Below are 57671 nucleotides of genomic sequence, written 5' to 3'. Positions count from 1 at the left end.
CAGCCGCGGATCACTGCTGAGCACGTTGCGGACGTACTGCATGGTGAGCGTGCTCGCGCCCTGCCGGGTCTGGCCGTCGCGCTTGTTGACGGTGAACGCGCGCACCACGCCCCGCAGGTCGACGCCGCTGTGCTGGTAGAACCGGACGTCCTCGGCGGCGATGATCGCCTGCTGCATCACCGGGGCCACCTCGTGCAACGGCACGTCCACCCGGTCCTCCTGGTAGAAGGAGGTGATCAGGGTGGTCCCGTCGTTGGCGTAGAGGTTGGAGCGCTGCGCCGTCGGCGGCGTGCGGAGCGTGTTCGGCAGCTCCGAGTACGGCGTGGACAGGTTGCTGAAGCCGATCCCGAAGACCAGGGCCGCCGGCAGGGCGGCTGCGGCCAGTACCAACCCGGCCAGCACTCCGGCGATCACCACGGTCAGCAGTTTGTCGAGATGGGCCCGGATCATCAGCTCTCCCCGCAGGAGCCGGTCACGCTAGGACCCGTTCAGAATGACCCGGAATGCCCCTTTAGCCCCTGGTTTTCCCCAAACCCGGAGGAAACTCGCACCGCGCTCAGGGCAGCAGCGCGCCGGCCAGCGGGTGCACCGTCTCCTCGATCTCGTCGGCGACCCGGCTGAAGCACTGGTCGCCGCGACCCCACGGGTCGTCCAGATCGTCGGTGGGCAGCGCCGACGCCCCCAACCGGGCGTCGTGAGCCGCAGCCACCAACGCCACACCCCGGGCGTACACCGCCTCCGGGGTCGACTCGGCAGACGGCAGTGCGGTGACGTCCACGGCGGCCAACAGCCGGCCGAACTCACCCAGCACGAACGTACGGGCCGCCGCGTCCGGACGCAGCGCCACCACGTACTCCTGCTGGTCGGCGGTCGCGGTCAGGACCAGGTCGGCGGCATCGATGTGGTCCGAGCGCAACTTGCGGGCCGCGAACCCCTCGACGTCACCACCACGGCCGGTCACCTGTCGTGCCGCCGGCGGGTTCATCTCCTCGCCCGCGTGCCAACCACCAGTCCCCGCGCTGTGGCTATGCACCATCTCCTCGGCCTGGGCCGGGTCCTCCGCACGCCGCGTCAGACGCTCCCGCACCGCCAGAGCGAGCAACCGCTCCGCCATCGGCGAGCGGCAGATGTTGCCCATGCAGACGTGCAGAACCGTGAACGGGGGCACTCAGACCCCCCGACCGTCGACGAGATCCGGCACGACGTCCCGCAGCTTCTCCAACGGGATCGCCCCCGCCCGCAGCAACTGCGGCACCTCACCGGTCAGGTCCACGATCGTGCTGGGCACCGGGTCCGGGCAGGGCCCCGCCTCCAGGTAGGCCCGCACCGAGTAGCTGAGCTGGTCACGCGCCTCCTCGGCGGTCACCGCGGCGGGCTGCCCGGTCTTGTTGGCCGACGACACCGCCATCGGACCGGTCTCGCGCAGCACCTCCAGCGCCACCGGGTGCAGCGGCATCCGCACCGCCACAGTGCCCGTCTTGTCGCCCAGGTCCCACTGCAGGCTCGGCGAGTGCTCGATCACGATCGTCAGAGCACCCGGCCAGAACGCCTCGACGAGATCACGAGCGGCAGTGGGCAGCGAGAAGACCAACCCGTCCAGGGTGTGCCGCGAGCCGATCAACACCGGCGGCGGCATCTGCCGACCCCGGCCCTTGGCATCGAGCAGCGCCTTGACCGCATACGGGGTGAACGCGTCCGCGCCGATCCCGTACACGGTGTCGGTCGGGAGGACGACCAGCTCGCCGTTCTTGACCGCCTCGATCGCCGCAGCGATGCCGCGGTCCCGGTCGGCGGGCGACCGGCAGTCGTAGAGCATCACGAGGAGTCAGTCTGCCACGCCGCCCCGATCGGGGCGTCCTGGCCGTCCGCCCGTCGGGACGCGGTGGCGAAGCGGGGGCGCCCGGCGAGGTCCCGGTGCTCCGTGACGTCACTGAAACCGCCGTCCTCGGCGAGCAGCCCGGGCACCGCCGAACCGTGCGTGTCGTCGTGTTCGACACCGAACGCGCCACCGGGGCGCAGCAGCGTCGCCGCCCGCGTGACGACCGGCCGGATCACCGCCAGACCGTCCGCGCCACCGAAAACCGCCTCCGCCGGGTCGTGTCCGGCCACCTCCGGCGGAACCACCACGGCGTCCGGCACGTACGGCGGGTTGCAGAGCAGCACGTCCACCCGGCCCACCAGGTCCGCCAACAGATCCGGAGCGGTCACGTCGGCCTCGACCACCTCGATCGGCCGGTCCCCCGCCCCCGCCCGCTCCGCCGCGTTGCGCCGCAACCAGGCCAACGCCCCCGGGGACCGCTCCACAGCGATCACCCGCGCCTGCGGCAGCTCCTGGGCCACCGCCAGCGCGATCGCTCCCGAGCCGCTGCACAGGTCGACCACCACCGGGTCGGGCCGCCCTCGCGCCTGCTCGACGCCCCATCCGGCGAGCAGCTCGGTCTCTGGCCGGGGCACGAAGACACCCGGACCGACCGACAGTTCGAGATGCCGGAAGCCCGCCCGGCCGGTCAGATGCTGCAACGGCTCCCGCCCGGCCCGACGGCGCGTCAACTCGTCCAGCCGCGCCACCTGGTCGACATCGAGATCGTCGGCGAGCGCCAGCCGACCCCGGGGCACCCCGAGCACGTACGCGGCCAGCAACTCCGCCTCCGCCCGCGCCGAGCCGATCCCGGCGGCGGCGAGCACCCGGGCCGCCCGGGCCACCGCGGCGGACGGCCGGATGGGACCTGTCCCTTCGGGGGGGTGTTGCGGCAAAGTACTCACGACATAATCATGAAGCGTCGCGGGCGACGTGACGAACGGGTGCGCCAAGGGCGCACGGCAGGAGGTTGGCGGGTGGGCTGGCTCGACCGGGTCGATGACCAGGTTGATGCGCTCACGCGCGCCCGGGCATTGCAGGAGGCCAGCCGTTCCGCGGAGGCGTACGTCCTCCTGGAGCGTGTGATCCGCACCACCTCCGACCCGGCGGCCCGAGCGGACGCCATGGTGCAGCGCCTCTCCGCGCTGATCAATCTCGGTCGGACCGCGGAGTTCACCCGCGCGATCGAGGAGGCGTCCTCGGCGGTCCGCGACCTCGCCGAGCCGTACCTGCACGGGCATCTCAACGCGCTGGCCGCTCTCGCCGCCCACCACCAGGGCGCCCTCGACCGCTGCGTCATGCACCTCGTCAGGGCCGCCCGCGCCCTCGGCGCCGTGGAGGACCCGGACCGGGACACCGCGTGGGGCTGGCACGACCTGGCGATGGCCTACAGCTACCTCAGCTTCCACGGGTACGCCCTGGGCGCCATCGAGCGGGCCCGGCAGCTCGGGGTGACCGCTGGAATCCCGGAGGAGACGTTCGCCGCGCCGGGCATCCGGTTGCGCAACGCGGTGGCACTGGACCACAACGGCGACAGCGACGGCTGCCTGCGGGTGCTCCGGGACGTGGCGTCCGACCTGGCCCGATTCGTCCGCACCGGGCGGGCCGGACAGCTCCGCCCCAGCAGCCTCGCCGCGTACGGCTACGCGGCGGCCCGGCAGGCGGCGCTCGGCGACCACGTGGAGACCAGCGGGGACGCCCAGCCGGCCCGGTTGATCAGCCACGGTGGGGACAGCGCCCGCGCGCGCGACATGCGCCAACTCGGCCAGGTGTGCCTCGCGGTGGCCGACGGGCGGCCGATCGAGGCCGTCACCCGGTTGGACACCGTCCAGGTGTCCAACGAGACGCTCGGGGCAGCCGAGCCGGCCCGGCTGCGCAGCATCGCGCTGACCCGTGCCGGCGACCACCTGGCGGCGCACCGGGCCGACCGCCTGGCGTTCCGGCTCGCCGCCCAGCGCAACGACCGGCTGCGGGACGTCTACATCGACGGCATCGCCGCTCGGATCGACCACGAGGAGATGCGCCGCGAGGCGGCCCGCTTCGAGGGCGAGGCACTGACCGACCCGCTGACCGGGCTGCCCAACCGACGTCGGCTGGAGCGGTACATCACCGCCGTGGTCACCCGGGGCGAGCGGGTGGTCATCGGCGTCTGCGACCTGGACGGCTTCAAGGCGGTCAACACCCGGCACGGGCACCACTCCGGCGATCTGGTGCTCCAACGCATCGCCGGCGTCATCAACAGGGTGATGCGCCGGGGCGACTTCGTCGCCCGCTACGGCGGTGACGAGTTCGTGGTCGTGCTGCCGGACACCAACATGGCCGAGGCCGCCGAGGTGGCCCGCCGGATCGAGGCCGCGGTCCGCCTGGAGGACTGGGAGTCGCTGGTGCCGGGGACGCCGGTCGGGGTGAGCATCGGCTTCGCGGAGGTCTCCGGCGGCAGCGGGTTACGCGACGCGCTCAGCGTCGCCTTCGAGCTGGCCGACCGGGAGATGCTCCGCGCCAAGTCCCGCCCCCGCGCGAGCTGATCACCCGCGCGGTCCGCGGGTCAGCTCGGTCGCGGTCAGCGGCGGGTCAGCTCGGCCGCGGTCAGCGGCGGGTCAGCTCGGTGTCGCCGGCGAGCCGGGCGGCGCGGTCGGCCTCGGTGAGGGCGTCCAGCACCCCGTCCAGTTCGCCGGCGAGCGCCAGGTCCAGGTTGTACGCCGTGTAGCCGATCCGGTGGTCGGTGATCCGGTTCTGCGGGAAGTTGTAGGTGCGGATCCGCTCCGAGCGGTCCACCGTCCGCACCTGCGCCTTGCGGGCGTCCGAGGCGGCGGCGTCGGCCTGCTCCTGGGCGTTGGCGAGCAGTCGGGCCCGCAGGATCCGCATCGCCTGCTCCCGGTTCTGCAACTGGGACTTCTCGTTCTGGCAGGAGACGACGATGCCGGTCGGCAGGTGGGTGATCCGCACCGCCGAGTCGGTGGTGTTGACCGACTGGCCGCCCGGTCCGGACGAACGGAACACGTCTATGCGCAGGTCGTTCTGGTCGATAGTGACGTCGACGTCCTCGGCCTCGGGCAGCACCAGCACCCCGGCGGCACTGGTGTGGATGCGGCCCTGCGACTCGGTCACCGGGACGCGCTGCACCCGGTGCACGCCGCCCTCCCACTTGAGTCGCGACCACACGCCGTTGCCGCCGTCCGGCACACCCTTGGTCTTGATCGCCAGGGAGACGTCCTTGACCCCGCCGAGGTCCGAGTCCTGTGCGTCGATCACCTCGGTGACCCAGCCGTGCCGCTCGGCGTACCGGGTGTACATCCGGAGCAGGTCACCGGCGAACAGCGCCGACTCCTCACCGCCCTCGCCCGCCTTGATCTCGACGATGACGTCCTTGGCGTCGTGCGGGTCGCGGGGAATGAGCAGCTCGGCGAGGCGTTCCTCCAGCACCGGCAGGGACGCGGCGATGGACTCCGCCTCACCCGCGAAGGAGGCGTCCTCGGCGGCCAGCTCGCGAGCCGCCACGAGGTCGGCGCGAGCCTGTTCCAGCTCAGCGGCAGCCTTGTGCAGCGGCACCAACTCGGCGTACCGGCGGCCGACCCTGCGGGCGGTGGCCTGGTCGGCGTGGATGGCCGGATCGGCCAGCCGCTTCTCCAGCTCCGCGTACTCGTCGAGGAGGCCGGCCAGACGCTCGCTGCTCATGCTGCGGATGCTCCTTCGAAGGCGCGCGGCGGGCCGGACTGGCCGGCGGCCGGGCGGAAACTGGGTGAAACACGGACGGCGCCCGTGTCCGGCGGAAAACCGGACACGGGCGCCGAACGAGGAGCTACTTGGCCTTCTTGGCCTGAACCTTGGCGTACTTCTGCTGGAACTTCGCGACCCGGCCGGCGGTGTCGAGAACGCGCTGCTTACCGGTGTAGAACGGGTGGCAGGCGCTGCAGGTCTCGACGTGGATCGCCCCGCCCTTGGCGGTGCTACGGGTCGTGAACGTGTTGCCACAGGAGCAGCTGACCTCGGTGGTCGTGTACTCCGGGTGGATGTTTGCCTTCATCTCGCCTCGGTCCTCTCGTTGGTGGTCGCCGGGTCGCCGTCATCGCTCGTCGCGCCGTACGCGACGGGCTCGGGCGTGAACCGGAACCGGTGGCCGATTGACCAGTGTGCCATGGGCCTGAGCCGACCCGGTAATCGGGCCGCACACCTCGTCCGGCATCGTCAACACGTGCCTCCCCATCCGCATTCCCGCCGCCCGACGGGGCATTCGCCCAGCCGGCGGACCGCCGCTGGGTACCCCTACCGGGGTACGCCCGCCGAGCCGGAGGTGCGCCGATGACCCGCCTGATCGCCACCCGAGGACTGCCCGCATCGGGCAAGACGACGTTCGCCCGTACCCTCCAGCCGTCAGTTCTCCGGGTCAACCGCGACGACCTGCGCCGGATGCTGCACGGGGAGCGGCTCTTCACCCAGTGGGCCGAGGCCCAGGTGACAGTCGTACAGCGGGCTCAGGTCGAGGCGCTGCTGCGGGCCCGGGCGGACGTCTGCGTGGACGACACCAACCTGCGCGCGCGGACGCTGCGGGGCTGGGCCGATCTGGCCGCCCGCTACGGCGCGGACTTCGAGGTGCACGACTTCACCGACGTGCCGCTGGCCGAGTGCCTGCGGCGGGACGCCGCTCGGCCGGCAGCCGACCAGGTCGGCGCGGAGGCGATTCGCCGGCTGCACGAGCGCTACCTGGAGGGGCGGACGCTGCCGTTGCCGGTGCCACAGGCCCGCACCGGACGCCCCGCAGTGGTCCATCCGCCGTCGACCGAACCAGCGGAGATCGTCCTGGTGGACATCGACGGCACCGTCGCGCTGGCCGTGTCCCGCAGCCCGTACGACATGACCCGGGTCGGCGAGGACGAGCCGAACACGGCGGTGATCGCTGCGGTCCGGGCGATGCACGCCGCCGGCTACGGGGTGGTTTTCTGTTCGGGGAGGGACGACTCCGCCCGTGCGGCCACCGAGGCGTGGCTGGCCCGGCACGTCCGAGTCCCCCACCTCGGCCTGCACATGCGGGCAGTCGGTGACACCCGTAAGGACTCGATCGTCAAGCGGGAGATCTACGACCGGGAGATCCGGGACCGCTACCGGGTGGCCGGCGTCTTCGACGATCGCGTCCAGGTGGTCCAGATGTGGCGGGCCCTCGGCCTCACCGTATTCCAGGTCGCCGACGGCGACTTCTGAGACGGCACGGACTCGCCGCGGCCGCCCCCGCCGAGGTCGAGGCCGCCGAGGCCGACGAGGCCGCCGAGGCCGACGAGGCCGACGAGGCCGACGAGGCCGACGAGGCCGACGAGGCCGACGAGGCCGACGAGGCCGACGAGGCCGACCCACCCCGCCACCCGCCTTTGCTCTGCTTATGCGGACGCACCACCCTCACGGTCCACACTGGTGCCTCCGCATAAGCAGAGCAAAGGATGCGCGGGAGGCCTGGTGGGGTCAGGCTCCTCGACGGCCGATCGACACGCGGACGGCACATGACGAAAGGGCACGGCCATGACGGCCGTGCCCTTTCGTCGTCGGTCACGCGGGGATGACTACTCCCCCGGCGTCGACTTCGCGATCTGCATCAGGAACTCGATGTTGGTGCGGGACTGCTTGAGCCGGTCCAGCAGCAGGTCCATGGCGGCCTGCGAGTCCAGCGAGTGCAGCACCTTCCGAAGCTTGTGGATGATGGCCAGCTCTTCGGGTGCGAGCAGGACTTCTTCCTTACGCGTACCGGACGGGTTGATGTCGATGGCCGGGAAGGTCCGCTTGTCGGCGATCTTCCGGTCCAGCTTCAGCTCCGCGTTACCGGTGCCCTTGAACTCCTCGAAGATGACCGTGTCCGCCATGGACCCGGTCTCCACCAGTGCCGTGGCGATGATGGTCAACGACCCGCCGTTCTCGATGTTGCGGGCCGCACCGAGGAAGCGCTTCGGCGGGTAGAGCGCGGTGGAGTCGATACCACCCGACATGATCCGGCCACTGGCCGGAGCCGCCAGGTTGTACGACCGACCGAGCCGGGTCACCGAGTCGAGCAGCACGACCACGTCGTGCCCGAGCTCGACCAGGCGCTTGGCCCGCTCGATGGCCAACTCGGCCACCGTGGTGTGGTCCTGCGGCGGACGGTCGAACGTGGCCGCGATGACCTCGCCCTTGATCGACCGCTGCATGTCGGTGACCTCTTCGGGCCGCTCGTCAACCAGCACGACCATCAGGTGGCACTCCGGGTTGTTGCGGGTGATCGCGTTGGCGATCGCCTGCAGCACCATCGTCTTACCCGCCTTCGGCGGCGACTGGATGAGTGCCCGCTGGCCCTTGCCGATCGGCATGACCAGGTCGATGACCCGGGTGGTCAGGATGTGCGGCTCGGTCTCCAGGCGCAGGCGCTCCTGCGGGTAGAGCGGAGTGAGCTTGTAGAACTCCGGCCGGCGCCGGGCCTCATCCGGCTCCATCCCGTTGATCGTGTCCAGCCGCATCAGCGGGTTGTACTTGTCCCGCCGCTGGTCGCCGCTGTTGCCGCCCTCGCGGGCGGCCCGCACCGCACCGGTGATCGCGTCACCGCGACGCAGACCGTACTTCTTGATCTGGGACATCGAGACGTACACGTCGTTCGGGCCGGCCAGGTAACCGGTCGTCCGCACGAAGGCGTAGTTGTCGAGCACGTCGATGATGCCAGCCACCGGGACGAGCACGTCGTCCTCGTTGACCTGCGGCTCACGCCCACCGGTGTCAGCACCGGTCTCGGCGCGGTCGCCGCGTCCCCGGCGACGGTCCCGGAAGCGGCTGCGCCGGCCGCGCCGGCCACCGCCCTCGCCGTCGTCGTCGTCGCTGTCCCGCTCGGCACGCTGGCCGCGGTCGTTGCGGTCGCCCCGGTCCGAACGGTCGTTACGGTCCGAACGGTCGTTGCGGTCGCCCCGCTCGGCACGCTCACCACGGTCGTTGCGGTCGGCCCGCTCACCACGGTCGGCACGCTCGCCCCGCTCGTTACGCTCGGCCCGCTCACCACGGTCCGCGCGCTCACCACGGTCGGCACGCTCACCACGGTCGGCGCGCTCACCACGGTCGGCGCGCTCGCCCCGCTCGGCACGATCCGCACGCTCGGCACGATCCGCACGCTCGGCACGATCCGCACGCTCGGGACGCTCGCGGCGGGTCTCGCCGCGGTCGGTCCGCTCGGTGGCTTCCGCCTCGTCGGTACGCGACTCCGCCGCACGCGACTCGGCCGGACGCGACTCAGCCGCACGCGACTCAGCCGCACGCGACTCGGCCGCTGCGGACCGGGTCCGCCGGGTGCGACCACGGCCCTCGGTTTCGGCTGCCGGCTCGGCCGACGCCTGCTCGGCGCCACGCCCTTCGGCTGCCGGCCGGTCGGCGGACTCCCGCACCTCGGCACGGACACCCTCACGGGTGGGAGCGGCCGCGGCCGCGACCTCGGCCCGCGGTCGAGGGGTCCCGGCGGCGTTGCCGCCCTGCCGCTCGGAGATCGCGGCGATCAGCTCGCCCTTGCGCATGCGAGCCGTGCCGGAGATGCCGAGCGACGCGGCCAGGCTCTGCAGCTCTGGCAGCAGCATCGCCGACAGACCGGTGCCGCTACGCCGACGACGGGCGGGAGCGGCTGCGGTGGCATCGCCAGCGACGTTGGAAACATCCGACGTCACGTCGGTGGTGTCGCTCAATGGATTCCTTCCCTCGATAAGGCCGGGACTGCCCGGAGTCGGAACTCAGGTGGCCGGGCGGCCTCGGTGCACCCGCCTCGCAAGGACGCGTCGCGGGAGTCTGTGACACAGCAGCCGGTGGTATCCCGACTCACCAACGTCGGTGAGCAGGTCTCGCCGTCTGCGGCGACCTGTGGAAACTGCGGCGCGGCGTGGGCCTTGGCAGGGGTTGACGGGCTGACCGCCGAGAGCTTCGGGGGTGCGCCGCCCCGCAGGAGATCGCGTGCTTCGCGGCTGTGCTAGGTCTAGAGCGTAATCAACTCTTCCGACCTGCGGCAACAGGGTCCCGCTCGGCGTGTCCCAGTCTACCCCGAGCAACCCGAGCGCCGCTGACGTCTATCGGTAACTGCCAGATCTCCCAGTCTGTTCCCGGCTGAACGCTCGGCGGAGGCTCGCTGAGCGCCAGCACAGTCGGGCCGGCCCCACTGACCACAGCCGCCACGCCTGCCGCTCGCAACGCGCTGACCAGGGAAGACGTGGCAGGCATTCCAGCTGCGCGGTAATCCTGGTGGAGCCGGTCGACGGTGGCCGGCAGCAGCAGGGTCGGGTCGGTGGTGAGCGCGTGCACCAGCAACGCGGCCCGCCCGGCGGTCAACGCGGCGTCGCCGTGCGGGACGGAGACCGGCAGCGCGGCCCGCGCGGTGGCGGTCAATCCGCGTTCCGCCGGCACGAAGACGACCGGCCGCACCCCGTCGGCGACCGGCAGGGACACCGCCCGGGCGCCTGTCGACTCGGACCAGGCCACTGTGAAGCCCCCGAGCAGGCAGGGTGCGACGTTGTCGGGGTGGCCCTCGATCTCGGCTGCCAGCCGGAGGACGCCGGCCTCGTCCAGCCGGTGGTCCCCGTCGGTGACGAGCGCGCGGGCCAGCAACACCCCGGCGACGATCGCGGCGGACGAGGAGCCGAGCCCGCGCGCCTGGGGGATCCGGTTGACGCACTCCACGCTCAACCCCTCGGGCTGGACGCCGAGCGCGTCGAAGCCCGCGCGCATGGCCCGCACCACCAGGTGCCGGTCGTCGTCGGGCAGCTCACCGGCGCCCTGTCCGGTCACCGTCACCCGCACCCCACCCGACGTGACCTCGGCGGCCAGGTCGTCGTAGAGCCCGAGGGCGAGACCCAACGCGTCGAAGCCCGGGCCCAGGTTGGCGCTGGTCGCGGGGACACGGACACGGACCGGCCCGGCGGTGAAGTTCGTCGGCACGCGCTCATGCTAGGGCCCGGCACCGACGATCCGGTCGCGCGTCCGCAGCCTGGGAACCCGCCGCCGCTGCCGCACACCTCGTTCGGCGCCCGGCAGAGCAGCCCCGTAGCCGGGGCGTGCCGGGTTCAGCCGGCGGCGCCCGGAACCGGTTCGGTGGCCGGGTCGGTGAGCGAGAGTCGACGCGTGGCGATCCGCCAGCCGACGGCGTAGACGACGGTGATCAGCCCGCAGCCGGCGAGCACGACCCGCTCGTCGACCACGTCGACCACCATGGCCACCGCCAGTTGGCTCACCGAGATCGCCAGCGTCGCGAGCATCATGTCGGTGGCGAAGACGCGCCCACGCAGGTGGTCCGGGACCTCACCCTGGAGGGCGAAGTTGGAGATCACCCAGTTGCTGCCGCCCGCGAAGTGCGCCACGAAGACCAGCAGCAGCACCAACGGGAACCATCGGACCACGGACGCGCCCAGGTAGGACAGGCCGTAGAACGACATGGACAGCGCGAGCCCGGGCAGCAGCCAGGCTCGCTTGGTCAGCACCCGACGCATCAGGATCGGGCCCACCAAGGCCCCTGCTCCGCGTACGGCGAAGAGCAGACCGGCGCCGAGCGGGCCCACGCCGTACACGCCGGCCAGCAACGGGAACACGGTCAGGACGCCGTTGCCCAGGCCGACGGCCGACTTCACGGTGACCAGCGCGAGGACCCGAGGCCGGTGCCCGATGTAGCCGAGCGCCTCGCGGACCGCCGCCCAGGTCCGCTGGACCGGCCGGTTGGCGTCCCGGGGCGCCTGGAGGGGCCGGCGGATCCGGGTGGCGAGGCCCGCGGCCATTGCCAGGCCCACCGCCGCCACCCAGAAGCAGGCGTACGGGCCGGCGACAGTGCTGAGCACCCCGCCGAGTGAAGCGCCGACGACTGTCATGGTGCCCCAGGCGGACCCGGCCACGGCGTTACCGGCGGCCAACTCGTGCGGCTCCAGCACGTTGGGCAGCGCGGCCTGGGCGGCCGGCGAGTAGAACGCCTTGGCGACCGCCACCACACCGATCGCGACGAGCGCCAACCAGGCGGTGCCGGCGCCCCGGACGCCGAGCAGCAGCAGTACGCCCGCGAGCGCGGCCACATTCGCCGCGATCATGATCTTCCGCCGGTCGAAGCGGTCGGCGATCGTGCCGGTGTAGGGCAGCAGGAGCGCCACGATGCCGGTGTCCACCGCCAACACCAGTGCGCCCCAGACTCCGCTGCCGGTCAGGTGCGGCAGCAGGACCAGCAGCGGCACCATGACGAACCAGTCGGCGCCGAAGACCACCAACTCGGCGAGGAAGAGATTGCGGAAGCTCCGATTGCCGGTCAGAACCGAGAGGGTGGACGCCACGGAGCGGCACCCTACCCGGTCGGGGTGGGCGGCACGCCTGCTCCCAGCAGGGCAGAGACGGTGACGAAGGTGTAGCCACGCGCCCGCAGCCCGTTGATCATGTCGGCGAGGCCACGCAGCGCGACCAGCCGCCGCGATGCGCCGACATCGTGACCGAGCACGATCGTTCCCGGTCGGACATCGTCCACGATGCGTCGGGCGTGGCCGGCGGGATCGTGGGGGAACTCACGCTCCACCATCTGCAGCGTCCAGAGCACCAGCCGGTAGTCCAGCCGGGCGGCCGCGTGCAGCACCGCCCCGCCCAGGTGGCCGTACGGAGGGCGGAGCAGGCGGGGTGGCGTGCCTGTCACGTCGGCGATGGCGTCGTGGCTGCGGCGCAGATCGTCGTACGCCTCGGTGGTGTCCAGTGCGGCCAGGTCCCGGTGATCCCAGCTGTGGTTCCCCACCTCGTGCCCGGCGAGCCGGTCCCGGATGACGTCGGCATGCCGCCGGACCTGCGCCCCGACCAGGAAGAAGGTGGCCGGAACCCGGTGTTGGTCGAGGGTGTCGAGCACCATCGGCGTCCATTGTGGTGCGGGGCCGTCGTCGAAGGTGAGGGCCACCAGTCGCTCCTGGGTCGGCCCCGACCAGACCACCTCCAACCTGCCGGCGCCGACGTCCTGGTGCCGGTTGCCGGCGGTGGCGCTGGCGGGGCCGGCGGCAAGTGGTGCCCCCCGGTGGGTGCTCCACCACAGTTCGGAGGCCCCCGCGCCGACCGCCACACCGCCGGCGACCAGCACGCCGCGGCGCAGCAGGTCACGCCGCCCCCACCCGCGCGCACCCTCGGCCGTCTGCCCGTCCTGCGTCACCCGCACCCTCCACGTATTACTTGGAGTATGCAAGACGTGACAGGCCGTACAGGCACGGTCGGATCGGAGTGTCGTGGCCGGCGAAGCCGGAAACGCCCCCGGCAGATCCATGCCGGGGGCGTTCCGTGTTGCGGTCGGATTTACTCGGTCGGCTCCGACGGAGGCAGCGGCGAGGTACGACTACGGGGCAGCCGCAGCACCTCGAACTGGTCCGTGCCCTCCACCAAGGCACCCGACGGGGCGGGACGCGGGGCCGGCGGCGTACCCTCGGTCGCCGCCGGGGCGGGCGCGCCGCTGGGCACCGCGACCTGGTTCGGGGCGGCCGCCTCGTCGGCCTCCGCTCCGTCCACCACCGGCTCGCCGGACCGCCGCCGATCACGCCGGTTCCGCAGCGACTCCTTGGTGTGCTCCACCATCGTGTACAGCGTCGGCACCAGGAGCAACGTGAGCACCGTCGAGCTGAGCAGACCACCGATCACCACGACCGCCAGCGGCTGCGAGATGAAGCCGCCCTCGCCGGTCAACCCGAGCGCCATCGGCAGCAACGCGAAGATGGTTGCCACCGCGGTCATCAAGATGGGACGCAGCCGGCGTCGGCCGCCCTCGACCACCGCCTCCTGGACCCCCATGCCCTGCGCGCGGTACTGGTTGATCAAGTCGAGCAGGACGATCGCGTTCGTCACCACGATGCCGACCAGCATCAGCACACCGATGAGCGCCGGTACGCCGAGCGGCGTCCCGGTGATCAGCAGTAGGCCGATCGCGCCGGTCGACGCGAACGGGATGGAGATCAGCAGGATCAGTGACTGGGTGAGGCTACGGAACGTGGCCACCATGATCAGGAAGACGATCGCGATGGCGGCCAGCACCGCCAGGCCCAGGTCACCGAACGCGTCGGCCTGATCCGCGCTGACGCCACCGATGGTGAAGCTGGCACCCGGGACGTCGATGCCGTCCAGGCGCTTCTGCAACTCCTTGCTCGTCGCGCCCAGGTTCGACCCGGTCGCCGTGCCGGTCACCGACACGCTGCGCTCACCGTCGATCCGGGTGACCTGCTGCGGCCCCTCGCCCTGCGTGACGTCAGCGATGTCGTCCAGCTTGACCGGGCCCACCGGCAGTGCCCGCAGTTCCTCCACCGTCACCGGCGGCTTCGTGCCCAGCCGCAGCACCACGTTCTGCTGCTGGCCGTCGAGCGCGACCTGCCCGAGCGGCGCACCCCGGAACGCCTGCGACACCAACTGCCCGACAGCGGCCTCGGTGAGCCCGACCCGCCCGGCGGCGACCCGGTCGACGGTCACGTCGACCCTCGGCACCCGCTCGGCCAGGCTGGTGGAGACGTCCTCGACGTCCGGCACACCGGCCATCGCCGCCCGCGCCTCCTCGGCCGCCCGGGTCAGCACCTCCGGGTCGCTGGCCTGGACGATGACCTCGAGCTGACTGGTCGACGCCTCCTGCCCACCACCGAAGCTGATCTCGCCCACGCTCGTGCCGAGCTTGTCGAACTCCTTACGCAGCACCTCGCGCATCTGCTTGGCGTCGGTGTCACCGTTGAGCGCCAGCGACCAGTTCGCGACGTTGTTGCCACCGCCGCCCGCCCAGGGGTTGTCCCCGGCGCCAGCGGTCACCTGGTACGTCTCGACGCCCTTCGTGCGGGACAGCACCGACTCGACCTGCTTGGCCGCCTCGTCGGTGGCCGCCAGCCCACTGCCGGCCGGGAGCTCCTGGCTGATGTTCAGGGTGTCCTGGCCGGAGTCGTCCAGGAAGTTGGTCTCCAGCTTCTGCGCCAGACCGAAGGTGCCGAAGAGCACCAGCAGACCAAGCCCGACGGTGATCCAGCGGGTCGACCGCTTGCGGGTGGCGAAGCCGATCACCGGCAGGTACGCCCGCTGCAACGGGCTGCGCAGCTCCTTCTCCTCCGCGCCGCGCCGCACCGCCTCGTCGTCCGCGGTGCCGCCGCGCGGCTTGAGGAACCAGTACGCGAGCACCGGGATCACGGTCAGCGACACCAGCAGCGACGCGAGCAGGGCCACCGTCACGGTGATCGCGAACGGCGCGAAGAGCTGACCGACGAACCCGCCGACCAGCGCGATCGGCGCGAACACCGCCACCGTGGTGAGGGTGGACGCGGTCACCGCGCCGGCCACCTCGCGGACGCCGGTGATGATGGCGTGCCGCTTCTCCTCGCCGTACTCCAGATGGCGTTTGATGTTCTCCAACACCACGATCGAGTCGTCCACCACCCGGCCCACCGCGATGGTCAACGCGCCGAGGGTGAGCAGGTTGAGCGAGTAGTCACCGATCCACAGGACGATCAGCGCCACCAGCACGGAGAGCGGGATGGAGACGGCGGTGACCACCGTCGAGCGCACCGACAGCAGGAACACCAGGATGACGATGACCGCCATCACCAGGCCCAGCAGACCCTCGGTGGTCAGCGACTCGATCGACTTCTCGACGAACGGCGCCTGGTCGAAGACGACTGTCAAATCCGCGCCGGAGGCGTCCTTCAGGTCGGCGAGCCGGTCGCGGATCTCGTGCGAGATCTGCACGGCGTTGCCGTCCGGCGAGGCGGTGACCGCGATACCGAGGCTGTCCTTGCCGTTGGTACGGGTGATCGCGGTGGCCGGCGCGAGCTGCTGCTCGACAGTCGCCACGTCGCTGAGCCGCACGGGTGCCGCGCCCGGGGCGACGACGATGCCGCGCAGGTCCTCGATGGTGCCGATCGGCGAGCCGACCTGAACCGGGAGGGCCAACGCCCCGCTGGTCACCGCGCCGGCCGGAACCGCCACGCCGTTGGTCTTCAACGCCGCGCCGATCGCCGTCGGCTGGATCTTCGCGGCGGCCAGCTTCGCCGGGTCCGGGGTGACCACCACGACGTCGTCGCGGGTGCCGGTCACCTCGACGGTGCGTACCCCCTCGATGCCCTCCAGCTCGGGCACGACCGTCGCGCGCAGCTTCTCGGCGAGCGCCCGCCCGTCGGCAGTGCCGGCGGCGGCCAGCACCACCGCCGGGAGGTCGTCGGTGCTACCCGCGATGACCTGCGGGTCGACGCTCTCCGGCAGCTGGGCGTCGATCCGGCTCAACGCGGTCTGCATCTTGTTGACCACATCGTCCAGGTCGGTGCCGAACTCGTACGTCACCTGGACGGTGGCCGACCCCTCGCGGGACGTGGAGGTGATCTTGTCGAGCCCCGGGATGCCCTGGAGGGCGTTCTCGATCGGCTCGGTCACCTGCGACTCGACGATCTCGGGACCGGCACCGGGGTAGGCGGCCACGATGAACGCGGCCGGGAACTCGAGCGACGGCAGCAGTTGCTGCTTCAGCGACGGTACGGCGAACGCTCCGAACACCGTGGTCACCACCGCGATGAGGGCGATCAGCCCTCGGTTGGCGAGGCTGAATCTGGCGAGCAGCGACATCGGCCTGGTTCACTCCTGAACGAGAATGCGGGCGGGGATACGTGAAAGTGTGCCGGACTCGATCACCGGAACCCCCGCCGCCCCCGGGGGCGGCCCACCGTCGCCGGTGCCGTGCTCAGGCCAGGTCGAGAGCCCGGGCCGCCGCCATCGGGTCGTTCGCGATGGTCAACGGGGCCGGCGCCGTGGAGATCGCCCACTCCGGGTCCTTCAGGCCGTGGCCGGTCACGGTGCAGACGACAGTCGAACCGGGTGGCACCGCGCCCGCCGCGGCCTGCTGGAGCAGGCCGGCGACGCTCGCCGCGCTGCCCAGCTCGACGAAGACCCCGACCTCCCGGGCGAGCAGCCGGTACGCGGAGAGGATCTCCCGGTCGGTCACGGAAGCGATCAGCCCACCGGAGGTGTCCCGAGCGTCCAGCGCCTTGGTCCAGCTCGCCGGGTTGCCGATCCGGATCGCCGTGGCGATGGTCGACGGCTCCGGCACCACCTTGCCGGTGACGATCGGGGCCGCCCCGGCGGCCTGGAAGCCGTACATCTTCGGCGTGCGGGTGGTGGTGCCGGCGTCCCGCTCCTCGGAATAGCCCATCCAGTAGGCGGAGATGTTGCCGGCGTTACCGACCGGTAGGCAGTGGATGTCGGGTGCGTCGCCGAGCGCCTCGACGATCTCGAAGGCGGCGGTCTTCTGGCCGTGCAGTCGGTCGATGTTGACCGAGTTGACCAGGGCGACCGGGTGGTCCTGGGCCAGCTTCGCCGCGAGCGAGAGGCAGTCGTCGAAGTTGCCACTCACCTGGAGGAGCTTCGCGCCGTGCACCAGCGCCTGGGCGAGCTTGCCCAGTGCGATCTTGCCCTGCGGCACCAGCACCGCGCAGGTCAGCCCGGCCCGCGCCGCGTACGCCGCAGCGGAGGCGCTGGTGTTGCCGGTGGAGGCGCAGATGATCGCCTTGTTGCCGGCCTCGACCGCCTTGGACACCGCCACGGTCATGCCCCGGTCCTTGAACGAGCCGGTCGGGTTGGCGCCCTCCACCTTGAGGTGCACGTCGCAGCCGATCCGGGCGGACAGCACCGGCGCGGGCAACAGCGGGGTGTTCCCCTCGTGCAGCGTGACGACCGGCGTGGCCTCGGTGACCGGCAGCCGATCCCGGTACGCCTCGATCAGACCCCGCCACATGTCGCTCTCCTCGCCTCTGGCACCGTGCGCCGACCTCGTCGGGGCCACCTTGGACCACGTTGCCCGAGCTGTCGAGGGCAGACCCGGGCTTACCCACCTGGCGGGACGCGCGAGCAGCCCCGTCGATGGTCCAACGACTCAGGCGCCGCCCTCGACCCGCAGCACACTCGTCACCGACCGCACGATGTCCAGACCGCGCAGCTCACCCACCGTCGCGGCGAGCGCGGCGTCCGGTGCCACGTGGGTGACGATGACCAGCTCCGCGTCGCCGTCCCGGCCGGGAGCCCCACCCGCGGAGCCCTGCCGCACTGTCGCGATCGACACGTCGTGCCGGGCGAACACACCCGCCACCGCGGCCAGCACACCCGGACGGTCGGCCACGTCGAGGCTGACGTGGTAACGGGTCAACGCCTCGCCCATCGGCCGCACCGACAGGTCCGCGTACGCGCTCTCGCTGGCCGCGCGCACCCCGGCGAGCCGGTTGCGGGACACCGCGACCACGTCGCCGAGCACCGCGCTCGCGGTCGGCGCGCCCCCGGCCCCCCGGCCGTAGAACATCAACTGCCCGGCGGCGTCCGCCTCCACGAAGACCGCGTTGAACGCGTCACCCACGCTGGCCAGTGGGTGGCTGCGCGGGATCATCGCCGGGTGCACCCGGACGCTGACGGTCTCCCGGCCGCCTGCGTCGACACCCCGGGCCGCGATGCAGAGCAGCTTGATCGTGCAGCCCATCGCCTGGGCGCTGGCCATGTCCGCGGCGGTCACCTCGGTGATGCCCTCACGGTGCACGTCCGCCGCGCCGACCCGGGTGTGGAACGCCAGCGACGCGAGGATCGCCGCCTTCGCCGCCGCGTCGAAGCCCTCGACGTCGGCGGTCGGGTCGGCCTCCGCGTACCCCAGTGCGGTTGCCTCTTCCAGTGCCTCGGCGAAACCGGCGCCGGTGGCGTCCATCGCGGAGAGGATGAAGTTGGTGGTGCCGTTGACGATGCCGGTGACCCGGTTGATCCGGTCACCGTGCAGCGACTCGCGCAGCGGACGCAGCAGCGGGATGGCCCCGGCCACGGACGCCTCGTAGTAGAGGTCGCCGCCGCCCTCGGCCGCCGCCTCGTGCAGGGCGACGCCGTCCTCGGCGAGCAGCGCCTTGTTGGCGGTGACCACGCTCTTGCCCGCGCGCAGCGCCTCGACCAGCCAGCTTCGGGCCGGCTCGATGCCGCCGACCACCTCGACCACCACGTCCACGTCGTCGCGCTTGATCAGCCCGAGCGCGTCGGTGGTGAACAGGCTCTCGTCGACCGGCAGGTCACCCCGGTCGCGGCCGAGCCGCCGTACGGCGATGCCGGCGATCTTCAGCGGAGCGCCGACCCGGGCGGCCAGGTCGGCCGACTGCTCGTGCAGCAGGCGGACCACCTCCTGGCCGACAGTGCCGCAGCCGAGCAGCGCCAAGCGCACAGGTGACGTCATCCAACATCCAATGCGAGCAGGTCCTCTTCGGTTTCCCGCCGGACGATCAGGCGTGCCTGGCCGTCGCGTACCGCGATCACCGGTGGACGCGGCACATGGTTGTAGTTGCTGGCCATGCTGCGGCAGTACGCACCGGTGCCGGGAACCGCGACAAGATCTCCGGGCTGCACGTCGGCGGGCAGGAATTCATCCTTCACCACGATGTCCCCGGACTCACAGTGCTTTCCCACCACGCGGGCGAGCAACGGCTGGGCGGTCGAGGCCCGCGAGGCCAGCGTGGCCGAGTACGACGCGTCGTACAGGGCGGTACGGATGTTGTCGCTCATCCCGCCGTCGACGCTGACGTACGTCCTGATGCCGTCGAGGGTCTTGACCGTGCCGACCTCGTAGAGGGTGAACACGGCCGGCCCGACGATGGCCCGGCCCGGCTCGATCGACAGGTGGGGCACGGCCAGGTTCTCCGCCGCGCACTCCGAGTCGACGATCTTGCGCAGCCGCTTGGCCAGGTCCTGCGGGGTGGCCGGGTCGTCCTGCGTCGTGTACGCGATGCCGAAGCCGCCGCCCAGGTCCAACTCGGGAAGCTCCACCCCGCGCGCGTCGCGGATCTGCGCCTGAAGGGCGAGCACCCGGCGGGCGGAAACCTCGAAGCCGCTGGCGTCGAAGATCTGCGAACCGATGTGCGAGTGCAGGCCACGCAGCTCCAGCACACCCTCGTCGAGGATCTTGAAGGCGGCGTTCGCGGCGGCGCCGCCAGCGAGGGAGAAGCCGAACTTCTGGTCCTCGTGGGCGGTGGCGATGAACTCGTGGGTGTGCGCCTCGACGCCCACCGTCACCCGGACCAGCACCCGGGGCCGCACCCCGCGCTCGCGGGCCAACGCGGTGAGCCTGTCGATCTCGGTGAACGAGTCGACGATGATCCGGCCCACTCCGGCGTCCAACGCCCGGCCCAGCTCGGCGACCGACTTGTTGTTGCCGTGGAAGCCGATCCGCTCCGGCGGCATCCCGGCCGAGAGCGCGGTGGCCAGCTCACCACCGCTGCAGACGTCCAGGTGCAGGCCCTCCTCGGCGATCATCCGGACCACCGCCCGGCAGAGGAACGCCTTGCCGGCGTAGAAGACGTCCTCGGTCGGGAAGGCCGCCCGGAAGTCACGGCAACGCGACCGCAGGTCGTCCTCGTCGAGGACGTACACCGGGGTGCCGAACTCGGCCGCGATGTCGCGGACGCTCAGGCCCGCGACGGCGACCGCGCCGTCCGCGCCGCGCGTCACGCTGCGCGGCCACAGCGTGGGCAGCAGGGCGTTCACGTCCTCCGGGGTACGCAGCCACGCCGGCCCCCGGTTGCTGATGTCAGCGTGCAGCGCACCCGCCTCGTGAGCCCGCATCGTGCTACATCCTCTCCGGGGCGGAGACGCCGAGCAGGTACAGGCCGTTGGCGACGACCGTGCGGGTGGCGTCGTTGAGCCACAACCGCGCCCGGTGCAGGTCGGTGATCTCCTCGTCGCCGCGCGGCAGGACCCGGCATTCGTCGTAGAACCGGTGGTAGGACGGCGCGATGTCCTCCTCCAGGTAGCGGGCCATTCGGTGCGGGTCGCGCAGCTCGGCGGCGGTGGCGACCACCGCCGGGAACTGGGCGAGCGCCTTGAGCAGCGCGTTCTCCTTCTCGTGCGCGAGCAGCTCGGGGCGGAACGCGTCGGCGTCGCCCCGAACCAGCCCCACGTCGGCGGCGTTGCGGGCCACGCCCGCCGTCCGGGCGGCCACGTACTGCACCTTGTAGACCGGGTTGTCGTTCTTGGCCCTGGTCCACAGCTCGATGTCGATGTCGATCGGGGAGTCGCTGGAGTAGCGGGCCAACGCGTACCGGGCGGCGTCCACGCCGATCGCGTCGACCAGGTCCTCCAGGGTGATCACCGTGCCGGCCCGCTTGCTCATCCGCAGCGGAGCGCCGTCGCGCAGCAGGTTGACCAGCTGCCCGATGAGGATCTCCAGGTTGCGCTCCGGGTCGTCGCCGAAGCACGCGGCCATGGCCTTCATCCGGCCGATGTAGCCGTGGTGGTCGGCGCCCAGCATGATCACGACCCGCTCGAAGCCGCGCTCCCGCTTGTCCAGGTAGTAGGCGCAGTCCGCGGCGAAGTACGTCCACTCGCCGTTGGACTTGCGCAGCACCCGGTCCTTGTCGTCGCCGAAGTCGGTGGTGCGCAACCAGGTCGCGCCCTCGGACTCGTAGAGGTGCCCCTGCGCGCGCAGCCGGTTCAGCGCCAGGTCGAGTTCGCCCCGGTCGTGCAGGTCCTTCTCGTTGAAGTAGGTGTCGAACTCCACCCCGAAGTCGCGCAGCGAGGACCGGATCTCGTCGAACATCAGCGCGACACCCTCGACCCGGAAGACCTCCTGGGCGGCGTCGTCGTCGAGCGAGCGCACCTCCGGCCGGCGGGCCTGCACCTCGGTGGCGATCTCGGCGATGTACGCCCCGCCGTAGCCGTCCTCCGGCGCTGGCTCACCCTTGGCGGCGGCCAGCAGCGACCGGGCGAACCTGTCGATCTGCGAACCGGCGTCGTTGAAGTAGTACTCCGTGCCGACGTCGGCCCCGGTGGCCCGCAGCAGCCGGCTCAACGCGTCGCCGACGGCCGCCCAACGGACCCCGCCGATGTGCACCGGGCCGGTCGGGTTGGCCGAGACAAACTCCAGGTTGATCTTCTCGCCGGCCAGGCGGTCGCTGCGGCCGTACTCCGCGCCGGCCTCGACGATCACCCGGGCGAGCTGACCGGCGGCGGCCGCGTCGAGCCGGATGTTCAGGAAGCCCGGCCCGGCGATTTCCACCGATTTGACACCCGCTGCCCGACCCAACTCCTCGGCCAGGGCCATCGCCAACTCCCGGGGCGGAACGCCCACCTTCTTGCTCAACTGCAGAGCGAGCGTCGAGGCGTAATCGCCGTGCTCGGGGTTGCGCGGTCGCTCCACCACAGTGCTCGTCGGCAACGCGGCGCGGTCGAGCCCACGCTGCTCGAAGACGGCGTGGGCGGCGGCAAGGACGACCGAGGCTAGTTCTGCAGGAGTCACCCAACCATGTTATCGGGGGTAGACTCGGGCACTCGGCGGCTCCCCTGCGCGTCATCCGGCCCGCCACTCCCCTGACCGACCGACTTGACGAGGCACGATGAGCATCAGCACCCCGGGTGGCCCGGAGCGCCGCCCGACCGTGGTCAGCACCGGCAAGAAGCCGGCAGCGGGCCGGCCTGCGTCCGGCGCCAAGGCCGGTTCCGGCAAACCGGCGGGCTCCCCGCGGGCCGGAGGCAAGGGCCCCCGCAAGCCGGTCACCCCGGTCAAGGTGACCCAGGGCCGCGCCTGGGGGCCGATCGCGCTCTTCGTCGCGGTCGGCGTGCTGGCAGCCGGCATCATCGGGTACGGCGCCTGGGCGTCGTTCCAGGGCTCCAAGCCGTGGGACAAGCGGGCCAACGCCATCGACGGCATCGCCAACATCCGCAAGTCCGACCCCGACAGTCTCAAGTACGAGTCGCACAAGTCGGGCCCGCTGACCTGGAACTACTCGCCGCCGGTGGGCGGGGTGCACAACGCCGCCTGGCAGAACTGCATGGGCGACGTCTACGACGCCCCGATCGCCAACGAGCACGCGGTGCACAGCCTGGAGCACGGCGCCGTCTGGATCACCTACCGGCCCGACCTCCCCAAGGACCAGGTCGACAAGCTCGCCGGCAAGGTGCGCGGCGTCGAGAAGACCTTCATGAGCCCGTACGAGGGTCTGGACAAGCCGATCTCCCTCCAGGCGTGGGGCTACCAGCTCAAGGTCGACAACGCCGACGACTCGCGGATCGACGAGTTCATCAAGGACCTGCGTGTCAACGCCTCGGTCGAAGGCCCCACGGCGCTGTGCAACACCGGCATCACCGCCACCGGCACCACGCCGCGTGAGCTCCAGCAGCAGCCCACCCAGTAAGGACCCCGATGACCGCCCCCACCACCACCGACAGCGAGTACGACGACATCCCGGCCGCCCCGGACGAGGGCGGCCGGGCCCAGCCGGCGCGTTACGGCGTGGTGGCGCTCGCCATCATGGTGGTGGTGGGGTTGCTCCTCGGGTACGCGGGCGGCCTGCTCACCCCCCGACTCACCCGGCCCGGTGACTCGTCGGTCGAGGCGGGCTTCGCCCGGGACATGACGACCCACCACGCGCAGGCGGTCGAGATGAGCCTGATCGCGTACCGGTCGGCCACCCTCCCCGAGGTTCGGCAGATCGCCGTCGACATCGCCACCGGGCAGCAGGGCGAGATCGGCGCCATGCAGACCTGGCTCCGCGAGTGGGGCCTGAGCCCCACCGGCTCCCAGCCGCCGATGTCGTGGATGTCCGACGGCGCCACCGTCAAGGACGGCCTGATGCCGGGCATGGCCACGCCGGCGCAGATGGCCTCCCTGCGGGACGCCCGGGGCATCGAGGTCGACAGGCAGTTCCTGAGCCTGATGTACGCCCACCACCTGGGCGGCATCCACATGATCGACGCGGCCCTCGGTGAGACCGACAACGACGAGGTGCTGCGGGTGGCGAAGACCATGAAGGCCACCCAGCAGACCGAACTGAACAACCTCCGGCAGCTCCAGGCGCAGGCAGCCAAGGGCTGATCCGACCGGCCGAGGCACCACCGGCCCGCGTCGTCCGGAGGCCGATCTCGTCGAGTTCCGCAAGATCCACACAAGGTCGCCGATGTGGCGGTGTTCCGGGCGTCCGGACACCGCCACATCGCCGATCTGCCAGGAGCCGCGAGCCACGGGGCACGATCGTCCAGCCCACCGCGCCTGATCCCACCCCCGCCCAGTTCGGCCCCACCCCGCCGCCCGGCCCCGCCGGCCCCCGGGCCCGGCCTGACGCCGCCTGCCCCCGCCTGACCCCGGGCCCCGCCCCGCCTGGCCTGATGATCGACTCGCCTTTCAGGAAACCGGGGCATCAACGCGACAGGACGCCCCGGCTTTCAGGAACCCGAGTCGATCAGGGTCCGATCCGATGATTCGCACCCACTCTGAGGCCGAGCAGCGAGCACGGGGCGTGGGCACCGGCACAGGGCGTGGGGCACCGAGCAGGGGCGCGAGCATCGCGCAGGGGCGCGAGCACCGAGCACCAGGGCGGCGCTTTGATCAACTCGTGTTTCGGGAAACCGGCCAATCACCGCAACGAGACACCCCGTTTGCCGCGAAGACGAGTCGATCAAGGTGCCGTCACGCACCTACTCGCCCCTTCTTGACCACTTATGTCCGCCTTGGGTGATTCGAGTGGTCCAGGCGATTACGTTGCTTAGAGAGTTTTCTCCACACATATCGTGACCAGTTGCGATTCGGGCTCGTTGCCCAAGACGTGGGGGTTGCACTCAGAGACGCACGGCGTTCGGTCACCAGTTGGTGCCGACGCCACACCATCGGTGGTGACGGGGCGGTGGCAGCCGTCCGTCGCGGACAGCGGCAGGGCGAGCCGGGAATGCTCAGCCGCGAACAGGAACTCGAACTGATCGACGCGCTGCGGGGCGTCCACCCGGACGAGTTCGGGCTGGACGAGGAGCTGTGGACGAGGCAGAGCCTCACCACGCTCATCCAGCGGCGCTTCGACCTGCCGCTGGACACTGGCGCCGTCGGGGCGTACCTGCGGGCCTGGGGGTTGGGTCCGCGCGAGCCGCGCGAGCGCGCCTGCGGGCTCTGCGTCAGTGCGGTGGAGCGCTGGGTTCGCAGCGAGTACCCGGCGATCACCCGGGCCGCCCAGGAGCACCTCGCGGAGGTCTACTGGATCGGCCGGGTCCGGCTGCGCGGCACGATGCCGGCCGCGGACGTGATCTCGGCGGTCTCGTCCCGCGGTCGGGTGCGCTTCATGATCACCACACCGACGGTGGATCCGCCGCTCCCCCGCGACTTCGTGCTGCGGCTCAGCGGCGAGGAGCAGCGCACCGTGCATCTGATCGTGGACGGCTCCTGGCCGCGCAACGAGTGGCCGCGCCGGCTCCCGCGCCGGATCGTCCTGCACCCGCTCCCCAGTTGCGGCCGGGCGGTAGCGGCCTGACCGCCGGGTGGTACGGCCTGACCGCCGGGTGGGCCGGTCGTCGACACGATCGGCTCACCCGATACCGATTGGGTGTACGGAGGGGAGGTTTGCTAGTCTTCTCCAGTCGCTGAGCCCCCGTAGCTCAGGGGATAGAGCACCGCCCTCCGGAGGCGGGGGCGCAGGTTCGAATCCTGCCGGGGGCACACTTGCTAGGAAAGCTCCACCAGCACCAGAAGGCCTTTGACCAGGGGAAACCCGGTCAGGGGCCTTACTCGTATGTCCGGCCGCGAAGCGCCCTCGGCGAGGCGGGCGCCTCCTGAGGAGGCGCAGCTTCCCGGTTCTTGCATCTGCGACCCGGCAAGATCAAGATTTCGTCATGCTGTTTCTCGGACTGATCCTCGCCGCACTGGCCGGCACCGTCGCCGCGACGATCCTCGCCGTCCGTGGGCTCAGAGCGGTGTTCCGGAGGCAGCCGGGGCGGCTGCGGGCCGCAGCGCTCCTCGTCGGCGCGGGGGCCGTCGCCGTGTACGCATGGGGCCTGCTCAACCTCGGCTACGCGGTGATGCGCGCCGAGGACGGCGGAACCGGCGCCACCCCGATCGAACCCTGCCGGGAGGTCGGGCCGCAGGTGGCGAGCATGGTCGACGGGTACGGCGTCAGCCTCTTTCCGATGCACTTCGAGTGCCACCTCACCGGCGGCGGGTCGTACGTCACCTCGTCGGTGCCCGGATATGTCACCCCGGCCACTGTCGCCCTCGGGCTGATTGCCGTCATCTGCGCAGCCCTCGCTACCAGGAAGGCAGACGAGACAGGACCGCCTGTCGCCTGAACCGCGGACCGGCAGCCGCAGAGCCGGAACGGGAGACAGGCCCGGACCAGGTCGTCAGCCGCCGACGTACGCCGCCAGGTGCTCGCCGGTGAGGGTGGACCGGTCGGCGACGAGGTCGGCGGGGGTGCCCTCGAAGACGATCTGACCACCGTCGTGGCCGGCGCCGGGACCGAGGTCGATGATCCAGTCGGCGTGCGCCATGACCGCCTGGTGGTGCTCGATGACGATCACCGACTTGCCGGAGTCGACGAGGCGGTCCAGCAGACCGAGCAGTTGTTCGACGTCGGCCAGGTGCAGGCCGGTGGTCGGCTCGTCGAGGACGTAGACGCCGCCCTTCTCGGCCATGTGCGTGGCCAGCTTGAGTCGTTGCCGCTCGCCGCCGGACAGGGTGGTGAGCGGTTGACCCAGGCTGAGGTAGCCGAGCCCGACGTCGGCGAGCCGGTCGAGGATGGCGTGCGCGGCCGGCGTACGGGCGTCACCGGCGCCGAAGAACTTCTCCGCCTCCGTCACTGACATCGCGAGCACCTCACTGATGTCGCGACCGCCGAGGCGGTATTCCAGCACCGACGCCTGGAACCGCTTGCCCTCGCAGTCCTCGCAGGGTGCGGCGACGCCGGCCATCATCCCCAGGTCGGTGTAGATGACACCGGCGCCGTTGCAGCTCGGGCAGGCACCCTCGGAGTTGGCGCTGAACAGCGCCGGCTTCACGCCGTTGGCCTTCGCGAACGCCTTGCGGATCGGGTCCAACAGCCCGGTGTACGTGGCCGGGTTGCTGCGCCGCGAGCCACGGATCGCGCCCTGGTCGATCGACACCACGCCCGCGCCGGGAGGGATGGACCCGTGCACCAGGGAACTCTTGCCGGAGCCGGCGACGCCTGTCACGACGACGAGCACTCCGAGGGGCACGTCGACGTCGACGTTCCGGAGGTTGTTGGCCGTCGCGCCACGGATCTCCAGTTTGCCGGTGGGCGTGCGTACCTGGTCCTTGAGGGCTGCCCGGTCGTCGAGGTGGCGGCCGGTGATGGTGCCGCTGGCGCGTAGGCCCTCCAGGCTGCCCTCGTAGCAGACGGTGCCGCCGTCGGTGCCCGCGCCGGGCCCGAGGTCGACGACGTGGTCGGCGATGGCGATGGCTTCCGGCTTGTGCTCCACGACCAGCACGGTGTTGCCCTTGTCGCGCAGTTGGAGCAGCAACTCGTTCATGCGCTGGATGTCGTGTGGGTGCAGCCCGATCGTCGGCTCGTCGAAGACGTAGGTGACGTCGGTGAGCGACGAGCCGAGGTGGCGGATCATCTTGGTGCGCTGCGCCTCGCCGCCGGAGAGGGTGCCCGAGGGTCGGTCCAGCGAGAGGTAACCCAACCCGATCTCCTCGAACGAGTCGAGGAGATGTTGCAGCCCGGCCAGCAGCGGGGCCACCGACGGCTCGTCGATGCCGCGTACCCAGGCGGCCAGGTCGCTGATCTGCATCGCGCACGCGTCGGCGATGTTCTTGCCCTGGATCTTCGACGACCTGGCCTCCTGGCTGAGCCGGGTGCCGGCGCACTCCGGGCAGGTCGTGAAGGTCACCGCCCGCTCCACGAAGGCGCGGATGTGCGGCTGCAACGTGTCGATGTCCTTGGAGAGGAAGGACTTCTGGATCGATGGGATGAGGCCGGCGTACGTCAGGTTGATGCCGTCGATCTTGATTTTGGTCGGCTCGCGGTGGAGCAGGTCGTGCTGCTCCCGCTTGGTGAACTTACCGATCGGCTTGTCCGGGTCGAAGTAGCCGCAGCCACGGAAGATCCGGCCGTACCAGCCCTCCATGCTGTAGCCCGGGATCGTGATCGCGCCCTCGTTGAGCGAGAGGCTGTCGTCGTACAGCGCGGACAGGTCGATGTCGGTGACCGCGCCCATGCCCTCACACCGTGGGCACATGCCGCCGAGCCGGGTGAAGGTCGCCTTCTCGGTCTTCGTCTTGCCGGCACCGCGCTCGACGGTGATCGCGCCGGTCGCCTTCACCGACGGGACGTTGAAGGAGTACGCGTTGGGCGAGCCGATGTGCGGCTGCCCGAGCCGGCTGAACAGGATGCGCAGCATCGCGTTGGCGTCGGTGGCGGTGCCCACTGTGGACCGGGAGTTGGCCCCCATCCGCTCCTGGTCCACGATGATCGCCGTCGTCAGACCGTCCAGCAGGTCGACCTCGGGGCGTGCCAGCGTCGGCATGAAACCCTGCACGAACGCGCTGTAGGTCTCGTTGATCATCCGCTGCGACTCGGCGGCGATGGTGCCGAACACCAGCGAGCTCTTGCCGGAGCCGGAGACACCCGTGAACACCGTCAGCCGCCGCTTCGGGATCTCGACGCTGACGTCCCTGAGGTTGTTGACCCGCGCGCCCTGCACACGGATCAGGTCATGGCTGTCGGCAACGTGCGGCGCGGACGGCTGGGGGGCCGTGCTCATCGTGTCTCCATCTGTCGGAACGGACGGCTCAGCGCACTTCCTGGATGCGGATCATATTGCCCGCGGGGTCCCGGAAAGCGCAGTCGCGTACGCCGTACGGCTGCTCGGTCGGCTCCTGGACGACCTCGGCGTCGCTGCCCTCCAGCTTGGCGAAGGTGGCGTCCAGGTCGGAGGTGGCCAGGTTGACCCCGAAGTAGCTGCCCTTGGCCATCAGTTCGAGGATGGTCTGCCGCTCGGCGTCGGTGATGCCGGGATTGGCGGCCGGTGGGTGCAGGACGATGGCGGTGCTGGGCTGGCCGACCGGCCCGACCGTGATCCAGCGCATGCCCTCGTATCCGACGTCGAGGCGGACCTCGAAGCCGAGGGTGTCACGGTAGAAGGCCAGCGAGGCCTCCGGATCGGTGTGCGGAAGGAAGCTCGAGTGAATGGTGATGTCCATGGCGATCACGCTAGTTGCGGGGCCGTGACCCGCGCTTCTTGATTCCTGACCGGTCTGGTCACCTGTTTCGCCACGCACGACGGCATCCCCGCGGTCGCCTGCGCCGCCTGCCGCCGGTAGACACTCGGCGGCACGCCCACCAGCTCGGCGAAGCGGGTGCTGAAGGTGCCCAACGACGAACAACCGACAGCGAAACAGACCTCGGTGACGCTCAGGTCGCCACGGCGCAGCAGGGCCATCGCCCGCTCGATGCGCCGCGTCATGAGGTAGCTGTAGGGGGATTCGCCGTAGGCGAGCCGGAACTCGCGGCTGAGGTGCCCCGCCGACATGTGCGCGCCCCGGGCGAGCGCCTCGACGTCCAGGGGAGACGCGTACTCCCTGTCGATCCGGTCGCGAACCCGGCGCAGCCGCGCCAGGTCGGCGAGGCGCTGCGTCGCGTCGGGTTTGCTGCTCACCTGGGAAATCGTGCCACAACCCACCGACAATCAGCCGCCCCGACGGGCCCGAGCGGGGGCCGACGAGCCGGTCAGCCGGCCTCGCGCCGGGCGCGGGCCCGGCGCTTCCCCTCGTGCATGGCCTGCACCCGGGCCACCGGGATGGTCCGGCCCTCGGCGATCAGGTCGGCGGGGAGGGACTGCGGGGCCGGCATCAGCGCGGCCCAGGGGTCGCCGTCGGCGAGCAGCGTCGGCGCGGTCCGGATGGTGAAGTCGGCGGGGGTCACATCGGTCAGGTCGGCCCAGTCGACCGGGAACGAGACCGGCATCCCGGGCCGTAGCCGAGGGCTGTACGCGGCGGCCACCGTCGCACCGCCCGCCCGGGTGGCGTCGACGAAGACCCGGCCGCCCCGGTCCTCCTTGATGTACGCCATGGTGGCCAACGCCGGGTCGAGCCGCTCGGCGCGGACGGCGAGCGCCCGGGTGGCGGCGGCCAACTCCTCCGCCGTGGATTCGTCGGTCACCGGGACGAAGACGTGCACGCCCTTGGCTCCGCTGGTCTTGACCGCGCCGGCCAGGCCGGCATCGGCGAGCGCCTGGCGGACCAGCAGGGCCGCGCCGACGGCCGCGCGGAACCCGTCGCCCTCCGGCGGGTCCAGGTCGAGCACCAGGTGGGTCGGACGGTGCAGGTCGGCCGTGGTCGCCAGCGTCGGGTGGTACTCCACCGCCCGCTGGTTGGCGAACCAGAGCAGGGTGCGCCGGTCGTCGCAGAGGGCGTACGAGATCTCGCGGTGGGAGGCCTCCGCCCACACCGGTGCCCGACGCACCCAGTCGGGGGTGTAGCGGGGCAGGTTCTTCTGCATGAACGGTGGCTGGCCGGGGCGGACCCGGATCACCGACAGCGGCCGGCCCCGCAGGTGCGGGAGGATGCGATCGTGGACCGCGTCGAGGTAGTCGACCAGGTCACGCTTCGTCGCGTCGTCGCGGTCGGACAACGGCTGGTCCAGGTTGGTCAGGGCCACGCCGTCCCGCGTCTCGTCAGCCTTGGTCACCCGACCACCCTCCCGGCCCCGGTGCCGCCGGTCAACCGGACCTGCCGATCGTCGTCGGTGCTCGTCGTGGCCGGGCCCGACGGTTCGGCCTGCGGTGACGACCCGGCCGGGCCCGACGGTTCGGCGTCCGGCGACGACCCGGCCGGGCGTCGGGGCAGTGTCGCCAACGCCACCAGCAGCGCGGCGACCACCAGCCCGGCGGCCACGGCGAACGCGGTCCGGTAGCCGCCGGCGAGCGCGGCGGTCTCGGCCCAACCGGCGGCCCGGAGGCCGTCGCTACGACTGGCCGCCAGGGTGGCCAGCACGGCCAGGCCGACCGCGCCGCCGACCTGCTGGGTGGTGTTGGCGAGGCCGGAGGCGAGCCCGGCGTCCGCGTCGGTAGCGCCGGCCATGGCCACCGTCGTGACCGCCGGCAGGGTCAGTCCACCGGCCAGACCGAAGATCAACATCGCGGGGAGTACGTCCACCGCGTAGGCGCCGTCGACCGGGAGCCGGGCGAGCAGCAGGAAACCGACCGTCGCCAGGCCGAGCCCGGTCAGGAGCACGGCCCGGGCGCCCCAGCGGGCGATCAGCCGACCGGCCAGCCCGAGCGACACCACAGCGATCATCACCGGGGTGGGCAGGAAGGCCCAGCCGGTGGCCGACGCGCCCAGCCCGAGCACCACCTGCAACTCCACGGCGAGCAGGAACTGGAAGCCGAAGTACGCGCAGACCATGAGGAACTGCACCGCGTTCGCCGCCACCAGACCCGGTACGCGCAGCACCCGGGGCGGCAGCAGCGGGGTGGCCGCCATCCGCTGACGTACGGCGAACCCGCCGAGCAGCAGCGCCGCCAGCACTGCCGTGGCGAGGGTGCGGGCGCTGGTCCAGCCGTGCTCGGCGGTGCCCACGATGCCCAGCACGGCTGCCATCAGACCGGCGGTGGCGAGCAGCGCGCCGGGCACGTCCAGGCCGGCGCGCAGACCGATCCCCCGTTCGGCGGGGAGCCGGCGGACGGCGGCGAGCAGGATGACCGCGCCGATCGGCAGGTTGACCAGGAAGATCGACCGCCAGCCGGCCACGTCGGTGAGCACCCCTCCGGCGACGGTGCCGACCGACGCGCCGGCCGCGCCGGTGAAGCTGAAAACGGCGATGGCACGGGCCCGCTCGGCCGGCTCGGGATACAGCCGCACGATCATGCCGAGGCTGACCGCCATGGCCAGGGCGCCACCCACGCCCTGCCCGAAGCGTGCGCCGACCAGCACCGCGGGTCCGGTGGCGACCGCGCACGCGAGCGAGGACAGTGTGAACAGCGCGATGCCGGCGAGGAAGACCGTCCGCCGGCCGAGCAGGTCGCCGAGGCGTCCGGCGAGCAGCAGCAGCCCGCCGAACGCGACCAGGTAGGCGTTGACCACCCAGGCCAGGCCGGCGGCGGTGAAACCCAGATCCCGTTGTACGGCGGGCAGCGCCACCGCGACGACTGTGCCATCCAGAATGATCATCAGGCTGCCGGCGCAGAGAATGAGCAGGGCCAGCCAGCGGGACGGGACGACTCGGTCCACGACACTCCTCCTTGGTGCACGGTTTGTTACCGAGGTCATCGTCTGTGACCATGAGCCGGAGCGGAAGGAGGCACTGTTGTGTCCCAGAGGAACAGCGATGTGTCCGAGCCTGTCGCGGCCGAGGTGACCTGCACGGCCGACAACGTGCCGTTCACCCCGGGCCAGGCCCGGGCGTGCACCGTCCGCGAGGTGCTCGACCGGGTCGGCGGCAAATGGAGCATCAGCATCCTGGTGTCCGCCTCGCACGGGCCGGTGCGCTTCACCGAGTTGGAGCGGCACGTCGAGGGGATCAGTCGGCGGATGCTCACGCTGACGCTGCGCAACCTGGAACGGGACGGGCTGCTGCACCGCACCGTCTATCCGACCGTCCCGCCCAAGGTCGAGTACACGGCCACCCCGATGGCGCTGGAGCTGTACGAGTCGCTGGTGGCACTCACCAGCTGGGCCGAGCGGCACCGCCGGGCCATCGCCGAGGCGCGGACCAGGTACGACGCCGAGCACGGCGGCTAAACGCGGGCGAGGTGTGGTGAACGCCACCGCTTCGGTCTGACCGATCGGTCAGGGTCTGACCGATCGGTCAGGCATGCTGGTTCACGGAGGTGGACCAGTGATGGCACGAGCGGTGTCCGAGACGCACGGCGAGATCCTCGCCGCGGCGGCGCGGCGGTTCACGGTGACCGGCTACCGGGGCACCTCGCTCCAGGACATCGCCCGCGAGGTCGGCTGCTCCAAGGCCACCGTGCTCTACCACTTCGCCAACAAGGAAGCCCTGCTCGCCGAGCTGATGGCCCCGGCGATCGGTGTGCTGCGGGACCTCGACGACCGACTCGGCGGCCTCACCGCGGCGGCAGCTCAGGAGGTCGCCGCGCAGGGCTTCGTCGACCTCGCGGTCCGGTTCCGGCGCGAGATCGCTGTGCTCCGCGGCGAATTCCCGGAACTGCTCTGCCAGCCGGCCTTCGCGCACATCCAGGAGATCTCCGACCGGCTACGCGACGCGTTGGCCGGTCACTCCGACCGGCCGAGCGCCCGGATCGCGGCGCTCGTCCTCCTCGCCGGCATCTCCGAGGCGTGCGCCGAGTTTGTGGACATCCCCGACGACGAACTGCGCTCCGCCCTGCTCACCCTCGTCCGACGGGCCGTCGAGCCCGTCGCCGTTTCCCTGCCCCAACCACCCACGACCGAGGACAAGGACTCCTGATGGCCACCCTGCTCTACCGGCTCGGCCGGGGCGCGTTGCGCCGGCGACGGCTCGTCGTCGCGCTCTGGCTCGTCGTACTCGTCGTCGCCGGCCTGGCCGCGGCGACCCTGCGCGGCCCGACGGCGAGCAACTTCACCATGCCCGGCACCGAGAGCCAACGCGCCCTCGACCTGCTCGCCGAGCAGTTCCCCGCCGCCAGCGGCGCCACCGGCACCATCACGGTCAAGGCGCCGGCCGACGGCCAACTGGCCACACCGCAGGGCCAGGCCGTGGTGCGGGAGTTGGTCCAGCAGGCCTCCACACTGCCCGGCGTGGTCGGCGCCGTCGACCCGTTCCAGGTCGGCGCGGTCACACCCAACGGCCGGTACGCGCTGGTCCAGGTCCAGTTCGCGACCGGCGGGGACGAGGTGACCGACGAGCAGCGCACCGCGTACGAGGAGGTGGGCGCGGCGGCGAAGGCACAGGGTTGGCAGGTCGCCCCGGGCGGCGAGGTGCTCGGCGGTGAGCCCGAGATCGGCTCCACCGAGGCGCTCGGCGTACTGGTCGCCGCGATCGTCCTGATCATCACGTTCGGTTCCCTGGTCGCCGCCGGCATGACCATGCTCAACGCGTTGATCGGTGTGGGCGTCGGTATGGCCGGCCTGTTCGCGCTCAGCGGCGTCATCGAGTTGACCAGCACCGCCCCGATCCTGGCGCTGATGCTCGGCCTGGCGGTCGGCATCGACTACTCGCTGTTCATCACCTCCCGGCACCGACAGAACCTGCTCGAAGGCCTGTCCCCGGAGGAGGCGGTCGGCCGTGCGGTGGGTACCGCCGGTTCCGCAGTCGTCTTCGCCGGTGCCACCGTCGTCATCGCGCTCGCCGGGCTCGCCGTGGTGAACATCCCGTTCCTCACCGTGATGGGTCTCGCCGCCGCCGGCACTGTCACCGTCGCGGTACTCGTCGCGATCACCCTCCAGCCGGCGCTGCTCGGCTTCGCCGGCCGTCGGGTACTCCCCCGCCGGCTGCGCTCCACTGTCGACGCCGCCGGACCGGGCGAGCCCTCGGGCGAGGAGACGCTGCCGGTCGAGGACCGCTCCGGGTTCGGCTTCCGCTGGGCGCGGTTCGTCATCCGCTTCCGGGTGCCGGTCATCCTGGTCTCGCTGCTCGGCCTGGGGCTGCTCGCGCTGCCCACGCCAGACATGCGACTGGCCCTGCCGGACGCCAGCACGGCGACGGTGGGCTCACCGGCCCGGGTGGCGAGCGACCTGACCACCGAGGGCTTCGGTCCCGGTTTCACCGGCCGGCTCGCGGTGGTCGTAGCGGGCGACGACGCGCAGGCGACAGCGGCTGCGGTGCCGCAGGTGGCCGCAATGATCCAACGCACCGAGAACGTCCTCGCGGTGGCGCCGCCGCAGCTGAGCCCGGACGGCCGGACCGCGCTGCTCGGCGTGGTGCCGAAGACCGGCCCGACCGACGAGGCCACCGAGACCCTTGTGCACGACGTCCGCGGCGCGGTCAGCGGGGTCAAGGGCGCCGAGGTGCTGCTCACCGGTGCCACGGCGATCGGCATCGACGTCTCGGAGAAGCTCTCGGACGCGCTGCCGATCTACCTGCTGCTGGTCGTCGGACTCTCGGTGCTGCTGCTGATGCTGGTGTTCCGCTCGCTGCTGGTGCCGCTCAAGGCGGCGCTGGGCTTCCTGCTCACCGTGGCCGCCACGTTCGGCATCACGGTGGCGATCTTCCAGCAGGGTCATCTTGCCGACCTGGTCGGCCTGGACAGCCCGGCCCCGCTGGTCAGCTTCCTGCCCATCCTGCTGATCGGCATCCTGTTCGGGTTGGCCATGGACTACGAGGTGTTCCTGGTCTCCCGGATGCGGGAGGACTTCGTGCACGGCGACACCGCGCGTGAGGCCACGATCAGCGGCATGGGCCACGGTGCCCGGGTGGTCACGGCCGCCGCGCTGATCATGATGTCCGTCTTCGGCGGCTTCGTGTTCCTCGAAGACCCGATCATCAAGTCGATGGGCTTCGCGCTCGCCATCGGCGTGGCCATCGACGCGTTCGTGGTCCGGATGACCATCGTTCCGGCGGTGATGTCACTGCTCGGCGACCGCGCCTGGTGGCTCCCCCGCTGGCTGAACCGGGCCCTGCCCAACGTGGACATCGAGGGCGAGGGCCTCCGCGAGCACCTGGAGGACCGGGTTCCCGCGAGGGTCTAACCGTTACTTGGTTGATCATGGAGTTGTGGTGCCCGTCGTGCCCCGATCAGAGGCCTTCGTCCAGCACCACAACTCCATGATCGGCGAACGAGTGCCGGTCAGACGCCCGCCGGGTACGTCTGCATCTCGCCGGGGGCTGTCGGGACCGGCAGCGGGTGCAGGGCCGTGGTGTCGTCGCACCAGATGAAGGCGTCGTAACGGTCACCCAGACGGGTCGGAACGTAGTTGCCCCAGGACTCGAACGACGGGTCGTAGACGACCCCGATCGCCCGGTGGTCCGCGGTGTCGGTGACCCAGCCCGGCTGGTCGTCACCACCGAAGATCAATACCGCCCGCTCCGGCATCAGCTCGTGCAACCGCCGCTCGATCGACCCTTCCCGGGCCGGCGGCACCACCAACGCCTCGGGCGGTGAGCCCCAGCGCGGAGCGGCGATCACCGTGCCCCGGTAGCTACCGAAGCCGATCAGCGCCACGTCGTCGTCGCCGTGCCGTTCCCGGGCCAACTGGCCGATGTTGATCATCCCGTCGGCGGCCATGTCGGTGGCCCGGGCATCCCCGACGTGCGTGTTGTGCGCCCAGACGATCCCCCGGGCGTCCGGCCCGTACCGGTCCAGCAGCCGGTCCAGGGTGTCCTGCATGTGCGTGTCGCGGATGTTCCACGAGTCCGGCCCACCGGCCACCATCGCCCGGTAGTAACGCTCCGCGCCGGCCACGACCTCCGCGTTCTGCCAGGCCGAGAAACGGTCCGGACCGTCGGAGAGGGCGTGCTCGCGGGTCCGGGCGAGGAGCCGGACCACCTCGTCCTCGCACCGGGCGGAGACGAACCTGGAGGCCGCGCCGTACTCCTCGACCCTCTTGCCGTACGGCTCGAAGCAGCGGTACGCGTCCTGCGCCGCCTCCAACGACTTCGGGTCCTCCTCCCCCAGATAGTCGAAGATCGCCTGCATCGACTCCCAGAGGCTGTACACGTCGAGCCCGTGGAATCCGGCCCGTTCATCCTCCGGCCGCTCCATGTTCCAGGCCCGCAACCAACGGGTGAACCGGGCGACCTCGGCATTGGCCCACATCCAGGTCGGCCACCGCTCAAACTGGTCGAGAGCGAGCTGCGGTTCGAGTGCGCCACCCGGCGCGCCGGTCACCGAGCGGTGCACCCGGTCACAATCCGGCCAGTCACCCTCGACCGCCACGAAGGAGAAACCGCACTCGGCGATCAACCGACGGGTGAGCTGCTCACGCAACCGGTAGTAGTCGTAAGTGCCGTGGGTGGACTCGCCGATCATCACGACCCGGGCGTCCCGGACGCGCTCCAGCAACGGGTCGAAGTCGCTCGGCGCGCCGAGCCGCTGAACCAGCATGCCAGCGGCTACCCGGCCGCCACTGCGACAAACCGCAACCCCACCCCCACCCCACCCCACCCCCACCCCCACCCCACCCCCGCCGACCCCCCACCCCCGCCGACCCTCGGTGATCAAGAGGTTTGCGTCACGACACGCCGTGCCGTATGACGCAAACCTCTTGATCACCGCAGCGTTGGGCGGGGCCGGGGGCGGGGGTGGGGGTTGGGGGTGGGGGTGGGGGTGGGGGGTTAGGCGGGGAGGGGGACGGTGCGGGATTCGGTGCGGGCGGTTTCGGCGGCGGCGATGATCTCGACGACCTCGCGGCCGAAGCGGACGTCGCAGCGGTGGTCCCGCGTACCGGCCCGCACCTGCTCGACCAGTTGGTCGATGGCGACGCCGAACGCCGTGGCGGCGTCGTTCTCGCCGAACGGGACGTTCTCGTTGCCGTTCTCGCCGTAGAAGACGAACTCCCGGGTCATCGACTCGGTCGGGGCGTCCAGGGAGAGCGAGGCGCTGCTCGTGGCACCGCCCTCGTGGGTGAGCAGCAGGTGCACCATGCCGCTCGGCCCGTCCATCGCCGCCACCTGGGTCACCCGACCCAGGACGGGCAGGAGGATGGACAGCGCGTGCGGGGCGATGTCCCAGAGCGCGCCGTGCTCCCGACGCCACAACGAACCGCCGTACGGGCTGCCGTCCTGGAAGATCGAGGCGAACGCTGTGGTCCGGCCGTGCTGCCAACCCCCGGCGGCGGCGGTGGCGGCGAGGAACGCTGTGACGTTCGGCTGGAAGCGCTGGGTGAAGAAGACGACCGAGGCGACCCCGGACTCCTCGGCGGCGGCCACCACCCGGTCGGCGTCGGCCACGCTGAGCGCCAGCGGCTTGTCCAGCAGCAGGTGCCGCCCGGCGGAGGCGGCCCGGACCGCGATGTCGGCCTGGACGTCCGGCGGCAGGGCGACGGCGACCGCCTCGCACTGCTCGATGAGCGCGTCGACGTCGGCGTAGGCGGGCACGCCGTACCGCTCGGCCAGCGCCGAGGCCCGCTCCGGGTTACGGCCCCACACCCCGACCAACTCCGCGTCCGGGTGGGCGTGCAACGCCTTCCCGTGCGTCTCGATCGCCCAGTGACCGGTGCCGAACAACCCGAACCGCAGCACGTGTGCCTCCGCTTTCCCCCGCCGTGGCGACGCCACGGACGTGATCCACGCTAGTCGCCCCACCAGGCACGACGGCGGCGGGTTCGACCAATCGAAGCGGCCCACTCCGCGTTTTCGACGGCCCCAACGCCAGGTCCGTTTGCCGCCAGACACACCGGGTTCGGCGAGACAGCCTCGACGGCATGCCGAACACGAACTCACCGTCGACCAGCGGCCCGGTCACCTTCGCCCACTGGTACGACTTCGCCGAGGGCGGGCCCGTGCACCAGGGCCTGCTGCCGTTCCCGGCGAGCGCGCCCGCACCGTTCGAGGTCGCTCGCTGGTCGGTGGCCCCGAACACCTCCAACGACCTCGATGTCCATCGCTCCCGCGAAGTGTGGATCATCGTGTCCGGCACCGGAACCCTGACCTTCGGCGACCGGACGAGCGTGCTGCGGGCCGGGGACGTCGCGGCGTTCGACAGCAGGGTGCCGCACCAGATCCGGAACGACGGGCCGGACCCGCTCCTCGCCGTCTCCGTGTACTGGTTGCAGGGCAGCGACTGAAGGCGCACGCGAGCCGAGGCGGGTTCAGCCGTTTACTACGACGGTTAGTAGGCTGTGCCGGTGACCGAGGCAACGACCGGGTGGGGCCGGTGACCAGCGTGAGCACCGACTCACCGGTGGACGGGATCGTCGCGACGGTGTCGATCGTGCTGTCGCTGCTCGTCGCGGCGTGGGCGCTGGTCGTGGCGGTACGCCAACGACCGCCGGACCGGGCCCAGTTCGTCGGTCTGGCCGTACTCGAGGTGTCGTTGCTCGTGCTGGGCGTGCTGGCGCTCGTCGCGGTGGGCGGCGGCGATCGGCCCGGCGAGCCCGGCGCCTTCTTCGGTTACCTGGTCACGCTGGTCTGCCTGCCGCCGCTGGCCTGGGTGCTGGCCCGGATGGAGCCGACCCGATGGGGTTCGGCCATCGTGTGCGCGGTCTGCCTGGTGACCCCGGTGGTGGTGGTCCGGTTGCAGCAGACCTGGGAGGTGCTCGGTGGTTGAGACCGAAACGGCTCGGCGCCGCACGAACTCCGGCCCCGGCCGGCTGCTGATCGCGGTCTACCTGCTCTTCGCCATCGCCGCGACGAGCCGGGCCGGCTTGCAGATCGCCACCAAGTTCGACGAGGCCCCGGTGGCGTACCTGCTGTCCGCGCTGGCCGCGCTCATCTACATCGTGGCGGCGGTGGGGTTGGCCCGGGCCGGACACACCGGCCGGCGGGTGGCGTTGGCCTGCTGCTCGGTGGAGTTGGTCGGTGTGGTCGCGGTCGGCATCCTGAGCCTGGTCGACAAGGAGCTGTTCCCGGACGAGACGGTCTGGTCGCAGTTCGGCAGCGGGTACGGCTACATCCCGCTGGTGCTGCCGGTGCTCGGCCTGATCTGGCTCTGGCGCACCCGCCGCGACCCCGCCTGACGCGGATCGGAGCGGTCTTCGCTGCGGCCTCGGCGACCGGCGACGGGGCCACCCCTTCGCGAAGGAGCGGCCCCGTCGGGAGTACGGGTCAGTCCCGTGGCCCGCCGGCCACGTAGATGACCTGGCCGGAGACGAAACCGGCACCCTCGCTGGTCAGGAACGAGATGGTGTGCGCGACGTCCTCCGGGAACCCTGGGCGGCGCACCGGGATCTCGGCCGACGCGTGCTTCTTGAAGTCCTCGAAGTCGACCTTCATGCGTGCGGCGGTGGCCGCCGTCATGTCGGTGACGATGAAGCCGGGCGCGACAGCGTTGACCGTCACTCCGAACGGCCCCAGCTCGATGGCGAGCGTCTTGGTGAAGCCCTGGAGGCCGGCCTTGGCGGCGGCGTAGTTCGCCTGGCCCCGGTTGCCCAGGGCGGAGGTGCTGGAGAGGTTGACGATCCGCCCCCACTTGCGGTCCACCATGTGCTTCTGCGCGGCCTGGCTGAACAGGAACGCGCCACGCAGGTGCACGCCCATCACAGTGTCCCAGTCGGCGTTGGTCATCTTGAAGAGCAGGTTGTCGCGCAGCACGCCGGCGTTGTTGACCAGGACGGTGGGTGCGCCCAACTCGGTGGCGATCCGTTCCACGGCCGCCTCCACCTGGTCCCGGTCGGACACGTCGGCGCCCACGCCGAGCGCCCGCCCGCCGTCGGCCGCGATGGCGTCGACCGTCTCCTTGGTGGCCGACTCCTCGATGTCGACCACGGCGACGGCCATCCCGTCAGCGGCCAACCGCCGGGCGGTGGCCGCGCCGATACCGCGCGCGGCTCCGGTGACGATGGCGACGCGGGGCTCCTCCGACATGACTACCTCCGAGTAACTTGGGGTGATCGGTGGAGCCTATCGTCAGAACCCCCGACCCCGGCATAGGCGAATCCACCGGTATCCGTGCCCGGACACCTTCACCGCGCCGAGCTTGCCCAGCTCGCCGTAGCCCCGGTCGGCGAGCACGTCGATCGGCAGGTCGGCCTCCGGTTCGAGGCTGCTCAGGTCCACCTCGACGTCGTCGGTGCCCAGGTTGTGCAGGAACACCATGGTCCCGGTCGGGCCGTCCGCCCGGTGCGCGAGCACGCCGGCCGGCATCGCCACGTCGATGTGGGTGGTCGAGCCGGAGCCGATCTCGGGAGCCTCGCGCAGCGTACGGATCATGCGCTCGAACCAGGCGAGCAGCGACTTCGAGTCGTTGCGCTGGGCCGTGACGTTGACGTTCTGGTAGCCGAACTCGCCCTTGTCGATCACCGGACGGACCAGCTTCTCCGGGTCCGCCGTGGAGAAGCCGGCATTCGGCTGGTACGACCACTGCATCGGGGTACGGATCGCCTCCCTACCGGGGAGCGACAGGTCCTCGCCCATCCCGATTTCCTCGCCGTAGCGCAGCACCGGCGTACCGCGCATCGAGAACTGCAGGGCGTACGCCAACTCCAGGTGCCGCCGGTCGTTGCCGAGCATCGGGGCGAACCGGCGACGGATGCCCCGGTCGTAGATGCGCATGTTCTCGTCCGGGCCGAACTGCTCGTACACCTGGTTGCGTTGTTCGGTGGTGAGCCGGGACAGGTCGATCTCGTCGTGGTTGCGCAGGAAGGTGGCCCACTGCCCGCCGACCGGCAGCTTCGGGGTGTCGCGCAGCGCCTCGATCAGGGACTCCGGGTCCTGGCGGGCCAGGGCGAGCATGAGCCGACCGTTGAGCATGAAGTCGAACAGCATGTGGATCCGGTTGCCGGAGCCACTGGCGTCGCCGAAGAACGTGGGTAGCTGGTCGGGCTCGACGTTCGCCTCGGCCAGCAGGACGGCGTCGCCGCGACGCCACTGCACGTGTTGGCGCATCTCGGTGAGGAACTCGAAGTCCTTCGGCGAGTTCGGGTTGCCCGGCTCGGTCAGCTCGATGATGAACGGCACCGCGTCCATCCGGAAGCCGGAGACGCCGAGCTGGAGCCAGAACGACATGATCTTCTTGACCTCGGCCCGGACCTCCGGGTTGGCGAAGTTGAGGTCCGGCTGGAACTTGTAGAACCGGTGGTAGAACCACGCCTTGGCGGTCCGGTCGTAACTCCAGGTCTCCTTCTGCTCACCGGGGAAGACCATGCCCTGGTGCCGGTCGTCCGGCTCGGTGTCGGACCAGACGAACCAGTCCCGGTACGGCGAGTCCGGCGAGGAGCGGGCGGACTGGAACCACGGGTGCTCGTCAGAGGTGTGGTTGACCACCAGGTCGATGATCACGCGGATGCCCCGGTTCTGCGCCTGGTGCAGCAGCTCGGCGAAGTCGCCCAGGGTGCCGAAGCGCGGGTCCACGTTGTAGAAGTCGGTGACGTCGTAGCCGTCGTCACGGTTGGGCGACGGGTGGATGGGGTGCAGCCACAGGCAGGTCACCCCGAGACGGGCCAGATAGTCCAGTCTCCCGATCAGCCCGCGGATGTCACCGACACCGTCGCCGTCGGAGTCGGCGTAGGTGTCGATGTCGAGGCAGTAGACGACGGCTTCGGAATACCAACGGTCACCCATGCCGGAGGAACATCTCCGAACGATCAGCGCGGCAAACCCTTGGCTATCGTGCCGGTCATGGGAAACGACCTCGTGCCGCCGAGCGCACCGATGGACTGGTCCGAGGGCAGGTGGCTGCACCCGCCGGTACGCGTCGAGGAGGGTCCGGCCGGTGAGCTGGTCGTCGAACCGGCCGCCGGGAGCGACCTGTGGCGGCGGACCAGTTACGGATTCGTCCACGACGACGCTCCGGCGCTGCTGGCGCCTCTTCCGGTGGGCGAGGCCATGGAGGTGAGTTTCCGGCTCGATTTCTCGGCCCAGTTCGACCAGGCCGGCGTGCTCGTCCGGGTCGACGAGCGGACCTGGACCAAGGCCGGCGTCGAGATGAGCGACGGCGAGTCGCAACTGGGCGCGGTGGTGACCCGGGAGTTCTCCGACTGGTCGGTGGCGCCGGTGCCGCAGTGGTCGGGCCGGGAGGTGACGGTGCGGGTCAGCCGCGCCGGCGACGCGCTGACCGTGCGGGCCCGGGCCGGCGACGAGCCGTGGCGACTGGTCCGGCTCACCCCGCTGGACCCGACGGTGGAGGCGGTCGCCGGTCCGTTCTGCTGCGCGCCGTCCCGCGCTGGCCTGACAGTGGTGTTCAGTGGTTGGCGGCGGGGGCCGGCGGACACCGCGCTGCACCCCGAGGTGTAACGACCGCCCCGGTGGGTATGACCGTACGATCCCGAGCACCGACGCGGAAGGACGACAATGGCGTACGCCCAGAGTGGCGACCCGTCCGAGTTCACCGGGCTGACCGGGTGGGTGGCCACCGTGATCGAGGCGATGGGCCCGGTCGGCGTGGCGCTGCTGGTGGCGTTGGAGAGCATCGTCCCGCCCATCCCCAGCGAGATCGTGTTGGCGATGGCCGGCTTCCTGGCTCACGAGGGCCAGTTCAACCTGGTGGTCGTGGTGGTGGCCGCGACTGTCGGTTCCCTCATCGGTGCGCTGGTGCTCTACTGGCTCGGCGCGGCGCTCGGCGAGGATCGACTCAAGCGCTGGCTGGACCGTATCCCGCTGGTGGACAGCGACGACTTGGAGAGGGCCGACCGCTGGTTCGAGCGGCACGGCCGGTGGGCGGTGTTGATCGGCCGGGTGGTGCCGGTGGTCCGCAGCCTGGTCTCCGTGCCGGCCGGCGCCAACCGGATGCCGCTGGGCGAGTTCATCCTGTTCACCACGATCGGCAGTGGGGTGTGGAACGGCCTCGTCGTGGGTGCCGGCTATGCGCTGGGCAGCCGGTGGCAGGACGTCGAGCGCTACAGCGACTGGTTCAACTACGCGATCGTCGCGGTCTTCGTGGTGATGGTGGCCGCCTGGGTCATCCGCAAGGTCCGGCGACGCCGGGACCGCGACGACCGGCGGTCGGTGACCGCCGGTCGCTGATCCGCGCTATCGGTTACCGCCGGCACCCTGCACGGACGCCGGCCAGGACCGTCAGGGCAGGGTGTCCAGGTGCGGGGCCACCGTGCGGGCGAAGGTGTTGCCGTTGCTGACGTCCCAGTTCACCGACCAGGTCATCGCGCCGCGGATGCCGGGGTAGGTGCGCGGCGGGCGGAAGCTGCCGCAGTTGGTGCCCCGGGCCAGGCAGTCCAGTGCGGCGTTGACCACGCTGGGCGCGACGATGCCACCGCCGGCCGCCCCCGGTCCGGCGGGCAGACCGAGGCCGACCTGGTCGGGGCGGAGCCCGGCTTCCAGTTGGATGCAGGCCAGCGCGACGATGAAGTTCACGGTGCCCTGGCCGTACGCGGCGTTCTGGTCGCAGCCGAGCATCGCCCCGGAGTTGTAGAACTGGGTGTTGACGACGGTGAGGATGTCCTTGATGTCGAGCGCCAGCTTGAAGTAGCCGCCGGCCGGGTTCTGCATGTCGATCGTCTGCGGCGCCATCGCGATGATCAGGCTCGACCCGATCTTGGCCCGCAGCGCGCGGAGCGCCTGCGCCATGTAGGTCGGGTTGAGGCCGTTCTCCAGGTCGATGTCGATGCCGTCGAATCCGTAGCGGGCGATCAGCGCGGCGGCCGTGTCGGCGAACACGGTGGCCGACGCGGCGTCGTTGACGGTGACCCGGCCGGTCTCGCCGCCGACCGAGAGGATCACCTTCTTGCCCCGGCTGTGCAGGGTACGTACGTCGTTGGTGAAGTCCGCGTCGGTGTAACCGCCGAGCGACGCGGCGAGCCCGGGGTCGATGCCGAAGGTGAGCGCGCCGGGTGTCGAGGTGGCCTCGGCGAAGGCGACGGCCACCAGGTCGTACTCGGTGGGGACGTCGCGCAGCCGCAGCTCGACGGCCGGGTTGTCGAAGTTGTGCCAGTAACCGGTGAGCAGGTGCCTGGGCAGGTCACCGGTGGGCGGGTCCGTCGGCGGCGGCGTGGTGGGCGGTGGGGTCGTCGGCGGCGGAGTCGTGGGCGGTGGCGTGGTGGGCGGGGTGCCGCCGCCGCACGACGCGCCGTTGAGCTGGCAGCCGCTGGGCGAGCCGGAGCCGCTGGCCAGGAAGCCGAAGGAGACCGAGGCGCCCGGGGCGATGGCGCCGTTCCAGGACCGGTTGGTGAAGGTGTGCCGCTGGCCGGCGGAGGTGAGCAGCGCGTCCCAGTAGCTGCCGAGGGTGGTGCCCGACGGCAGGTCGAAGGCGAGGCTCCAGCCGGTGATGGTCGAGGTGCCACCGTTGGTGATGGTGTACTTCCCCTCCCAACCGGAGCCCCAGTCGGCGGTCTTGACGAAGCTGGCGGTGGGCCCGGCGGCGTACGCGGGCAGCGCCACCCAGGCCGCGCCGAGCGTGGCGGCGAGCGCGGTGACCAGGGACAGGACAAGTGATCTGGAGCGTTTCATGCGGCCCTCCGCGCCCAGCTCGGGCATCCATGGACGTCGACGTTCCGCTTATTATTAAGACAGTTAACTGTTTCTGTCCAGCTGTCGACGCGGAGGGCACCGATCTACTCGGCGCTCGCTGGCACCGCCTGCGGCCGACGGAGCACCGCCTGCTCGGCCGCCGACCACACACTCGTGGTCACCAGGTAGATCACCGCGGCGAGCGGCAGCACCAGCGCCACCAGCACAGTCGTGAACGGCAGCAGGGGCAGCAGCCGACCGAGCACGGCCGCCCCCGGTCCCTCGGTGGGCGTACCGGCCACCGTTCCGACCGCCGCCGAAGCCCGACGGGCCCGCCGCGACGACCACCAGGCCACCGCCACCAACACCGCCAGCAACACGGCGAAGAGCGGACCCGCCGCCCCGGTCAGCCCGTCGGTGAGGTGGTGGCCCAGGGGCACCCCCGCAAGGCGCTCCTCCAGCAGCCCGGTGCCACCCTCGCTGGTGGTGAACAGTCGGTACAGGACCAGCAGGAACGGCGCCTGGAGCAGCAACGGCAGGCAGCCGGCGATCGGGTTCGCCCCCGCCTCCCGATACAACGCGAACACCTCGCGCTGAAGCGTGGCCGGGTCGTCGGCGTACCGCCGCTGGAGATCACGCACCTGCGGGGCGAGGGCCGCGCGGCGTCGCTCCCCGCGGACCTGCACCACGGTGAGGGGCGAGATCAGCAGGCGGATGGCGATGGTGAAGAGCACGATGGCGGCGGCGGTCGCCATGCCGCCGGCCAGCGGTTCGAGCAGATCGGTGAGCCAGGACAGCGCGGTGCCGGCAGCGCCGACAACGCCGTGCAGTGGTGCGAAGGCAAGCATGGGAAACCCCTCGGTCCGATTCCGGTGAGGTCCTCCCCTCCGGCGGCGTCCGCTCAGCAGGGGGACCGGTGACGGCGGGATCGGCCGCGCGACGGCGTGGCGCTACGCGGCCGAGGGGTGACCGGGAGCGCGGGGACGGGGTCGACCGGCGGCGTCCGGGTCGATCTGCCGGGGCATCCGACGACCACGGGAACGGGCCCGCAGCCCGGCCCAACGGGGCCCGCCGCCGGGTGCGCCCGAGCGGTCGCGTCCCCGCGCCGCCACCGTCACGGCGAGCAGCACCAGCGCGGTCAGCGCGGCGCCCGCGAGCAGGTCGACCGGCCGGTCCGCGAGGACTGTGAGCTGGGCGAACGCGTACGCCCACGCGAACCCGAGGAACCCCAGCGGCACCGGCACGGGCTCAGCATAGGACGCCGTGTCACGTCGTCCGGCCGGATCGCCGGCACGCGCGGTAAGAGGTACCGCCGCCACGTTTCCCGGCATCGCCACGTTGGGTAACCAAGCGACGGACCGACGCGGACGGACCGCGAACGGTAGGAACGGACGGTGGTGTCGATGACCGGCCAGGTGGCGGAGGCGCCCAGCGGAACGGCTGCGGCGACCGAATTGCTCACCGTGGGCGTCGAGGAGGAGTTCCTGCTCGTTGACCCCCACACCGGGGCTGCGGTCCCGGCCGTCGACCTGGTCATGGAGCAGGTGCCGGCGGAGTTGCGCGGGCAGGTCGAGCGGGAGTTCCAGACCAGTCAGATCGAGATCGGCAGCCCGCCCGGTGTGGAGCTCTCCTCGATCCGGCACTCCCTCGGCGTGCTGCGTCGGGCGCTCGCCGACGCCGCCGAGCGGGCCGGCGTACGCCTGCTCGCCATCGGCACCGGTCCGGTGGACGGCCCGGTGCCGCCGGTGGTGGACAAGCCCCGGTTCGACCGGATGATCGAGCGGTTCCAGCTGCTCGTCCCCGGTCCCGGCAACAACGGCATGCACGTGCACGTGGGCGTGCCCGACCCGGAGACCGGCGTACAGGTGCTCAACCACGTCCGGCCGTGGCTGCCACTGCTGCACGCGGTGACCACCAACTCGCCGTTCGCCCGTGGGGCGGACACCGGCTACGCCAGTTGGCGGTCGGTGGAGTGGGAGCGCTGGCCCTCGGTGGCCCCGACGCCGTGGCTGGATTCGCACGAGCACTACCAGCGGCTGATCCGCCAGTTGATCTCCAGCGGGGTGATGCTCGACGAGGGGATGCTCTACTGGTACGCCCGCCTGTCGGCGAAGTACCCGACCGTGGAGCTGCGGATCGGCGACGTCTGCCCGTCGGTCGACGACGCGGTGCTGGTCGCCGCGCTGGTCCGGGCCCTGGTGTCCACCGCGATGGCGGACGTCGAGGCCGACCGACCGGCGTTGCGGACCGATCATCACCTGCTGGTCGGGGCGCACTGGCGGGCCGCCCACGACGGTCTGGAAGGCCAGGCCGTCGACGTCACCACCGGCGAGCTGGCGACCGCCTGGGAGCTGTTGGACCGGTTCGTGGAGCGGATGCGGCCGGCGCTGGAGCAGCACGGCGACTGGGCCGAGGTGACCGACCTGCTGGGTGGGTTGCGCCGGCAGGGCAGCGGGGCGGCGCGGCAACGCGCGGTGTACGCGCGCACCGGCCGACTCACCGACGTGGTGCAGGACGTCGCGCGACAGACCCGCGGCTGAACACCTCGTGACAGGATGATCCGGTGGCCCAACGGTTGATCGTCATCGGCGGGGACGCCGCCGGCATGTCGGCGGCGTCCCAGGCCCGTCGCCGCCGCGGCCGCGACGACCTGGAGATCGTGGTCTTCGAACGCGGCCACTTCACCTCCTACTCGGCGTGCGGCATCCCGTACTGGATCAGTGGTCTGGTGCCCGGCCCGGACGCGCTGATCGCCCGGGAGCCAGAGACGTTCCGCACCGAGTACGCGATGGACGTGCGGATGCGGCACGAGGTCACGGCCATCGACCTGGAGCGCCGCGAGGTGGTGGCCCAGGACCTGGAAGGCGGCGGCGAGGTCCGCGAGCGTTTCGACGAGCTGATGTACGCCACCGGCGCGGTACCGGTGAAGCCAGCGTGGGCGGCCACCGACGCGGGTGGCGTGTTCGGCATGCAGACCCTGGACGACGGGGCGGCGCTGCGCGAGTGGCTGGACGCCGAGCCGCGACCGCGCCGGGCCGTGGTGGTCGGCGGCGGCTACATCGGCGTCGAGATCGCCGAGGCCCTGATCCAACGCGGCCTCTCGGTGACCCTGGTCGAGGCGGGCAGCCAGCCCATGTCGACGGTGGACCCCGACATGGGCGAGCTGGTGGCCGAGGCCATGCGCGGCCTCGGCATCACGATCCGCGCCGGCCTGCCGGTGACCGGTCTGGAAGAGCGGGACGGCCGGGTGTCCGCGGTGGTCACGGCCGAGGGGCCGATGCCGACCGACGTCGTGGTCCTGGGCCTGGGTGTACGCCCCAACTCCGCGCTCGCCGCGACTGCCGGGCTGCCGATCGGCACCACCGGTGGGGTCCGGGTGGACCGCCGGATGCGGGTGCCGGGGATGCCCGGCATCTGGGCGGGCGGCGACTGTGTGGAGACGCTGCACCGGGTCAGCGGGATGCCCGTGCACGTGCCGCTGGGCACGCACGCCAACAAGCAGGGCCGGGTCGCCGGAATCAACATCGGCGGCGGGTACGCCACGTTCGCCGGGGTGATCGGCACGGCGGTGACCAAGGTCTGTGACCTGGAGGTGGGCCGGACGGGCCTGCGCGAGGGCGAGGCCGAAGCGGCCGGCTTCGACTTCGTCTCGGTGATCGCCGAGTCGACCAACCGGGCCGGCTACTACCCGGGCGCCCGCCCGATGACAGTGAAGCTGATCGCCGAACGTCCCAACGGTCGGCTGCTCGGCGCGCAGATCGTCGGCTGGTCGGAGGCGGCGAAACGGATCGACGCACTTGCCGTCGCACTGTGGAACGGCATGACGGTGGACGATATGACAGCACTGGACCTGGGCTACGCTCCGCCGTACGCGCCGGTGTGGGATCCGGTGCTCATCGCCGCCCGAAAAGCGGTCGATGCGCTCTCCGCGCTCGACCGCTGACCCGCGTTCGCCGTGGAGGACCACCCCGTGACCCAGACCCCGACCCGGCCGACGGTGCGCCGACGCCCGACGATGGTCGACGTGGCCCGACGTGCCGACGTCAGCCTGAAGACGGTCTCCCGTGTGGTCAACGACGAGCCGGTGGGGCAGGAACTGGTCAGCCGGGTGCTGGCCGCCATCGCCGAGCTGGGCTTCCGGCGCAACGACATCGCGCGCAACCTGCGCTCCCGGCAGCTCAACGCCACCGTCGGGTTGCTCATCGAGGAGATCGCCAACCCGTTCTACGCGACGATCGCCAGCGTCGCCGCCGAGATCGCCGCCGCCCACGGCACCATGCTGATCACCGCCTCGTCCGAGGAGGACCCGGAGCGGGAACGCGCACTGCTCCAGGACTTCACCCAACGCCGGGTGGACGGGCTCCTGGTGGTGCCGGCGGGCCTGGACCATTCGTTCCTGCGTCGCGAGGTCGAGCTGGGGATGCCCGTCGTGTTCCTGGACCGGCCGCCGCAGGGGCTACAGGCCGACGCGGTGCTGCTGGACAACCGGGGCGGCAGCCACGCCGGGGTGGGCGCGCTGCTCGACGAGGGGCACCGCCGGGTCGGCCTCCTGCTGGGCGCGCCGAGCGTGCCCACGATGCGCGAGCGGCTGGCCGGGGCGCGGGCGGCGTTGGACGCCGCCGGGGTCGAGCCGGACGAGTCGCTGGTCCGCGAGAGGCTGATCGCGCCGGAGGAGGCCGGGCGGGCGGTCGGCGAACTTCTCGACCTGGCGGATCCGCCCACCGCCTTCTTCTGCGCCAACAACCGTCTCACCGTCGGCGCGCTTCAGGAGCTGCACCGGCGTGGCAACGACGCGGCGCTGGTCGGCTTCGACGACTTCGAGCTGGCCCACCTGATGCCCCGGCCGCTGACCGTCGTCGCCTACGACACCCGGGAGCTGGCCCGGGTCGCCACCGAGCGGCTGTTCGGCCGGATAGCCGGCGACGACTCGCCGCCCGCCACCACAGTCCTCCCCACCCACCTGCGGCCCCGAGGCCTGGCCTAACAGCCCTGCCCCGCCCTCTCCCCCGCCCACGTCGCGCAGGGTGAGGGCGGGTGATCCACTCCAGATCGGCGATGTGGCGATGTCCGGGCGCTCGGACACCCCCATATCGACGGCGTGGAGTGGATCACCGGTGCCGCGTCCCGGCAGTCCGGCGCGCCACGGCGCCGACCCGCGTCTGGGTCAGGTCTGCGGGGTCAGCAGGGCTTCGACCTCGTCGCGGCGGGGCGGGTCGGCACCTCGGCGACCACAGGTCAGCGCGGCCACCGTGGCAGCCTGCCGGAGCACCGCGTCCCACTGCTGCTCGGTCACCGCGGCGAGGCGGTCGGCCGGTCGGTCCCCGAGCGCGTCGAGGTCGGCCAGCGCGGCGAGCAGGCCACCGGTGAACGAGTCGCCGGCGCCGACGGTGTCGACAACCGTGGTGCGTACCGCCGTCGCCTCGTGCAGGGTGCCGTTCGGGGCCAGCAGCCAGGCGCCCTCACCGCCCCGGGTCACCACCGCGCAGGACACCCCGACCTCACGCCACTCGGCCATCACGTCGGCCACCGACCGGTCCGGATACAGCCAGGCCAGGTCCTCGTCACTTGCCTTGACGAGGTGCGCGAGGGGCACCTGCCGGCGCACCCGGGCCTGCTCCGCCTCCCGGTCGGTGACGATGCTCGGCCGCAGGTTGAGGTCGATCGAGAGGGTGAGCCCGTCCCGGCGGCGTTCGCGGGCGAGCAGGTCCTCGAACACCTGCGCGCCGGGGGCCAGCGCGAGCGCGAGCGACCCCGTGTGGAACGCGACTGCCGGCGACCCGGCCAGCTCGGGCAACTCCTGCGGCGTCCACTGCCAGTCCGCCGCGCCGGCCAGCCGGAACTCGTAGCTGGCCTGCCCGGTGGCGTTCAACGTGGCCACCGCAACCGAGGTGGGCTCCTCGGCGCGGACCGCCCACTCCAGGTCGACCTGGTTGGTCCTCAGGTGCTCGGCGACCTGCCGGCCGTAGTCGTCGGTGCCGAGCCGGGCCAGCAGTCGTACCGGCTGGTCGAGCCGGGCCAGGGTGACCGACACGTTCGCCGGGGAGCCGCCCGGCACGGCCCGTTCCCCGTCGGGGGTGACCACCAGGTCGATCAACGCCTCGCCCGCGACCACGATCACGCGGTCACCTCGCCCGGTGCGAGCGGGCCGGCGCCGCCGAGCCCTTCCGCCGAACGGGACAGCAGCACCGCCTGGTACGCGTGGTAGACGTCAGGCCGGCCGTGCCAGACCGTGTCGGAGGGCAGGTTCTGCGCGTCCAGCTCGTGCCGCCATCCGGTGCCGTCGATGAGGTTGCGCCGGGCGTACGCCCAGAAGACCCGGTACCAGTCGGCGTAGACCTCGTCCCCGGTGCGCCGGTGCAGGGTGATGGCCGCACCGACCGCCTCGGCGAGCACCCAGTGCATCCGGGAGCGGACCACCGGCCGGTCGTCCCAGTCGATCGTGTAGACGAAGCCGTCGGCCCCGTCGACCGCCCATCCACGCCGTACGGACGCGGCGAACAGGGCGCGGGCGTCGCTGAGCAGCCAGCGTGGTGGCTGCGGAAGGACAGCCTCCAGCTCCAGCAGCAGGCGGGCCCATTCGAGCCAGTGGCCGATGGTGGAGCCGTACGGGCGGAACGGGTCGGCGGGCTGGTCGGAGTTGTAGTCGGGCAGCGGCGTCCAGTCGGCGGTGAAGTGTTCGGGGAGCCGCCAGTCGTGCCGTGCGGCCTCGCCGTGCACCAGATGGGTGGCGATCCGCAGGGCCCGGTCGGCCCAGGTCGGGTCGCCGGTCGCGGCGGTGGCGGCGAGGAACGCCTCGACCATGTGCATGCTGCTGTTGGCGCCCCGGTAGTCCTCGGTGACGGTCCAGTCCCGGTTCCACGACTCGCGGACCGCGCCGACCTCGTCGTCCCAGAACCGGTCCCGCACCACGGCCAACGCGTCGGCGAGCAACTGCTCCGCGCCCGGCCGACCGGCACGCGCGGCGCTGGACGCGGCGAGCACCACGAACGCGTGGTCGTAGCCGGCCTTGCGATCGTTCACGGGTACGCCCTGCTGGTCGACAGCGCTGAACCAGCCGCCGTACCGGTCGTCGCGCAGCAGTGTGCTGAGCGCGGCGACGCCGTGGTCGACGAGGGCGGCGGCGTCCGGGTCGCCGCCGCGGTGGGCGAGGGCGGCCACGTGGGTCATCCGGCAGGTGATCCAGGTGAACACCGGTTCGCCCCGGTCCGGGGTGCGGTCGTCGGTGAGCCACCAGAAGCCGCCCTCGGGCCGGACCGACCGGCCGGCGGTGTCGAGCAGTGTGCGGGTCTGGTCGGCGAGGAACTCGTCCAGGTCGGGCAGTTCGGGTGACCCGCCGGGAGCGGGGGTCGGGGCGGCGTCGGGTCGGGGCAGGTCGGTCATCTCAGCTGGTCACCGTCGGGTAGGGAAGGGACATACGGCCAGGATCGGCGGGCGGACCGGGTCCGTGCCGGGAAACCGTCAACAGGACACCACGAACCGGCTGGCCGAACCGGTTGCGCAGGCGGAAGGACGATTTCTCCCTCCCTGTCCGTTGACATCGTTGTCACTCTGCAACCCTGCTCCGGTGGCAGGTCAACTGTCAATTCCGGTTGCGTCACACCGCGCCGGCCAGCCGTGCCCTCGCCGCGCCGGGCAGCCGTGCCCGCGCCGCGCCGGCCAGCCGTGCCCTCGCCGCGCCGGCCAGCCGTGCCCTCGCCGCGCCGGGCAGTCGTGTCCGCGCCGGGCGGGTCGCCGGCGTCCTCGACGGCGAGACGGCGAACCATCCCGACCGCCTGGCCTCCGGTCAGGATCGCGTCCGGAACGGGGCGAGCGTGGCACGGATCTGGTCGGCCGCGCCCCAGTCGTCGTCGAACTGGGCCAGCACGGCGAGGTGTTGTCGCAGCTGGACGATCGGCATCCGGGCCTGCCAGTCGCCATCGAGGGAGGTCAGCTCCGCGTAGACCGCGAAGAACCGTTGCGCCTCGGGCGGGGCCGCTGTCGACCACACGTGGGCGAGGTCCACCTCGGCCCACAGGTAGGACACCGCCGGGTCGATCAACGCGGGCTGGCCGTCCGCCGTGGACAGGATGTTCTGTGCCCACAGGTCGCCGTGCGTCAGGCATGCCGGCCGGTCCGGCAGCAGGTCGGGCAGCCGGTCGCAGAGCCGCTCCAGCGCCGCCCGATCGCTCCGGTCGAGTGCCGCCTCGACGCGGGGCTCCCCCAGCCACCGGAGCAGCCGGTGCTGGGCGAAGAACGTGAAGCCGTCGTCGTGCCACCCGTTGGTCTGCCGGCGGCGGCCCAGCCAGTTGTCCCGGTGCCAACCGAAGCGCGGATGCGTCGTGCTCAGGTGCAGGTGGGCGAGCATGTGCGCGAACCGCTCCCAGAAGGCGTCGCTGCGCGGTCTCGGTCGCAGCACCGACAACACGAGCAGTTCCCGGTCGACCAGGATCACCTCGGGTGTCACCACGCCGCCCAGCTCACGCAGCGCGGCCAGCCCTTCGGCCTCCGCCACGAACACGTCGTCGTCCGGAGCTTCGGCGAAGGCCTTCACGAACACCGACGGCGCCTCTCGGCGGGTAGCTATGCCCGCGAGCGCCGCGAGCCCACCCGTGGCGGGCTCGACAGTGACGACATCGCTGATCCCGGCTCGGCCCAGGCGGTCCAGGAGGAACGGCGCCGATCGCATCAGCACAGGATCCTTCATGTCCGGGCGCGTGTTCAAGGTCCGACCCGCCAGGCAGGATGGCGGCACGGATGATCGACTCCACATCGGCGAGGTGGTGCCATCCTGCGGCGACGACACCGCCACATCGGCGATCTGGAGTCGATCAGGCCCGCAGGATCAGGCGGGCTGGCAGGTACGACACCAGTAGAGGTTGCGCCCGGCCAGCTCGCCGCGACTGACCTCGGTGCCGCAGACGTGGCAAGGTGCGCCGGGGCGGCGGTAGACGTACACCTCGCCGCCGTGCCGGTCCACCCGCGCCGGCCGGCCCATCGCCTCCGGCAGGTGCGTGTCGCGCACGGTGTCGATCCGGCCGTGCTCGACAGCGAGCCGCATCAGCCCGACCAGGTCCGCCCAGAGCGCGTCCCAGTCGGCGCGGCTCAACGCTCGGCCGGGCATCCTCGGTGGCAGCCCGGCCCGGAACAGCGCCTCGGTCACGAAGATGAGCCCCGTGCCGGCCACCACCGACTGGTCCAACAGCAGCGCGGCCAGCGGCGTCGGGCTGCGCGAGATCCGGGCGTACGCCCGCTCGGGGTCGGCGTCGACGCGCAGCGGGTCGGGCCCGAGGCGGTCCCGCAGGGCGGCCACCTCGGGTGGGGTGAGCAGGTCACAGGCGGTGGGCCCGCGCAGGTCCAGCCAGTGCCGGTCGCTGGCCAGCCGCAGCCGCACCTGACCGACCGGCTCGGGCGGCTCTCCCGGCCCGTCGGTGAACTTGCCGTACAACCCGAGGTGTACGTGCAGCGTCAGCTCGCCGGCGTAGTGGTGCAGCAGGTGCTTGCCGTACGCCTCCGTGCCCTCCAGAACGGTCCCGGAGAGCCGGGCAGCGCCCTCGGCGAAGCGGCCCTGCGGGCTGGCGGCGTGCAGCTTGTCCCCGGCGAACAACTCGGCGTGCCGGGCCGCAAGGCGGTGGATCGTGTGTCCCTCTGGCACGGGTACCAAGGATAGCCAGGCGCCCCGAGGTGCCGAGGGCGGCGCGGTCAGCGCAGGCGCTGCTCCTTCACGCCGTCGACGAACGCGGCCCAGGTGGCGGTGGCGAAGACCAGCGCGGCGCCGGTCGGGTCCTTGCTGTCCCGTGCGCCCACGACGCCGGGCAGGTTGTCGGCCACCTCGACGCAGTTGCCGCCACTCCCGCCGCTGCGGGTGCTCTTTCGCCAGGTGGCACCGGCAAGGTCAGTCATGATGCTCCTCGATGATCGAAGTGATCATTTTCTCTGATTCTGCCTCACTCGACGCGAGCGTCTCCAGGTCCGACCAGACATGTTCGAAGGCGGCAACCTCGGCCGGCTTGTCCAGGTAGAGCGCACCGGTGATGTTCTCCAGGTAGACGGTGGTCGGCTCGGTCGACGCCCGGCCGACCGCCTGCGGGAAATCCAGCAGGACGAAGGTGCCGGTCTCGCTGGCCAGCGGCGGACCGGCGGCGAGCGGCAACACCCGCAGACTCACTGTCGGCAGCGCGGCCACGTCCAGCAGGTGTCGCAACTGCTGGGTCATCGCCCGGTGGTCGGGGATGGTGCGCCGCAGCACCGCCTCGCTCAGGACGACCCGCACTGTGGGCGCGGCGGGCAGCCGGCGGACGAGGATGCCCTGCCGCTGCAACCGCACCTGCACCAACTTCTCCCGCTCGTCGGCGGTCATCGTCGGATTCTTCCGACGGAACAACTCGGTGGCGTACTCGCGGGTTTGCAGAAGGCCGGGAATCAGCTCCGCGTCATATTGGCGCAGCCCGCACGCGGACGATTCCAGGCCGACGTAGAGCGAGAACCACGACGGCACCACATCACCGTACGAATGCCACCAACCCTTGGCACGGGTCTCCTTCGCGAGGCCGGCGACAATGTCCCCCATCGCGGCCGGCACGCGATACAGAGCACACATCGCGCGGGCGTCCACCACCCGCACCGGAACCAGCCCTCTCTCGATGCGCCACACCTTCTGCCGCGAGCAGTCCAGGGCATCCGCTGCGGCGTCCAGCGTCACCGAGGCTTCCTCCCGGAGCTGGGTGAGCAACCTCCCGAGCTGCCGCCGAGGGACCGTCGACCCGCTTGTTTCATCCGTCATGCAACATCACCGCTCTCCTCGTGCAACACGGAATGTTTCACCACGCGCGCATTTCCATTCCATTCCTCGTGCGTCATTTCGGCCTGAGATTAGGGCGGGGAAGAACATTGCACAAGGTGGCCAGCGTGGAACATGCTGTCACGCGTCAGGGGAGCCCAGAAGTGACGTCGGAAATGGCGTCGGCGATAGCGCGCCCGCAGCACGGCCCGCGCTGTTTCTCGGAAGGAACGCCACCATGCGCGTGTCGTACAACGAATACCTCTTGGTCACCGCGCTGACCCTCGCCCGTCGACACCGGCCGGTCTGGAACTGGGCGCGCTGGCGCACTGTGTGCCGGTGCGGCGCGGACCTGCCCTGCCGGGCCCGTCACCGCATCCCTATCAACCGTGCGCACTGGCCCACATGACCGACCTGAAGCCCGGCGACCTGCTGCTGATCGGCGAGGCGTGCTCGGTGCAGTTCGCCGACGACCGGGAGCTGCGCCTCCGCCTGGTGAGCGTCGATCCACGCCCGACGTACGAGGGATGGGTCTGGCTCACGGGCTACGTGCTCAACGACAAGGGACTGGCCGTCGACAAGCGCGAGGTGTTCGTGCAACAGGCCGGGCTGCGGGTGCTGCGCGCCGCGCCCGCGCTCACGCCCGCCCCCCGCACCCGCGCCCCCCGCAGCGCGCCCGCACCCGCACCCGCACCCGCACCCGGCAAGTCGCCCACACCGGACAGGTCGGCGTCGGTCAGCGCGGCCACGCCGGGCAAGTCGACCCGGTCCGCCGCTGATCGACGCGCGTTCAAGGAAACCGGGGTGTCTACGTAGGCGGGACACCCTGACTTCCAAGAAACCGAGTCGATCAAGGCCGATTTCGGCGGCCGTACCCGGAATTGGTGTCAGGAAACGTGCAGCGGGGTACTTCAGGGCTGTACCGCGTGGGTGCCACCCTCTTCCGACGGCCACCACGCATTCATCAGGAGGTGTGTAGTGGTCAGGATTCCTTCGCTGTCCCGCCGGTCCGAGCCGGCACCGACGCGGGACGAGAACCTCGACGGCCGCGTGGACGGCCGCGACACCCGAGTCACCGAGACCGGTCAGTCCGACGACAGCGCCGGTCGCCCGGTGGTCACCGACCGGGACGCCGACCAGACGACGTACCGCAGCGCCGGCGCGACCGGTGGCCAGACCAGCGAGGCCGAGCGGCGGGCCAACGAGCGGGCGGCGGTGGCCCGAGCCGCCACCGCGCGACCGGCGGAGACCGAGCCGCGGGGCACCGCCCGCCCGGTCACGCCTGAGCCCGTGAACGGCACGGCCCGCCCCGTCGCACCCGAACCCTCGAACGGCACGGCCCGCCCGGTCACGCCCGAGCCGCGCACCGGCACCGCCCACACGGTGGAGACCGAATCCCGGCCCACCGTCGCGCCGACCACGGCGCGCACCGCCGAGCGGGACGCGGACCTCGACAGCGCGACCCGGCGAACCGACACGACGGACCGGGTCACCACCGACCGGCCGGCTGCCCCGACCGCAAGCCCGACCGCGCCCGAGGCGCCGGTGACGCGTGGCCCGAAGCCGCGGGCGAGCCTGCTGGCCACCCTCGGTCTGATCGTCTCCGTCGCCGGTGCGCTGTTCGTGCTGACCGGGACCCTGGCCGGGTACGGCATCGGGCTCGGCGCGTTCGGCGCGGTGCTCGCGGTGCTCGGCCTGATGGCCACCCGTCGTCGGCACGTCGCCGGCACCACCGACGCGCTGTTCGGCGTGCTGATCGGACTGGCCGCGGTGGTCATCGGGGTGCTCGCGATGACCGGTCAGTTCGACTGGCCGACCACCGACGGCGACTGGGTGCAGCGCTTCCGCGAGTGGCTTGACTCACAGTTTGTCGATCGTTTCTAGCGGGCACTGTTCCGCTCGCCGGTGATGCACCGGCAAACGCCGGCGGTTCGCCGGCAGCCCGAACACCCGGTGGTTCACCGGTCGGGCAGACACCCTTTCAGGGGCGGCGGTTCGCCGCCCCTGAAGTGTTTTCTCGGCGTGATCGACTCGGCTTCGGCGGAGTCGGGGTGTCCCGGTCGCTCCGATACCGCACTTTCCCGGAACCCGAGTCGATCACGCGCGCACCCGATCACGCGCGCACCCGGCCACGGCCACACACCCCGATCACGGCCCGTGAACTCCGACCACGGCCACACACCCCGATCACGGCCCGTGAACTCCGGTCACGACCCGTTCGCCGGGCGCGACACGCACTGGCGCAACGAATCACCCCCAGCAGTCGTCTAGACGCAACGAATCTTCGGTCTGCGCAACTCTCAGTGGTGGATCCTGCCGCTGAAGCCGCATAACGTTGAGCAACGGCGCCAGCCCGTGGGCCACGGTGGCCGGGCGCGCCCGACCCCTGGGAGCAGGACAATGACGATGGACG

General features: G+C 71.5%; 53 protein-coding genes and 1 tRNA gene (2 of these 54 only partly in view). 21 read left to right on the top strand and 33 right to left on the bottom strand.

All coding sequences use genetic code 11. The annotated features are described in order from the left end of the window. The 4 genes from O3438_RS27790 to prmC form a co-directional block, all read right to left on the bottom strand. A protein-coding gene (locus O3438_RS27790) for a transglycosylase domain-containing protein (RefSeq protein ID WP_269682572.1) crosses the window boundary here: on the bottom strand, positions 1–450 show its beginning. 1665 nt of this gene lie to the left of the window's left edge; only the first 450 of its 2115 coding nucleotides appear in the window; the start codon lies at positions 448–450; its stop codon lies off the left edge, out of view. A gap of 106 nt (positions 451–556) precedes the next feature. Then, positions 557–1168 (bottom strand): arsenate reductase/protein-tyrosine-phosphatase family protein, encoded by a 612-nt coding sequence (locus tag O3438_RS27785; RefSeq protein ID WP_269682571.1) that lies wholly within the window; start codon positions 1166–1168, stop codon positions 557–559. After that, on the bottom strand, positions 1169–1816 hold the full coding sequence (locus O3438_RS27780) for an L-threonylcarbamoyladenylate synthase (protein ID WP_088987874.1): 648 nt from the start codon (positions 1814–1816) through the stop codon (positions 1169–1171). Beyond that, positions 1816–2763 (bottom strand): peptide chain release factor N(5)-glutamine methyltransferase, encoded by a 948-nt coding sequence (gene prmC, locus O3438_RS27775; RefSeq protein WP_269682570.1) that lies wholly within the window; start codon positions 2761–2763, stop codon positions 1816–1818. Before prmC ends, O3438_RS27780 begins: the two co-directional genes overlap by 1 nt. A gap of 72 nt (positions 2764–2835) precedes the next feature. On the opposite strand from prmC, the gene O3438_RS27770 reads away from it, so the two are divergent. Then, the gene (locus tag O3438_RS27770; protein ID WP_269682569.1) at positions 2836–4383 is read left to right on the top strand and encodes a GGDEF domain-containing protein; all 1548 of its coding nucleotides are present in this window, start codon (positions 2836–2838) and stop codon (positions 4381–4383) included. Positions 4384–4444: 61 nt separating this feature from the next. On the opposite strand, the gene prfA is transcribed toward O3438_RS27770, so the two are convergent. After that, on the bottom strand, positions 4445–5533 hold the full coding sequence (gene prfA, locus O3438_RS27765) for a peptide chain release factor 1 (protein ID WP_145779200.1): 1089 nt from the start codon (positions 5531–5533) through the stop codon (positions 4445–4447). Between the two features lie 124 nt (positions 5534–5657). Beyond that, positions 5658–5882, bottom strand: a complete 225-nt coding sequence (rpmE, locus tag O3438_RS27760) for a 50S ribosomal protein L31 (RefSeq protein WP_088987870.1) — start codon at positions 5880–5882, stop codon at positions 5658–5660. Positions 5883–6157: 275 nt separating this feature from the next. Here rpmE and O3438_RS27755 point away from each other — a divergent pair, with 275 nt between their 5' ends. Beyond that, the gene (locus tag O3438_RS27755) at positions 6158–7054 is read left to right on the top strand and encodes a phosphatase domain-containing protein (RefSeq protein WP_269682568.1); all 897 of its coding nucleotides are present in this window, start codon (positions 6158–6160) and stop codon (positions 7052–7054) included. A gap of 353 nt (positions 7055–7407) precedes the next feature. Here O3438_RS27755 and rho read toward each other — a convergent pair whose 3' ends face one another. The 9 genes from rho to argS all read right to left on the bottom strand — a co-directional run bounded on the left by rho (position 7408) and on the right by argS (position 22088). Then, positions 7408–9531 carry a transcription termination factor Rho gene (rho, locus tag O3438_RS27750; protein ID WP_269682567.1) on the bottom strand — a complete coding sequence of 708 codons (2124 nt, stop codon included), beginning with the start codon at positions 9529–9531 and terminating at the stop codon, positions 7408–7410. Between the two features lie 295 nt (positions 9532–9826). Continuing rightward, on the bottom strand, positions 9827–10771 hold the full coding sequence (gene thrB, locus O3438_RS27745; protein ID WP_269682566.1) for a homoserine kinase: 945 nt from the start codon (positions 10769–10771) through the stop codon (positions 9827–9829). Between the two features lie 125 nt (positions 10772–10896). Continuing rightward, positions 10897–12141 carry an MFS transporter gene (locus O3438_RS27740; RefSeq protein WP_269682565.1) on the bottom strand — a complete coding sequence of 415 codons (1245 nt, stop codon included), beginning with the start codon at positions 12139–12141 and terminating at the stop codon, positions 10897–10899. Between the two features lie 11 nt (positions 12142–12152). After that, complete coding sequence (locus tag O3438_RS27735; protein ID WP_269682564.1) at positions 12153–12989, bottom strand: polysaccharide deacetylase family protein; 837 nt, start codon at positions 12987–12989, stop codon at positions 12153–12155. A 140-nt stretch (positions 12990–13129) separates the two neighbouring features. Further along, complete coding sequence (locus O3438_RS27730; RefSeq protein WP_269682563.1) at positions 13130–16408, bottom strand: efflux RND transporter permease subunit; 3279 nt, start codon at positions 16406–16408, stop codon at positions 13130–13132. A gap of 115 nt (positions 16409–16523) precedes the next feature. Beyond that, a complete protein-coding gene (thrC, locus tag O3438_RS27725; protein WP_269682562.1) occupies positions 16524–17573 on the bottom strand; it encodes a threonine synthase in 1050 nt (349 codons plus the stop codon). Between the two features lie 138 nt (positions 17574–17711). Further along, entirely contained in the window at positions 17712–19022 is a 1311-nt protein-coding gene (locus O3438_RS27720) for a homoserine dehydrogenase (protein ID WP_269683773.1), read from the bottom strand. Between the two features lie 8 nt (positions 19023–19030). After that, complete coding sequence (gene lysA, locus O3438_RS27715; protein ID WP_088987861.1) at positions 19031–20416, bottom strand: diaminopimelate decarboxylase; 1386 nt, start codon at positions 20414–20416, stop codon at positions 19031–19033. Positions 20417–20420: 4 nt separating this feature from the next. Continuing rightward, a complete protein-coding gene (gene argS, locus O3438_RS27710; RefSeq protein WP_269682561.1) occupies positions 20421–22088 on the bottom strand; it encodes an arginine--tRNA ligase in 1668 nt (555 codons plus the stop codon). A 97-nt stretch (positions 22089–22185) separates the two neighbouring features. Between argS and O3438_RS27705 the strand changes: the two genes are divergently transcribed. The 5 genes from O3438_RS27705 to O3438_RS27685 all read left to right on the top strand — a co-directional run bounded on the left by O3438_RS27705 (position 22186) and on the right by O3438_RS27685 (position 25894). Further along, positions 22186–22983, top strand: coding sequence for a DUF3105 domain-containing protein (locus tag O3438_RS27705; protein WP_145779188.1), 798 nt, complete (start codon positions 22186–22188; stop codon positions 22981–22983). Positions 22984–22991: 8 nt separating this feature from the next. Continuing rightward, entirely contained in the window at positions 22992–23663 is a 672-nt protein-coding gene (locus tag O3438_RS27700) for a DUF305 domain-containing protein (RefSeq protein ID WP_269682560.1), read from the top strand. 727 nt (positions 23664–24390) lie between these two features. Further along, positions 24391–25083 (top strand): winged helix-turn-helix domain-containing protein, encoded by a 693-nt coding sequence (locus O3438_RS27695; RefSeq protein ID WP_269683772.1) that lies wholly within the window; start codon positions 24391–24393, stop codon positions 25081–25083. 113 nt (positions 25084–25196) lie between these two features. Beyond that, positions 25197–25268: transfer RNA gene (locus tag O3438_RS27690), tRNA-Arg, on the top strand. A gap of 173 nt (positions 25269–25441) precedes the next feature. Then, positions 25442–25894 (top strand): hypothetical protein, encoded by a 453-nt coding sequence (locus O3438_RS27685; protein WP_269682559.1) that lies wholly within the window; start codon positions 25442–25444, stop codon positions 25892–25894. Positions 25895–25948: 54 nt separating this feature from the next. Here O3438_RS27685 and O3438_RS27680 read toward each other — a convergent pair whose 3' ends face one another. The 5 genes from O3438_RS27680 to O3438_RS27660 form a co-directional block, all read right to left on the bottom strand. Further along, entirely contained in the window at positions 25949–28330 is a 2382-nt protein-coding gene (locus O3438_RS27680; RefSeq protein ID WP_269682558.1) for an excinuclease ABC subunit UvrA, read from the bottom strand. A 28-nt stretch (positions 28331–28358) separates the two neighbouring features. Then, on the bottom strand, positions 28359–28769 hold the full coding sequence (locus O3438_RS27675; protein ID WP_269682557.1) for a VOC family protein: 411 nt from the start codon (positions 28767–28769) through the stop codon (positions 28359–28361). Positions 28770–28774: 5 nt separating this feature from the next. Beyond that, positions 28775–29224 carry a helix-turn-helix transcriptional regulator gene (locus tag O3438_RS27670; protein WP_269682556.1) on the bottom strand — a complete coding sequence of 150 codons (450 nt, stop codon included), beginning with the start codon at positions 29222–29224 and terminating at the stop codon, positions 28775–28777. 71 nt (positions 29225–29295) lie between these two features. Next, positions 29296–30255: a DNA polymerase domain-containing protein gene (locus tag O3438_RS27665; RefSeq protein WP_269682555.1), complete on the bottom strand. Its 960-nt coding sequence runs from the start codon at positions 30253–30255 to the stop codon at positions 29296–29298. Continuing rightward, positions 30252–31796, bottom strand: coding sequence for an MFS transporter (locus O3438_RS27660; RefSeq protein ID WP_269682554.1), 1545 nt, complete (start codon positions 31794–31796; stop codon positions 30252–30254). Before O3438_RS27660 ends, O3438_RS27665 begins: the two co-directional genes overlap by 4 nt. Before the next feature lie 123 nt (positions 31797–31919). On the opposite strand from O3438_RS27660, the gene O3438_RS27655 reads away from it, so the two are divergent. The 3 genes from O3438_RS27655 to O3438_RS27645 all read left to right on the top strand — a co-directional run bounded on the left by O3438_RS27655 (position 31920) and on the right by O3438_RS27645 (position 35195). Next, positions 31920–32306, top strand: coding sequence for a winged helix-turn-helix transcriptional regulator (locus tag O3438_RS27655; RefSeq protein ID WP_269683771.1), 387 nt, complete (start codon positions 31920–31922; stop codon positions 32304–32306). Positions 32307–32406: 100 nt separating this feature from the next. After that, on the top strand, positions 32407–32994 hold the full coding sequence (locus O3438_RS27650; protein WP_269682553.1) for a TetR/AcrR family transcriptional regulator: 588 nt from the start codon (positions 32407–32409) through the stop codon (positions 32992–32994). Continuing rightward, entirely contained in the window at positions 32994–35195 is a 2202-nt protein-coding gene (locus tag O3438_RS27645) for an MMPL family transporter (RefSeq protein ID WP_269682552.1), read from the top strand. Before O3438_RS27650 ends, O3438_RS27645 begins: the two co-directional genes overlap by 1 nt. A gap of 98 nt (positions 35196–35293) precedes the next feature. Here the strand turns inward: O3438_RS27645 and O3438_RS27640 are convergent, their stop codons facing one another. Both O3438_RS27640 and O3438_RS27635 read right to left on the bottom strand, forming a co-directional pair. Continuing rightward, positions 35294–36550, bottom strand: coding sequence for an erythromycin esterase family protein (locus tag O3438_RS27640; RefSeq protein ID WP_269682551.1), 1257 nt, complete (start codon positions 36548–36550; stop codon positions 35294–35296). A gap of 230 nt (positions 36551–36780) precedes the next feature. Further along, complete coding sequence (locus O3438_RS27635) at positions 36781–37686, bottom strand: Gfo/Idh/MocA family protein (RefSeq protein ID WP_269682550.1); 906 nt, start codon at positions 37684–37686, stop codon at positions 36781–36783. A 182-nt stretch (positions 37687–37868) separates the two neighbouring features. Here O3438_RS27635 and O3438_RS27630 point away from each other — a divergent pair, with 182 nt between their 5' ends. The 3 genes from O3438_RS27630 (at position 37869) to O3438_RS27620 (ending at position 39122) form a co-directional block, all read left to right on the top strand. Further along, the gene (locus O3438_RS27630; protein WP_269682549.1) at positions 37869–38231 is read left to right on the top strand and encodes a cupin domain-containing protein; all 363 of its coding nucleotides are present in this window, start codon (positions 37869–37871) and stop codon (positions 38229–38231) included. Positions 38232–38320: 89 nt separating this feature from the next. Continuing rightward, positions 38321–38713 (top strand): hypothetical protein, encoded by a 393-nt coding sequence (locus O3438_RS27625; RefSeq protein ID WP_088991408.1) that lies wholly within the window; start codon positions 38321–38323, stop codon positions 38711–38713. Next, positions 38706–39122, top strand: coding sequence for a hypothetical protein (locus O3438_RS27620; protein WP_269682548.1), 417 nt, complete (start codon positions 38706–38708; stop codon positions 39120–39122). The genes O3438_RS27625 and O3438_RS27620 overlap by 8 nt, the downstream gene beginning before the upstream one ends. An 88-nt stretch (positions 39123–39210) precedes the next feature. Here O3438_RS27620 and fabG read toward each other — a convergent pair whose 3' ends face one another. Both fabG and O3438_RS27610 read right to left on the bottom strand, forming a co-directional pair. Further along, a complete protein-coding gene (gene fabG / locus O3438_RS27615) occupies positions 39211–39969 on the bottom strand; it encodes a 3-oxoacyl-ACP reductase FabG (RefSeq protein WP_145779174.1) in 759 nt (252 codons plus the stop codon). A gap of 42 nt (positions 39970–40011) precedes the next feature. After that, on the bottom strand, positions 40012–41664 hold the full coding sequence (locus O3438_RS27610; RefSeq protein WP_269682547.1) for an alpha-amylase family protein: 1653 nt from the start codon (positions 41662–41664) through the stop codon (positions 40012–40014). Between the two features lie 57 nt (positions 41665–41721). Between O3438_RS27610 and O3438_RS27605 the strand changes: the two genes are divergently transcribed. Together O3438_RS27605 and O3438_RS27600 are read left to right on the top strand one after the other, a co-directional pair. Beyond that, on the top strand, positions 41722–42336 hold the full coding sequence (locus O3438_RS27605; RefSeq protein ID WP_269682546.1) for a DUF1349 domain-containing protein: 615 nt from the start codon (positions 41722–41724) through the stop codon (positions 42334–42336). Positions 42337–42393: 57 nt separating this feature from the next. Beyond that, positions 42394–43065, top strand: a complete 672-nt coding sequence (locus O3438_RS27600; protein ID WP_269682545.1) for a DedA family protein — start codon at positions 42394–42396, stop codon at positions 43063–43065. Positions 43066–43116: 51 nt separating this feature from the next. On the opposite strand, the gene O3438_RS27595 is transcribed toward O3438_RS27600, so the two are convergent. From O3438_RS27595 to O3438_RS27585, 3 genes are all read right to left on the bottom strand, one after another. Further along, a complete protein-coding gene (locus tag O3438_RS27595; protein WP_269682544.1) occupies positions 43117–44502 on the bottom strand; it encodes a chitinase in 1386 nt (461 codons plus the stop codon). 104 nt (positions 44503–44606) lie between these two features. Beyond that, positions 44607–45350 carry a YidC/Oxa1 family membrane protein insertase gene (locus O3438_RS27590; protein ID WP_269682543.1) on the bottom strand — a complete coding sequence of 248 codons (744 nt, stop codon included), beginning with the start codon at positions 45348–45350 and terminating at the stop codon, positions 44607–44609. Positions 45351–45452: 102 nt separating this feature from the next. Next, positions 45453–45746 (bottom strand): DUF6412 domain-containing protein, encoded by a 294-nt coding sequence (locus tag O3438_RS27585; RefSeq protein WP_269682542.1) that lies wholly within the window; start codon positions 45744–45746, stop codon positions 45453–45455. Between the two features lie 159 nt (positions 45747–45905). Here O3438_RS27585 and O3438_RS27580 point away from each other — a divergent pair, with 159 nt between their 5' ends. From O3438_RS27580 to O3438_RS27570, 3 genes are all read left to right on the top strand, one after another. Further along, on the top strand, positions 45906–47042 hold the full coding sequence (locus tag O3438_RS27580; RefSeq protein WP_269682541.1) for a carboxylate-amine ligase: 1137 nt from the start codon (positions 45906–45908) through the stop codon (positions 47040–47042). Positions 47043–47065: 23 nt separating this feature from the next. Then, positions 47066–48445: an FAD-dependent oxidoreductase gene (locus O3438_RS27575; protein WP_269682540.1), complete on the top strand. Its 1380-nt coding sequence runs from the start codon at positions 47066–47068 to the stop codon at positions 48443–48445. 72 nt (positions 48446–48517) lie between these two features. After that, positions 48518–49486: a LacI family DNA-binding transcriptional regulator gene (locus O3438_RS27570; RefSeq protein ID WP_269683770.1), complete on the top strand. Its 969-nt coding sequence runs from the start codon at positions 48518–48520 to the stop codon at positions 49484–49486. Between the two features lie 180 nt (positions 49487–49666). Here the strand turns inward: O3438_RS27570 and O3438_RS27565 are convergent, their stop codons facing one another. The 6 genes from O3438_RS27565 to O3438_RS27540 all read right to left on the bottom strand — a co-directional run bounded on the left by O3438_RS27565 (position 49667) and on the right by O3438_RS27540 (position 55261). Continuing rightward, the gene (locus tag O3438_RS27565) at positions 49667–50620 is read right to left on the bottom strand and encodes a carbohydrate kinase family protein (protein ID WP_269682539.1); all 954 of its coding nucleotides are present in this window, start codon (positions 50618–50620) and stop codon (positions 49667–49669) included. Next, a complete protein-coding gene (locus tag O3438_RS27560) occupies positions 50617–51882 on the bottom strand; it encodes an AGE family epimerase/isomerase (protein ID WP_332367471.1) in 1266 nt (421 codons plus the stop codon). Before O3438_RS27560 ends, O3438_RS27565 begins: the two co-directional genes overlap by 4 nt. Before the next feature lie 403 nt (positions 51883–52285). Further along, on the bottom strand, positions 52286–53167 hold the full coding sequence (locus tag O3438_RS27555; RefSeq protein ID WP_269682538.1) for a fructosamine kinase family protein: 882 nt from the start codon (positions 53165–53167) through the stop codon (positions 52286–52288). 156 nt (positions 53168–53323) lie between these two features. Next, positions 53324–54133 (bottom strand): Fpg/Nei family DNA glycosylase, encoded by an 810-nt coding sequence (locus tag O3438_RS27550; RefSeq protein ID WP_269682537.1) that lies wholly within the window; start codon positions 54131–54133, stop codon positions 53324–53326. Positions 54134–54180: 47 nt separating this feature from the next. Beyond that, positions 54181–54381: a DUF397 domain-containing protein gene (locus O3438_RS27545; protein WP_269682536.1), complete on the bottom strand. Its 201-nt coding sequence runs from the start codon at positions 54379–54381 to the stop codon at positions 54181–54183. After that, positions 54374–55261 (bottom strand): helix-turn-helix domain-containing protein, encoded by an 888-nt coding sequence (locus tag O3438_RS27540; RefSeq protein WP_269682535.1) that lies wholly within the window; start codon positions 55259–55261, stop codon positions 54374–54376. The genes O3438_RS27545 and O3438_RS27540 overlap by 8 nt, the downstream gene beginning before the upstream one ends. A gap of 402 nt (positions 55262–55663) precedes the next feature. Between O3438_RS27540 and O3438_RS27535 the strand changes: the two genes are divergently transcribed. The 3 genes from O3438_RS27535 to ddaH all read left to right on the top strand — a co-directional run. Continuing rightward, the gene (locus O3438_RS27535) at positions 55664–56074 is read left to right on the top strand and encodes a hypothetical protein (RefSeq protein ID WP_269682534.1); all 411 of its coding nucleotides are present in this window, start codon (positions 55664–55666) and stop codon (positions 56072–56074) included. A 162-nt stretch (positions 56075–56236) separates the two neighbouring features. Further along, positions 56237–57142, top strand: a complete 906-nt coding sequence (locus O3438_RS27530; RefSeq protein ID WP_269682533.1) for a thrombospondin — start codon at positions 56237–56239, stop codon at positions 57140–57142. 522 nt (positions 57143–57664) lie between these two features. Further along, positions 57665–57671: the start of a dimethylargininase gene (gene ddaH, locus O3438_RS27525; RefSeq protein WP_269683769.1), read on the top strand. 809 nt of this gene lie beyond the right edge of the window; the window shows 7 of its 816 coding nt (coding positions 1–7); its start codon is at positions 57665–57667; its stop codon lies off the right edge, out of view.

Source organism: Micromonospora sp. WMMC250 (genome assembly GCF_027460215.1).
Taxonomy (GTDB): Bacteria; Actinomycetota; Actinomycetes; order Mycobacteriales; family Micromonosporaceae; genus Micromonospora; species Micromonospora taraxaci.
The sequence above is the reverse complement of the archived record's forward strand: the minus strand, read 5'-3'. Positions and strand labels throughout refer to the sequence as shown.

Bases quoted from the DNA above. Each gene is read 5' to 3' on its own strand.
- O3438_RS27540 (WP_269682535.1), bottom strand. From the start codon at position 55,261: ATGACGGATGAAACAAGCGGGTCGACGGTCCCTCGGCGGCAGCTCGGG.
- O3438_RS27545 (WP_269682536.1), bottom strand. From the start codon at position 54,381: ATGACTGACCTTGCCGGTGCCACCTGGCGAAAGAGCACCCGCAGCGGC.
- O3438_RS27560 (WP_332367471.1), bottom strand. From the start codon at position 51,882: ATGACCGACCTGCCCCGACCCGACGCCGCCCCGACCCCCGCTCCCGGC.
- O3438_RS27630 (WP_269682549.1), top strand. From the start codon at position 37,869: ATGCCGAACACGAACTCACCGTCGACCAGCGGCCCGGTCACCTTCGCC.
- prfA (WP_145779200.1), bottom strand. From the start codon at position 5,533: ATGAGCAGCGAGCGTCTGGCCGGCCTCCTCGACGAGTACGCGGAGCTG.
- O3438_RS27640 (WP_269682551.1), bottom strand. From the start codon at position 36,550: ATGCTGGTTCAGCGGCTCGGCGCGCCGAGCGACTTCGACCCGTTGCTG.
- O3438_RS27650 (WP_269682553.1), top strand. From the start codon at position 32,407: ATGGCACGAGCGGTGTCCGAGACGCACGGCGAGATCCTCGCCGCGGCG.
- O3438_RS27595 (WP_269682544.1), bottom strand. From the start codon at position 44,502: ATGAAACGCTCCAGATCACTTGTCCTGTCCCTGGTCACCGCGCTCGCC.
- O3438_RS27675 (WP_269682557.1), bottom strand. From the start codon at position 28,769: ATGGACATCACCATTCACTCGAGCTTCCTTCCGCACACCGATCCGGAG.
- O3438_RS27605 (WP_269682546.1), top strand. From the start codon at position 41,722: ATGGGAAACGACCTCGTGCCGCCGAGCGCACCGATGGACTGGTCCGAG.
- O3438_RS27555 (WP_269682538.1), bottom strand. From the start codon at position 53,167: ATGCGATCGGCGCCGTTCCTCCTGGACCGCCTGGGCCGAGCCGGGATC.
- O3438_RS27700 (WP_269682560.1), top strand. From the start codon at position 22,992: ATGACCGCCCCCACCACCACCGACAGCGAGTACGACGACATCCCGGCC.
- O3438_RS27645 (WP_269682552.1), top strand. From the start codon at position 32,994: ATGGCCACCCTGCTCTACCGGCTCGGCCGGGGCGCGTTGCGCCGGCGA.
- O3438_RS27580 (WP_269682541.1), top strand. From the start codon at position 45,906: ATGACCGGCCAGGTGGCGGAGGCGCCCAGCGGAACGGCTGCGGCGACC.
- O3438_RS27590 (WP_269682543.1), bottom strand. From the start codon at position 45,350: ATGCTTGCCTTCGCACCACTGCACGGCGTTGTCGGCGCTGCCGGCACC.
- O3438_RS27780 (WP_088987874.1), bottom strand. From the start codon at position 1,816: ATGCTCTACGACTGCCGGTCGCCCGCCGACCGGGACCGCGGCATCGCT.
- O3438_RS27535 (WP_269682534.1), top strand. From the start codon at position 55,664: ATGACCGACCTGAAGCCCGGCGACCTGCTGCTGATCGGCGAGGCGTGC.
- O3438_RS27610 (WP_269682547.1), bottom strand. From the start codon at position 41,664: ATGGGTGACCGTTGGTATTCCGAAGCCGTCGTCTACTGCCTCGACATC.
- lysA (WP_088987861.1), bottom strand. From the start codon at position 20,416: ATGCGGGCTCACGAGGCGGGTGCGCTGCACGCTGACATCAGCAACCGG.
- O3438_RS27685 (WP_269682559.1), top strand. From the start codon at position 25,442: ATGCTGTTTCTCGGACTGATCCTCGCCGCACTGGCCGGCACCGTCGCC.
- rpmE (WP_088987870.1), bottom strand. From the start codon at position 5,882: ATGAAGGCAAACATCCACCCGGAGTACACGACCACCGAGGTCAGCTGC.
- O3438_RS27755 (WP_269682568.1), top strand. From the start codon at position 6,158: ATGACCCGCCTGATCGCCACCCGAGGACTGCCCGCATCGGGCAAGACG.
- O3438_RS27680 (WP_269682558.1), bottom strand. From the start codon at position 28,330: ATGAGCACGGCCCCCCAGCCGTCCGCGCCGCACGTTGCCGACAGCCAT.
- O3438_RS27730 (WP_269682563.1), bottom strand. From the start codon at position 16,408: ATGTCGCTGCTCGCCAGATTCAGCCTCGCCAACCGAGGGCTGATCGCC.
- O3438_RS27570 (WP_269683770.1), top strand. From the start codon at position 48,518: ATGGTCGACGTGGCCCGACGTGCCGACGTCAGCCTGAAGACGGTCTCC.
- thrC (WP_269682562.1), bottom strand. From the start codon at position 17,573: ATGTGGCGGGGTCTGATCGAGGCGTACCGGGATCGGCTGCCGGTCACC.
- O3438_RS27600 (WP_269682545.1), top strand. From the start codon at position 42,394: ATGGCGTACGCCCAGAGTGGCGACCCGTCCGAGTTCACCGGGCTGACC.
- fabG (WP_145779174.1), bottom strand. From the start codon at position 39,969: ATGTCGGAGGAGCCCCGCGTCGCCATCGTCACCGGAGCCGCGCGCGGT.
- O3438_RS27705 (WP_145779188.1), top strand. From the start codon at position 22,186: ATGAGCATCAGCACCCCGGGTGGCCCGGAGCGCCGCCCGACCGTGGTC.